Origin of the sequence: Streptomyces sp. NPDC096105, assembly GCF_044763335.1 — a bacterium.
Lineage (GTDB): Bacteria > Actinomycetota > Actinomycetes > Streptomycetales > Streptomycetaceae > Streptomyces.
In genome coordinates, this window is record NZ_JBIWGC010000001.1 from 1 (window position 1) to 55,353 (window position 55,353).

Consider the following 55,353-nt stretch of genomic DNA (forward strand, 5'->3'; position numbering starts at 1 on the left):
AGGTCCCGCGCGGTGTGGGCGCGCAGCGCCTCGTAGGCCATCGCCGGGCCCAGGTCCGAGCCGCCGATGCCGATGTTGACGACGTTGCGGATGCGCCGGCCCGTGTGGCCGGTCCACTCCCCGGAGCGGACCCGGTCCGCGAAGTCGGCCATCCGGTCCAGCACCGCGTGCACGGCCGGGACGACGTTCTCCCCGTCGACCTCGATCACCGCGTCCCGCGGCGCCCGCAGCGCGGTGTGCAGCACCGCACGGTCCTCGGTGGTGTTGATCCGCTCCCCGCGGAACATCGCGTCCCGCAGCCCGAACACGTCCGTGGCCGCGGCCAGTTCACGCAACAGCCGCAGCGTCTCGTCGGTGACCAGGTGCTTGGAGTAGTCGACGTACAGGTCACCGACCCGGAGGGTGTAACCGGTGCCGCGGTCCGGGTGGGCCTCGAACAGCTCGCGCAGCCGTACCTCGCCGAGCTCCTCGCGGTGCTTGGCCAGTGCGGTCCATTCGGGCGTCTGGTTGAGCCTGCTACGGCCGTCTGCGTTCATCTCGGACTTCAGCCTTCTTCCTTGGATGTCCCCGCTGTGCCGACTGATCCCAACCTAATTGATCAGCGCTGAGGAGGACGGAAGGGTCCGGAGAGCGAACCGGCCGGGGGCGGGCGTGCGCGCCCGGCGCGTCGGGTGCTAGATCTCGCCGCGCAGCTTGGCGAGCGCCTCGGCGAGGATCGCCTCGCCGTCCGCGTCGCTGCGCCGTTCCCGCACGTAGGCGAGGTGCGTCTTGTAGGGCTCGGTGCGCGGCGGGTCCGGCGGGTTGTCGCGGTCCTGCCCGGCCGGGAAACCGCAGCGGGGGCAGTCCCAGGTGTCGGGCACCTGCGCGTCGCTCGCGAAGCTCGGCTGTGTCTCGTGCCCGTTGGAGCACCAGAAGGAGATGCGCAGCCGCGGCGCGGACTCGCCGCGCTCGGCCTCGCCCATCGGCCCCGCCCCGACCCGGCTCCCCCGGATCGCGTTGCCACTTGCCACGGTCGTAACTCCCTGCGTAATGGTGCCGCGAAGCGATTCGGCGTACCGCTTCGCCGCGGGCGCCTCAGTCTACGTAAGGCCCAACGCGCGTCCAGTGATAGGAGTTACCTGTCTCCGCATCCAGACGCAAGCCCCATGATAGGCCGCGCTCAGCTGCGCGTACCGAACATGGGGCGTTACGTGGGGATGCGGGCGGATCGCGCCGCGTGGGTCAGTCGTTCATCTTCATCATGATGCCGAGCACCACGATGCACGCGGCCCACAGCAGACCGACCACGACCGTGATCCGGTCGAGGTTGCGCTCGGCGACCGAGGAGCCGCCGACGGACGACTGCATGCCACCACCGAACATGTCGGAGAGGCCGCCGCCCTTCCCCTTGTGCATCAGCACCAGCAGCATCAGCAGCAGGCTGAAGACGATCAGGGCGATGGAGAACCCCAGAACCACGGCTGGACCAACTTCCTCGGAAACGGATGGACGACACGGGGTCCAGCACGGGACTGGACCCCGCAAGAGTACGACGGATCAGCCCTGCGGCCTACTCCCGTACCGGGGCGCGCCCGCGCGGGGCGCACCCCGGTCACTCACTGGTCGCGGAAGCGGATGATCTTGACGAACTCGTCGGCGTCCAGCGAGGCGCCGCCGACCAGGGCGCCGTCGATGTCGGGCTGCGCCATGATCTCGGCGACGTTGCCGGACTTCACGGAGCCGCCGTACTGGATGCGGACCTTGTCGGCCAGCTCCTGGGAGTACAGCTCGGCCAGCTTGCCGCGGACGGCCGCGCAGACCTCCTGCGCGTCCTCGGCGCCGCAGACCTTGCCGGTGCCGATGGCCCAGACGGGCTCGTAGGCGATCACGACCGACTCGGCCTGCTCGGCCGGGACGTCCTTCAGGCCGCCCTCGACCTGGGCGAGGGTGTGGGGGACGTGGTTGCCCGCCTCGCGGACCTCCAGTTCCTCGCCGACGCACAGGATGGGGGTGAGGCCGTGCTTGAAGGCGGCCTTCACCTTGGCGTTGACGACCTCGTCGGTCTCGGCGTGGTACTGGCGGCGCTCGGAGTGGCCGACCGCCACGTAGGTGCACTTCAGTTTGGCCAGCATGGGGCCGGAGATCTCGCCGGTGTAGGCGCCGCCGTCGTGGGCCGAGATGTCCTGGGCGCCGTACTTGATCTTCAGCTTGTCGCCGTCGACCAGGGTCTGCACGGAGCGCAGGTCGGTGAACGGCGGCAGGACGGCGACCTCGACGTCCTCGTAGTCCTTGTCGGCCAGGGCGAAGGCGAGCTTCTGGACCTGGGCGATGGCCTCGAGGTGGTTGAGGTTCATCTTCCAGTTGCCCGCCATCAGCGGCGTACGGGTGGTCATTGAGGGTCAGTCCTCCAGTGCTGCGAGGCCGGGGAGCGTCTTGCCCTCGAGGTATTCGAGGGAGGCGCCGCCGCCGGTCGAGATGTGGCCGAATGCCTGCTCGTCGAAGCCCAGGGTACGGACCGCGGCGGCGGAGTCGCCGCCGCCGACCACGGTGAAGCCCGGGGAGTCGAGGAGGGCCTGGGCGACCGTCCTGGTGCCCTCGGCGTAGTCGGGGTGCTCGAAGACGCCCATGGGGCCGTTCCAGAAGACGGTGGCGGCGTCGGCGAGCTTCGAGGCGTAGAGCTTGCGGGTCTCCGGACCGATGTCCAGGCCCATCTTCCCGGCCGGGATGGCGTCCGCGGCGACGTTCTCGGGGTTGCCCGGCGCCTTGGTCCTCATGTCGGGGAACTCGCCGGCGACCAGGGTGTCGACCGGGAGCACCAGCTCGACGCCGTTCTTCCCGGCGCGCTCCAGGTACTCCTGGACGGCCGGGATCTGGTCCTCCTGGAGCAGGGACGAGCCGACCTCGTACCCCTTGGCCTTGAGGAAGGTGTAGGCCATGCCGCCGCCGATGAGGATGCGGTCGGCCCTGCCGAGCAGCTGGTCGATGACGGCCAGCTTGTCGGAGACCTTGGCGCCGCCGAGGGCGACCACGTAGGGCCGCTTGACGTCGTCGGTGAGCTTCTTCAGCACGCCGACCTCGGTGGCGATGAGGTGTCCGGCGTAGTGCGGCAGGCGGGCCGGGAGGTCGAGGACCGAGGCGTGTCCCCGGTGCACCGCGCCGAAGCCGTCGCCGACGTAGACGTCGGCGAGGGCGGCCAGCTGGTCGGCGAAGGCGCCGCGCTCGGCGTCGTCCTTGCTGGTCTCGCCCGGGTTGAAGCGCAGGTTCTCGAGGACCGCGACCTGGCCGTCGGCGAGGCCGGCGACGGTCGAGGCGGCCGACTCGCCGACCGTGTCGGTGGCGAACGCGACGTCGGCGCCGAGGAGTTCACCGAGGCGCGTGGCGGCCGGGGCGAGCGAGAAGGCGGGGTCCGGGGCGCCCTTGGGGCGGCCCAGGTGGGAGGCGACGACCACGCGGGCGCCCGCGTCGGCGAGCGCCTTGACGGTGGGCAGCACGGCGCGGATGCGGCCGTCGTCGGTGATGGTGGTGCCGTCCAGCGGCACGTTGAGGTCGGCGCGGACGAAGACCCGCTTGCCCGCGACGCCTTCGGAGAGGAGTTCGTCGATCGTCTTCATGGGGGCTCCCTGTCAGAGCAACGTGTTCAGCGACCTGTTCGCTCGTGATCGCTCGTGGTCGGAAGAGGGCGACCGTTCCGATACGTGCGTCAGGGCTCGGACGGCGCGTCGCCGCACCGTCCGAGCCCTGCACTCATATCAGGCCGCCCGCTCCACGATCAGAGCTGGTTGCCGATGAAGACCGTCAGGTCGACGAGGCGGTTGCTGTAGCCCCACTCGTTGTCGTACCAGCCGATGACCTTCACGTTCTTGCCCTCCTGGACCATGGTCAGGGAGGAGTCGAAGGTGCAGGACGCCGGGGCGTTGACGATGTCGGAGGAGACGATCGCGTCCTCCGTGTACTCCAGGTAGCCCTTCAGCTCGCCCTCGGCGGCCTTCTGGAAGGCGGCGTTGACCTCTTCCTTGGTGACCTCGCGGGAGAGCTCGACCACCAGGTCCGTGACGGAGCCGGTCGGGACCGGGACGCGCATGGCCATGCCGTCCAGCTTGCCCTTGAGCTGCGGCAGCACCAGGGCGGTGGCCTTCGCGGCGCCCGTGGTGGTCGGGATGATGTTCTCGGCGGCGGCGCGGGCGCGGCGCAGGTCCTTGTGCGGGAAGTCCAGGATGCGCTGGTCGTTCGTGTACGCGTGGACCGTCGTCATCAGGCCCTTGACGATGCCGAAGTTCTCGTCGAGCACCTTCGCCATCGGCGCCACGCAGTTGGTGGTGCAGGAGGCGTTGGAGATGACGTGGTGGTTCGCCGGGTCGTACTGCTCGTGGTTCACGCCCATGACGAGCGTGATGTCCTCGTTCTTCGCCGGGGCGGAGATGACGACCTTCTTGGCGCCGCCGGCGATGTGCTTCTCGGCGTCTTCCTTCTTGGTGAAGATGCCGGTCGACTCGATGACGATGTCGGCGCCCAGCTCACCCCACGGGATGTCGGCGGGGTTGCGCTCGGAGAGGACCTTGATCGTCTTGTCACCGACGGTGATGGTGTCCTCGGTGTGCGAGACCTCCTGCTTGAGACGGCCCAGGACGGTGTCGTACTTCAGCAGGTGCGCGGTGGTCGCCGTGTCGCCCAGGTCGTTGACGGCCACGATCTCGATGTCGGCGCCCTGCTCCAGAAGCGCGCGGAAGTAGTTCCGACCGATGCGGCCAAACCCGTTGATGCCTACGCGGATCGTCACGAACCGATCTCCTCGTTGGTGCGCCGGCTCTGACGCCGGCGAGCTGTATTTGGGATGTCCCCGACCACTGTCGACCCTACCTCTCCGGGGCCCCGGCCGTGACATCGAGTTGTCCCATACCCGGCGGGGCGGCCCGTACCCGTCAGTAGGGTACGGACCGCCCCAGGACGACGGACCTCAGTCACCCTTTTCGCCGTCCTGCTGTCCGTGACCGCGTCCGCCGGCGCCGGTCTCACCCGCGGACGGCGGCCAGCGCCTTCCTCAGCAGGGCGGCCCGGTCGGCCGCCGAGGTGAGGTGCTCGAGGCCGAATCCCAGCAGCACGGTGTCGTCCGTGGTGACCGCCGCGGAGGTCCGGAACAGCTCCCCGGTGCGGGCCCAGTCCTTCAGGACGGCCGGGCTGCCCGGGGGCGGCCCGGAGGCCCGCCAGGCGCCCAGGGACTCCTCGAAGCCCTCGGTCTCGGTGACGGTCCCACCGGTCACCAGCGAGGCCTCGTCGGCGAGGACGCCCCGGCCGCCGCTGCCCGGGTCGGTGACGTAGGCGACCGACACCTCGGCCGTCCGGCCCGCGTAGGCGCTCAGGTCGAACTCCACCTGCTGCCAGCCGCCGGAGGAGCCGGTGAGACTGTTCCACGAGCCGGTGGCGCCGGTCGCGGCGCAGCCGTCGTCGCCCGGCGTCAGATAGTGCTCCAGCCAGGGGTGCCCGGCGACGTAGAACCCGGCCGCGCACTCGGACGGCACGGTGGTGCGGGTCGCGCCGCCCGTCTCGGGCAGGGTCGTCCAGTCGTCGCCGCCGGCCGTGCGCGCCTCGACGATCACATGGTCGTAGCCCCGCTCGGTGTCCCACAGCAGCCGGGTGCGCAGGGCGGGCCGCTCGGCGGCGGTGACACCGGTGAGGTCGACGGTGCGGGTGAGGCGCTTGTAACCGTCGTCGGTGTGCACGGCGGCCGCCATGGAGGAGCCCGCGTAGGGCCCGTACGGGTTGACCGTGCCGGTGAACGACCCGGCTCCGAAGCTCGCGAACCGCGGGTACCGGTCGGCGGGCAGCTCGTCGGAGGTGAGGCCGTAGCTGCCGGCCCCGTCGAGCGGGTTCCCGGGCGCGTCGCCGAGCGGCCCGCCGGTGCCGGCGAGGCGTCCGGCGCCCGTGAACGCGGTGGCGCCGGAGGTGGCGGTGCGGGTGTAGGCGCCCAGGTAGTACTGGCTGAAGTCGTCGGACAGCACGCCGTCGCCGAGGTCGACGCTGCCGCCGGCCCGCTCGCCCGCCTCGATCAGCCGGCCGCCCTCGTTGAGGAAGGCCCGCAGCTGGAGCTGGGTGGCGACGCCCGGGACGGCCGCGCCGGTGTGGTGGACGACGGTGCGGAAGTGGCTCAGCACGCCCAGCGCGTCCGGCGCGCCCTTCTCCGCCACGTCCCAGACGGCGGCGCTCCGGCCGTTCGCCCGCAGCGCGTCGGTGTACGTCTTCGTGCCCGTGGCCTTCGCGCCCTCCTCGGACACGACCAGGACGTCCGCGCGGGGCCGCGGCGCCACGGTGTAGGCGAAGGGCTCGCTCGACACCCTCTTGCCGCCGCGGGCCTTGCCGGTGAACCACACCTCGACCCGGTCGCCCGGCTCGCCGTGCCGCACCGTCGCGCGGTACTCGCCGAAGTAGAGGTCGTCCTCGCCGCCGTAGCGCTCGCCGCCCCGCCAGGGTCTGAGGTCCACGCTGTGGGTGCGGCCGCCGTCGACCCGGTACCGCAGCTCCTTGTCGCGCACCGACTTGCGGGCCACGACGGAGACCTCCTGGTCACCGCCGCGCGCGTAGGACGTCGTGAAGGCCGCCGGGGTGAAGTCCGCGGCCTCCAGGCCGACCGCGGAGGACGGCCGGTCGGGGTGCGCGGCGGACTCGGCGACGGAGAGCGCGAACGGGACGTTCCTGGCGAACTCCTGCTGGATCAGCTTCTCGTCGTCCGGGAAGGTGAAGATCGAACGGCAGTCGCCGGGCTCCCAGGCGTCGTCGGGGTCGTAGGCGGAGGCGGTCTGGCAGGTCGACATCTCCGGGGTGAACATCGCCAGGCCGTTGACGTTGGCCGCGTGGCCGTCGGCCTCGCCGTTGGTGGTGTACAGCTCGGAGGAGAGCTGCGGGTGGTAGCCGGGGATCGCCGGGTTGTCCGGCGTGCCCGCGAGCGCCTTGTACAGCACGTCGTCGGGCGTCGGCGTGGCCACCTGCCAGCCGACCCCGTAGAGGAGCAGCTCGGCGGCGGAGTGGTAGTTGATGCCGTAGGTGAAGCCGATGCGCTTCTGGAAGGCGTCGATCGCCTTGGTCTCGGGCTCGGAGCCCGGGGAGGCGCCCCGGTAGGTCTGGCTGGTGGGGTCGGGCGAGGAGCCCTCGTCGTCGTAGCCCCACTTGTAGGGGAAGTTCCGGTTGAGGTCGACGCCGTCGCCGGTGCCGATCTTCCCGTCGCCGTTGACGTCCCGCAGGTTCTTGCGCCACAGGCGGTTGGCGTCGTCGGCGAAGGTGTGGTCGTAGCCGTCGGGGTTGGCGGAGAGGACGAACCACAGCTCGGTGGTGTCGACGATCCTCTTGATCCGCCGGTCGGTGCGGTAGCGGTCCAGGTAGTGGTGCATCAGCCGGCGGGTCATCTCCGGCGTGATCCACTCACGGGCGTGCTGGTTCGCCATGTAGAGGACGGCGGGCCGGGAGCCGTCCTTGCTCGTGCGGGCCCGCTTGGTGAGCTTCAGGGCGAGGATGTCCTTCCCCCGGACCGTCTTCCCGATGGAGACGACCTTGGTGAGGGAGGGGTTGCGCTGCGCGGTGCGCAGGATCTCCTCCTTGAGGCCGCCCTTGCCGCTGTACGGGCGGAAGACGCCCTCGGCGGCGTCCGCAACGCGCTTCTCCGCCCGGGCGGGGAGCGTGTGCTCGGTGAGGTCGACGCCCTGTTTCCCGAGCTTCCGCGCCTGCCCCTCGGTGAGATACACCTCGACGGCGGCCGTGCCCCGTTCGGGCACCCGCTCGCCGAGTTCGTGGCCGTCCTGCCCCGCCGCCAGCAGCAGGGGCACCTGCTGCCGCGTGACGTCGGCGCGGTAGACCTTGACCTCGCCGGGATCGCCGGACGAGGGCGGTGCGGGTTGTGCCTGGGCGACGGGTGCGAAGCCGGCTCCGCCGATCAGGAGCGTGCCGACGGCGAGGATCGATCTCGCTCTGCGTCTCATGAACCCCCCTGAGAGAGGTCCGCCACGGCGGCGAACAGTTGCCAGGCTCATGACACAACATGATCGAGTCAAGGGCGCCCCCGCGACACACGGAACCGGCGCCGCTCACCCGACTGGGCGGCGGCGCCGGTGCTCCGGTCAGGCGTCGGACGATCGCGCGGGGCGCGTCAGACGCCGATCTTGTCGTCCAGTTCCTCGCTGAGGTTGGCCTCCGTGCCGGGGATGCCGAGGTCCGCGGCGCGCTTGTCGGCCATCGCCAGCAGCCGGCGGATGCGTCCGGCCACCGCGTCCTTGGTGAGCGGCGGGTCGGCGAGCGCGCCCAGCTCCTCCAGGGAGGCCTGCTTGTGCTCCATGCGCAGCCGGCCGGCCGCGGCGAGGTGCTCGGGCACGTCGTCGCCGAGGATCTCCAGCGCGCGCTGCACCCGGGCGCCGGCCGCGACGGCGGCGCGGGCGGAGCGGCGCAGGTTGGCGTCGTCGAAGTTGGCCAGCCGGTTCGCCGTGGCCCGCACCTCGCGGCGCATCCGGCGCTCCTCCCAGGCCAGCACCGACTCGTGCGCGCCCAGCCGGGTGAGCAGCGCGCCGATCGCGTCGCCGTCCCGGACGACCACCCGGTCCACGCCGCGCACCTCGCGCGCCTTGGCGGCGATGTGCAGCCGACGGGCGGCGCCGACCAGGGCGAGCGCGGCCTCGGGGCCGGGGCAGGTCACCTCCAGGGAGGAGGAACGGCCGGGCTCGGTGAGGGAGCCGTGCGCGAGGAAGGCACCGCGCCAGGCGGCCTCGGCGTCGCAGGTGGCCCCCGAGACCACCTGCGGGGGCAGGCCGCGGATCGGGCGGCCCCGGCCGTCCACCAGACCGGTCTGACGGGCGAGCTGGTCGCCTCCGGCGACCACGCGCACCACGTAGCGGGAGCCGCGGCGCAGTCCGCCCGGCGCCATCACGATCAGTTCGGAGCTGTGGCCGAAGATCTCCAGGATGTCCCGCTTGAGCCGCCGGGCGGCCATCGCGGTGTCCAGCTCCGCCTCGATCACGATGCGCCCGCTGACCAGGTGGAGGCCGCCGGCGAACCGCAGAACGGCGGAGACCTCCGCCTTCCTGCAGCAGGTACGGGTGACGGGGAGCCGGCTGATCTCGTCCTTCACCGCTGCCGTCATCGCCATGGGCCGATCCTTCCATGCATCCGAAAAATACGGTCGTACGCGGCGGCCAACAGCTCCGGGTCGTGCCGGGGGCTTCCGTCGGTCCGGGCCACGGGGGCCAGCTCGACCGCGGCGCCGAACCGCTTGGCGGCATCGGTCAGCAAGTCGCGGTCGGGCACGGCGGCCTCGTCGGCCAGCACCACGTCCAGGGCGAGTTTAGGGGCGTGTCGCCCCAAAACCTCCAAATGACGCTGCGGGGAGAAGCCCTCGGTTTCTCCGGGCTGCGGGGCGAGGTTCAGCGAGAGCACCCGGCGCGCCTTCGTCTCGACGAGGGCGTCCAGCAGCTCGGGGACCAGCAGGTGCGGGATCACCGAGGAGAACCAGGAGCCGGGTCCCAGCACCACCCAGTCGGCGTCCAGCACCGCCGCGACCGCCTCGGGCACGGCCGGCGGGTCGTTCGGCACGAGGTGCACCGACTGCACCTCGCCCGGGGTGAGGGCGACGGTGGCCTGGCCGCGGACGGTGCCGATGTCGTCGGGGCGCTCCGGGTCGTGCCCCTTGACCAGCGCCTGGAGCTCCAGCGGCACGGCGGACATGGGCAGCACCCGGCCGTGCGCGCCGAGCAGCATGCCCACCAGGTCCAGCGCCTTGACGTGGTCGCCGAGCTGCTCCCACAGGGCCACGATCAGCAGGTTGCCGACCGCGTGCTCGTGCAGGTCGCCCTTGGACTGGAAACGGTGCTGGATGACGCGCGCCCAGGTCTGGCCCCAGTCGTCGTCCCCGCACAGCGCGGCGAGCGCTTTGCGCAGGTCGCCGGGGGGCAGCACGCCCAGTTCGTCACGCAGGCGGCCGCTGGAGCCGCCGTCGTCGGCGACGGTGACCACGGCGGTGAGGTCGCCGGTGATCCGGCGCAGGGCGGCGAGCGACGCGGACAGCCCCATGCCGCCGCCGAGGGCGACGACCTTGGGCTGTGCGCCCCTGCGGCGCGGGCGCGCGCCACGCGTCTCGGCCGGCCGGCCGGCGCGGCCCTCGGGGACCGCTCTGCGCAGCCGGCTCAGCCGCGGCGTACGTCGTGTCATTCCCGTCCCATGTCCCGGTGGACGACCACCGTCTCCACGCCCTCCGCGGCGAGCCGGGCGGCGAGCTTCTCCGACATGGCGACCGAGCGGTGCTTGCCGCCCGTGCAGCCGACCGCGATGGTCACGTAACGCTTGCCCTCACGGCGGTAGCCCGCGGCGACCATGCGCAGCAGCTCGGCATAGCGGTCGAGGAACTCCTTGGCGCCGGGCTGGTTGAAGACGTACGACGCCACCTCCTCGTTGAGGCCGGTGTAGGGGCGCAGCTCGGGGATCCAGTGCGGGTTGGGCAGGAACCGCATGTCCACGACCAGGTCGGCATCGACCGGGAGACCGTACTTGAAGCCGAAGGACATCACGGTGGCCCGCAGCTCGGGCTCCTCCTCGCCGGCGAACTGCGCGTGCATCTTCGCGCGCAGTTCGTGCACGTTGAGCCCGGAGGTGTCGATCACCAGGTCGGCGTCGCCGCGCAGCTCGCGCAGCAGCTCCCGCTCGGCGGCGATGCCGTCGACGATCCGGCCGTCGCCCTGGAGGGGATGAGGGCGGCGGACCGACTCGAAGCGGCGCACCAGGGCATCGTCGGAGGACTCCAGGAACACCGTGCGCCGGGTGACACCGCGCGCGTCGAGGTCGGCGAGGGACTCGCGCAGGTTGTCGAAGAAGCGTCGGCCGCGGACGTCGACGACGACCGCGATCCGCGCCACGTTGCCCTGGGAGCGCGCGCCGAGCTCCACCATGGTGGGGATCAGCGCGGGCGGCAGGTTGTCGACGACGAACCAGCCGAGGTCCTCCAGACACTTCGCGGCCGTCGACCGGCCGGCCCCGGACATCCCGGAGATGATCACCAGCTCGGGGATGCCCACCTCGGGCACCCCGCCGTTTTCCTTGCCCGTCTTCACCTGTGCTCCGTTGTCCTGCCGGATGCCGGCGCGGGCCGTGGCCCCGCCCGCCTGCTGCGCCGCCCGGTCCCGCCGCCCGGCAGGCCCTGTCTCGTGCTCGGTCATCGCTTCTGCCCCCGTCGTTCGTCCGGGGCGCCCGCGGACACGGGCGCCCCCGGAGAACCCGCCTGATGCCCGGGTTCTTCCGTGTCATCCATGATCTCGCCCGTCGCCGTGTTCACAGCGGGACCGCCGGGTGTCGCCCGGGCGAGAGCCGCGACGACCGTCTCGGCCGTCTTGCGCCCTATGCCCGGAACGTCACAGATCTGCTCGATCGTCGCCGACCGCAGCCGCTTCAACGAGCCGAAGTGCTTGATCAGCGCCTGCTTGCGGGTCTCGCCGAGACCCGGGACGTCGTCCAGGGGGCTGGACCGGAAGCGCTTGGCGCGCTTGCTGCGCTGATAGGTGATCGCGAAGCGGTGCGCCTCGTCACGGACGCGCTGCAGCAGGTACAGGCCCTCGCTGGTACGGGGCAGCACCACCGGGTCGTCGTCGCCGGGCAGCCACACCTCCTCCAGCCGCTTGGCGAGGCCGCACACGGCGATGTCGTCGATGCCCAGTTCGTCCAGCGCCCGCTGGGCCGCCGCGACCTGCGGCGCGCCGCCGTCCACCACGACGAGCTGCGGCGGGTACGCGAACCGCTTGGGGCGCCCGTCGTCCTCCGTGAGGGTGCTCGCGGGCGGCTCCGCGAGACCCGCGGCGGCCGTCCCCGGGTCCGCCGCGGCGCCGGGCTCCTCCCCGTCGGTCCACTCCCCCGTGCGCTCCTTCTCCGCCAGGTAGCGGCGGAAGCGCCGGGTGATCACCTCGTGCATGGACCGGACGTCGTCCTGGCCGGCGAAGCCCTTGATCTGGAAGCGGCGGTACTCGCTCTTGCGGGCCAGCCCGTCCTCGAAGACCACCATGGAGGCCACCACGTCGTCGCCCTGGAGGTGCGAGATGTCGTAGCACTCGATGCGCAGCGGGGCGCTGTCCAGGCCCAGGGCCTCGCCGATCTCCTCCAGCGCGCGCGAGCGCGTGGTGAGGTCGGAGGCCCGCTTGGTCCTGTGCAGCACGAGCGCCTGCTGGGCGTTGCGCTCCACGGTCTCCATCAGGGCCTTCTTGTCCCCGCGCTGCGGGACGCGCAGGGAGACGTTCGCCCCGCGCCGCCCGGTCAGCCACTCCTGCACCGGCTCCACCGGGTCGGGCAGGGCGGGGACCAGCACCTCGCGCGGAACGGCGTCGCCGGTCTCCTCGCCGTAGAGCTGCTGCAGGGCGTGCTCGACCAGGGCGCCGGTGGTGATCTCCTCGACCTTGTCCGTGACCCAGCCGCGCTGGCCGCGCACGCGCCCGCCCCGGACGTGGAAGATCTGGACGGCCGCCTCCAGCTCGTCCTCGGCGACCGCGATCAGGTCGGCGTCGGTGGCGTCCGCCAGCACCACCGCGTTCTTCTCCATGGCCTTCTTCAGGGCGCCGATGTCGTCGCGCAGGCGCGCGGCCCGCTCGTACTCCATCTCCTCGGCCGCCTCCGCCATCTGCCGCTCCAGGCGGCGCAGGTAGGCGCCGGTGCGGCCGGCCATGAAGTCGCAGAACTCCTCGGCCAGCTCCCGGTGGTCCTCGGCGGAGATCCGCTCCACGCAGGGTGCCGAGCACTTGCCGATGTAGCCGAGCAGGCAGGGCCGGCCGGTGCGGGCGGCGTTCTTGAAAACGCCCGCCGAGCAGGTGCGCACCGGGAAGACGCGCAGCATCAGGTCCACGGTGTCGCGGATCGCCCACGCGTGCGCGTACGGGCCGAAGTACCGCACGCCCTTCTTCTTGTGACCGCGCATCACCTGCACGCGCGGGTACTCCTCGTTCATCGTCACCGCGAGGTACGGGTAGCTCTTGTCGTCGCGGTACTTGACGTTGAACCGGGGGTCGAACTCCTTGATCCAGGAGTACTCCAGCTGCAGCGCCTCGACCTCCGTCGAGACCACCGTCCACTCCACGGACGCGGCCGTGGTCACCATCGAGCGGGTGCGCGGGTGCAGCCCGGCCAGGTCCTGGAAGTAGTTCGCCAGGCGCTGGCGCAGGCTCTTCGCCTTCCCGACGTAGATCACCCGGCGGTGCTCGTCACGGAACCGGTAGACCCCCGGCGAGTCGGGGATCTCACCCGGTCTGGGGCGGTAGCTGGAGGGGTCGGCCATGCCTCACACCCTACTGGCGGGCACCGACAGGACGGCGGGGCCGGGGCGGGGCGGCGGATCGGATGGGGGCGGTCCCGGATGGCCTCCGGAGCCGGTCCGCGAGGTCCGGTGCGGGCCGGATGGGTTACGGCGGCCGGTAAGCGGGAATGTGGGGGGTTCGCGCCTCGGGCGATCAACGGGGCCGGCGGACGGACCGCGGCCGTGGTCCGTCCGGCGGTCCGGACCGGCTCTCCGGCCGGTGGTCCGAGGCGGTCGTGACAGCGGTCGCGCGAGTGACCGCGAGTCGGGAGGTCGTATGCGACAGATGCGGATCGAGAAACCACGACGGCCGGCCCGGTACCGCCGGTACTCGGACGAGACGGCTGCCTTCCCCGAGTCCCTCGACCCGCGCGACCCCGACATCGTGCGCGCGAAGCGCCTCCGGGCCGCGGACTCGCGGCTCCGGGGCGGGGAGCACGCCGACGGGGCCTGAGCCCGGGACGAGGACCACGTAGGCCACGTATGCCATGCAGGCCACGAAGAGCACGTAGAACACGAAGGCAATGAAGGCCACGTAGAAGAACATCCCGTACGCACCTCAGGGGGCCGTACCGGCCGCATGGCCGGTACGGCCCCCTGGCGTGTGCCGCTCTTGCCGCCAGACGGTTGTCGGGACTTGGTCAACACGCTTCAATGCGTGGGAACTCGGGGCGCTGAACGACGGCGTACGCGTGTGAAGACCGCGCCGCACCGACGGGGGCGGGCCCCCGGGACACTCCGTGCGAACGGTCTGACCAGCCGTTGTGACCTTCACAGAGAGGCCCCTGCATGCCGCACGCCACACAGCACGCGGACGTCGTCACCGCAGAACTGGACGCGGCCCTGCGCGGCGGCCCGTTCCATGTCGCCCTGCGCGCCGCGATAGCCGCGCGGGGACTGCCGTTGCAGCGGGTGCAGCACCACCTGTCCCGCCACGGCGTGAAGGTGGGCGTCACCAGCCTCAGCTACTGGCAGCAGGGCGCCCGCCGCCCCCAGCGCCCGGAGTCGCTGCGGGCCGTACGGGCGCTGGAGGAGATCCTGCAGCTGCCGGAGGAGTCACTGATCCGTCTGCTCGCCGAGACGGACGACCGGGCCGCGGACCGCCGCTCCGCCGGCCGCACCTACCGCTCCCTCATGGAGGTCTCAGGCGTCCTGGACAAGCTGCTGGCCGAGTTCGGCACCCCGCGCGACGGCGGGCTGCACACCCTGGGCCACCACGAGCGGGTGCGCATCGGCACGCGCCGGGAACTGGCGGAGCGCGAGTCCCACCACATCGTGCGCGCCCACCGCGACGGCGTCGACCGCTACGTCGCCGTCCACCACGGCGACCCGGGCGCCGACCCGGAGCGCATGCAGGTGCGCACCCTGGAGAACTGCCGCGTCGGACGCGTGCGCCATCACCACGCCACAGGCGTGCTCGCGGCCGAGCTGCTCTTCGACATCCGGCTGCGCGCCGGTGACACCTTCCTCTTCCGGTACACCGTGGAGGACGGCACCGGCGGTGTCTGCCGCGAATACGTACGGGGCGCGGGCTCCCCCGGCGGCCAGTACGCGCTCCAGATCTGCTTCGACTCCGCCGCGCTCCCCGTACGGTGCCACCGCTTCACCCAGCACTCGGCCGCGGCCCCGCGCGGAGGCCGCCAGGCGCTGGCCCTCAGCACGCGGCACCGGACGGTGCACCTGGTGGAACCGCGCCTGCGGGCCGACTACGTGGGGATCGCCTGGGACTGGGAGTAGCCCGGACCCGGACCGAACGGGCTGGGGCGCGGGCTCAGGCGCGGGTCAGGCGCGGGTCAGTCGGGGGGCACTCGGGGCTCAGTCGGGGGTCAGTCGCGGGGCCTGGCGACCAGCGTGCCGTTCTTCACCTCGACGGCCAGCGGCTTCAGCGGTGCCACAGCCGGCTCACGCAGCGCCTTCCCGGTGGCGACGTCGAACTCGCTGCCGTGACACGGGCAGATCAGCCTGGTTCCGTCCAGCTTGTTGATGGGGCACCCCGCGTGCGTGCACACGGTGTTGTACGCGGTGAACGAGCCGTCCTCGTCGCGGCTGACGACCACGTTGTGATCCCGGTACAGCTTGGCGCCGCCCGCGGCGACCTCGTTCTCGGGGCCCAGCTCGACGGGTCCGCTCAGCGGGGCGGACCTGTCGTCGCCGCCCCCGCAGGCGGTGAGTCCCAGCCCTGCGACGGGTGTGAGGGCCGCGCCTCGCAGGACGGTCCGGCGGGTAGCGGCGGGTCGGGCGGACATGCGGGCTCCCACGGTTCGTGCGCGGTGGACGACTGTTCACCCGGACGATACCGGGGCGGGCGGGGCGGATTGCGGGTGGGTGGGGATGGCGGGGGCAGTGTGGAGGGAGGGGCGTAAACGTTTGCGCAAACGTTCGCGTAAGCGCTGACGCAAGCGTTCGCGTAAGCGCTCTCGCAAGCGTTGGCGTAAGCGTTCACGCAAATGCTGATGTAAGCGTTCACGCAAACGCTTACGCAAGCGTTTACGCCCCCCACTCCCATACGATACGGTCCCCACCCGAGACCAAGGCCAAGACCAGAACAAGACCTCTCAAGGCCCTGCACGAGCAGCGGACCCGCGCCACCCCAGCCCGAAGGAGAACGGACGATGGCGACCATGGCGGATGTGGCGCGCAGCGCCGGAGTCTCCATCGCGACCGTCTCGCACGTGCTGAACGGCACCCGCCCCGTGCTCCCCCACACCCGCCAGGCCGTTCTGGACGCCGTGGAGGAGCTCGGCTACACCCCTAACACCCTGGCCCGCTCGCTGGTCACGGCCCGCACCCGGTCGATCGGGCTCGCGGTGTCGACGATCAGCAACCCGTACTTCACGGAGATCCTCCAGGGCGTCGAGGCGGCGGCCCTGGAGCGCGGGTACAGCCTCCTCATCGCCGATCCGCACGACGACCCGGCGCACGAGCGCACGGTCGTCCAACTGCTGCACGAGCGCCGGGTGGAGGGCATCATCGTGGCGCCCTCCCCCGAGCCCGGCGAACTGCTCTCCTACCTGAGGCGGCACCAGGTACCGGCCGTCTTCCTGGACCGGCTGGTCGGCCCGTCCGCCGAGGACGAGCCGCCCCTCTTCGACCAGGTCTGCGCCGAGAGCACCGAGCCGACCGCCCACCTGGTCACCCATCTCGCCGAACGCGGTCACCGCCGCATCGCCTTGGTGGCCGGCCTGCCCGGGCTCAGCACGACCGCCGAGCGGATCACCGGGTACCGGCACGGGCTCGCGGCCTCCGGGCTGCCGTTCGACGAGCGGATCCTGGTGCACGGCGGCTCGGAGGCCGCAGCAGCCGAACGCGCCGCGGCCGAGCTGCTGGACCTCGGTTCGCGCCCCACCGCGCTGATCACCGCCAACAACGCCATGACCATCGGCGCGCTGCGCGCCCTGCGCGCCCACGGCCTGTCCGTACCCGAGGACATCGCCCTGTGCTGCTTCGACGACTTCGCCTGGGCGGACCTCTTCTCCCCTCGCCTCACGGCCGTCGCCCAGCCGAGCCGGGACATCGGCGCGCGGGCGGTGCACCTGCTGCTGGACCGCCTCGCCGCCCCGGACCGTCCGGCCCGCACCGAACGCCTCCCGTGCACCTTCGTGCACCGCACCTCCTGCGGCTGCCCGGAAGAAAGGAACCCCTCGTGATCGTCGTCGCCGGTGAGGCACTGATCGACCTGGTACCGCAGGGGGCGGGTGCGCTCGCCGCGCTGACGCCCGCGCTCGGCGGCGGCCCCTTCAACACGGCGGTGGCCCTGGGCCGCCTCGGCTCCCCCACCGCGTTCTGCTCCCGGGTGTCGCGGGACGCCTTCGGGGAGGCGCTGCTGGAACGGCTCAGGGTGACCGGCGTGGACGTGGCGTCGGTGCAGCGCGGTGACGAGCCGACGACGCTGGCCGTCGCCACGGTCGGCGCCGACGGCTCGGCAGCCTACTCCTTCTACGTGGAGGGCACCGCGGACCGGTTGTTCACCGGGCCCGAGGCGCTGCCCGCCGGTACCCGCGCGGTGTCCTTCGGCACGTGCTCCCTCGTGCTGGAGCCGGGCGCGAGCGCGTACGAGGCTTTGATGCGCGAGGCGTCGGCGGGGGGCGTGTTCACGGCGCTCGACCCCAACATCCGGGCGGGGCTGATCCCGGACGCCGACGCCTACCGGGCGCGGTTCAGAAGCTGGCTGCCGTCGGTGTCCCTGCTGAAGCTGTCCGCGGAGGACGCCGAATGGCTCGGCGGGTCCCCGCGCGAGTGGCTGGCGGCCGGACCCTCGGCGGTCGTGGTCACCCGGGGCGGGGACGGTCTGACGGCGTACACCCGTGACGGCGCCGAGTACACGGCGCCGGGTGAGCGCGTCGCGGTGGTGGACACCATCGGCGCGGGCGACACGGTGAACGCGGCCCTGCTGCACGGACTGGCGGAGCGTGACGCGCTCAGTGAGGAGGGCGTGGCCGCGCTCGGTGCCGAGGGCTGGGAGAGCCTGCTGCGTTTCGCGGCGCGCGCGGCGGCGGTCACCTGTTCCCGCGCCGGTGCGGAGCCCCCGTACGCCCACGAGCTGGAGCCGCGGACCGCCTGACACACGTGTGCCGTGCCGCGGAGGACTGTCTCCGCGGCACGGCACACGGTCGGGCGGGCGGGCCGGTCAGGTGCCGCGCGTCGTCTTCTTCGCGGCGGCCTTGCCGGCCGTCTTCCTGGCGGTGGTTCCGACCGCCTGGGTGGTGGTCGCCTTCGCCGTCGACCGGGCGGCGACCGTCTTCTTCGCCGCCTTGCGCGGGGCCCGGACCTGCGGTGCGTCACTGATCCGTTCCGCGCCCAGGATCTCCCGCAGGAACTTGCCGGTGTGGCTGGCCGGCACGCCGGCGACCTGCTCGGGCGTACCCTCCGCGACGACGAGGCCGCCGCCGGAACCGCCCTCGGGGCCCATGTCGACGACCCAGTCGGCCGTCTTGATCACATCGAGGTTGTGCTCGATGACGATCACGGTGTTGCCCTTGTCGACCAGGCCGGACAGGACCGTCAGCAGCTTGCTGATGTCCTCGAAGTGCAGTCCGGTGGTCGGCTCGTCGAGGACGTAGACCGTGCGTCCGGTGGAGCGCTTCTGCAGCTCGCTGGCGAGCTTGACGCGCTGCGCCTCGCCGCCGGACAGGGTGGTCGCGGACTGGCCGAGCCGGACGTAGCCGAGGCCGACGTCGTTGAGCGTCCTCAAGTGGCGGGAGATCGCCGGGACCGCCTCGAAGAAGTGCATGGCCTCTTCGATCGGCATGTTCAGCACGTCGGCGATGGACTTGCCCTTGTAGTGGACCTCCAGCGTCTCCCGGTTGTAGCGGGCGCCGTGGCAGACCTCGCACGGGACGTAGACGTCCGGCAGGAAGTTCATCTCGATCTTGATGGTGCCGTCGCCCGCGCAGTTCTCGCAGCGGCCGCCCTTGACGTTGAAGGAGAACCGGCCCGGCATGTAGCCGCGCACCTTCGCCTCCGTCGTCTCCGCGAACAGCTTGCGGATGTGGTCGAAGACGCCCGTGTACGTCGCCGGGTTGGACCGCGGGGTGCGGCCGATGGGCGACTGGTCGACGTGCACGACCTTGTCGACGAGGTCGTCGCCCTCGACGCGCGTGTGCCGGCCGGGCACGTTGCGCGCGCCGTTCAGCTCGCGGGCGAGGTGCGTGTACAGGATGTCGTTGACCAGCGTGGACTTGCCGGAGCCGGACACGCCGGTGACCGCGGTGAACACACCCAGCGGGAAGGACACGTCGATGTCCCGCAGGTTGTTCTCCCGGGCGCCGCGCACCGTGATGCGGCGCGACGGGTCGTGCGGGCGCCGCACCTCGGGCAGGGGGATCGACTTCTTGCCCGAGAGGTACTGGCCGGTCTGCGACTCGGCGTTGGCCAGCAGTTCCTTGAGGGAGCCGCTGTGCACGACCTTGCCACCGTGCTCACCGGCGCCGGGGCCGATGTCGACGATCCAGTCGGCGACCTTGATGGTGTCCTCGTCGTGCTCCACGACAATGAGCGTGTTGCCCATGTCGCGCAGCCGGACCAGGGTCTCGATCAGCCGGTGGTTGTCGCGCTGGTGCAGGCCGATGGACGGCTCGTCGAGCACGTAGAGCACGCCGACGAGGCCGCTGCCGATCTGGGTGGCCAGACGGATGCGCTGCGCCTCGCCGCCGGAGAGGGTGCCCGCCGCGCGGTTCAGCGAGAGGTAGTCCAGGCCGACGTCGACCAGGAACCGCAGCCGCTCGTTGACCTCCTTGAGGACGCGCTCGGCGATCTGCTTGTCGCGGTCGGTCAGCTTCAGCTCGCCCAGGAAGTCCGCGCAGTCGCTGATGGACATCGCGGAGACCTCGGCGATGGACCTGCCCATGACCGTGACGGCGAGGACGACCGGCTTGAGGCGCGTGCCCTCACAGGCGGGGCAGGGCACCTCGCGCATGTAACCCTCGAAGCGCTCGCGGCTGGCGTCGCTCTCGGCTTCGCTGTGCCGCCGCTTGATGAACGGCACCGCGCCCTCGAAGGCGGTGGTGTAGCGCCGCTCGCGTCCGTAGCGGTTGCGGTAGCGGACCTCGACCTGGGTCTTGTGGCCGTACAGCAGGGCCTTCTTGGCGCGCTGCGGCAGCCCGGCCCACGGGATGTCCGTGCGGAAGCCGAGCGCGTCCGCGAGGGCTCCGACGAGGCGGTCGAAGTAGTCCTTGGTGTGGCCGTGCGACCACGGGTGGATGGCGCCCTCGTCGAGGCTCTTGTCCGGGTCCGGGACGATCAGCTCGGGGTCGACCTCCATGCGCGTGCCGATGCCGGTGCACTCGGGGCAGGCGCCGAAGGGCGAGTTGAAGGAGAACGAGCGGGGCTCCAGCTCCTCGAACGACAGGTCGTCGTACGGGCAGTAGAGGTGCTCGGAGTACATGCGCTCGCGTTCAGGAGCGTCCTCGGGGAGGTCGACGAAGTCGAGCACGACCATGCCGCCGGACAGCCCGAGGGCGGTCTCCACGGAGTCGGTGAGACGGCGCTTGGCGCTGTCCTTGACCGTGAGGCGGTCCACGACCACCTCGATGGTGTGCTTCTCCTGCTTCTTCAGCGTGGGCGGGTTGGACAGCTGGACGGTCTCGCCGTCCACCCGCGCGCGGGAGTAGCCCTTGGTCTGGAGGTCGGAGAAGAGGTCGACGAACTCGCCCTTGCGCTCGCGCACCAGCGGGGACAGCACCTGGAAGCGGCTCCCCTCCGGCAGCTCCAGCACCTTGTCGACGATGGCCTGCGGCGACTGGCGGGAGATCGGCCGGCCGCACTCGGGACAGTGCGGCTTGCCGATGCGCGCGAACAGCAGACGCAGGTAGTCGTAGACCTCGGTGATGGTGCCGACCGTGGAGCGCGGGTTGCGCGAGGTGGACTTCTGGTCGATGGAGACCGCCGGGGAGAGGCCCTCGATGAAGTCGACGTCCGGCTTGTCCATCTGGCCGAGGAACTGCCGGGCGTAGGAGGAGAGCGACTCGACGTAACGCCGCTGCCCCTCGGCGAAGATGGTGTCGAAGGCCAGCGAGGACTTGCCCGACCCCGACAGGCCCGTGAAGACGATGAGCGAGTCGCGCGGGAGGTCGAGCGAGACGTTCTTGAGGTTGTGCTCGCGCGCTCCACGGACGATGAGACGGTCGGCCACGCCGGTCCGCACCTTTCTTGAGGGAAGTGACAGGGGCGAGGCCCCCGTCCTTCTCAGACTAGGGGGAGCCACTGACAACGCCGGTTCGGGTTCACGGATCGTCAACAAACCCCGGCTTTCCAGCATGCCCGACGCCGCACCCGACCTTATAGCACGTGCATTCGATTCCGGCGTCCGGTTCGCCTCCTTCACCCGAAGGTGTGACGCGGCTAGGGTCGGCGGCATGATGGATCACGCTGATGACCTGGCGTCTGTACAGGCCGCTACCGAGCGGCTGCTCCACGCGGTCGGCGCACTGGACGACGCGGCTGTGACCCAGTCGTCACGCCTGCCCGGCTGGACCCGCGGCCACGTCCTCGCCCACCTGGCCCGCAACGCGGACGCCCTGGTGAACGTTCTGGAGGGCCGCCCCATGTACGCCTCCGCCGAGGCCCGGGACGCCGACATCGAGGCGGGCGCCCCGCGCCCTCTGGGCGAGCAGCTCGCGGATGTACGGGCCAGCGCCGAGCGGTTCCGCGCGGCGGCCGCCGCCCCGGCGGACCGGTCCCGCGTCGTCGAACTGCGCAACGGCGTCACCGACCGCGCGGAGCGGGTGCCGTTCCGGCGCTGGATCGAGGTGGAGCTGCACCACGTCGACCTGGGGATCGGCTACGAGCTGGAGGACCTGCCGGCCGACTTCACCGACCGGGAGATCGCCTTCCTCGCGGCCCGCTTCACCGGCCACCCGGACGTGCCCGCGACCACCCTCTCGACCGCGGACGGCCGCACCTGGACGACCGGCGGCGGAGCGGACGGCGGCCCGGTCACGGTCGAGGGGACGCCCGCCGGTCTGCTCGGCTGGCTCGCCGGACGCCGGGACGGCGCCGCCCTGACGGTGAAGGGCGGGGACCTGCCGAAGCTGCCGCCTCTGTGAGCTCGGTCCGTCGCCGCCTCCGGCGCTAGGCTGACGCCCATGACGTACAGCGGGCGGGTGACGGTCGGCGGACCGGCCGACGTGCACGAACTCAAGGACCTGATGATCACCAAGGTCGCGGTCGGCCCCATGGGGAACAACGCGTACCTGCTGCGCTGCCGGGCCACCGACGGTCAATTGCTGATCGACGCGGCGGACGACGCCGACACGCTGCTGGGCATGATCGGTGACGACGGCATCGCGTCCGTCGTCACCACCCACCGGCACGGCGACCACTGGCAGGCGCTCGCGGAGGTCGTGGCCGCCACCGGCGCCCGCACCTACGCGGGCCGGTACGACGCCGAAGGCATTCCGGTCCCGACCGATGTGCCGGTCGACGACGGTGACGTCATCCGCGTCGGCCAGGTGGAGCTCACCGCCCGCCACCTCGTCGGCCACACCCCCGGCTCGATCGCCCTCGTCTACGACGACCCCCACGGGCATCCCCATGTGTTCACCGGGGACTGCCTGTTCCCGGGCGGTGTGGGCAACACCCGCAAGGACCCGGAGGCGTTCGCCAGCCTGATGCACGACGTCGAGACCAAGATCTTCGGCGTCCTCCCGGACGAGACCTGGGTCTACCCGGGCCACGGCAACGACACCACGCTCGGCGCCGAACGCCCTCACCTGCCGGAGTGGCGCGCACGCGGCTGGTGAGCGGGCGGCCGGCCCGCCCGGGTCACGTCCCGGCCAGCCCCGGACCCGCCAGCGCCGCGATCCGCTCCACCGCGAACACGTACCCCTGGACGCCGCACCCCGCGATGACGCCGTCGGCGCGCAGCGAGACGTAGGAGTGGTGCCGGAAGCTCTCCCGCCGGTGGATGTTGGAGATGTGGACCTCCACCACGGGCATGCCGTCGCAGGTGTTGAGGGCGTCCAGGATCGCGACGGAGGTGTGCGAGTAGGCGCCCGGGTTGATGACGATGCCGCAGTGGTGCAGCCGCGCCTCGTGGATCCAGTCGACCAACTGACCCTCGTGGTTGGACTGGCGGAGGTCCACCGTGCCGTTGTGCGCGGCGGCCGCCCGGGCGCACATCGCCTCGACGTCGGCCGGCGTGTCGCGCCCGTAGATCTCCGGCTGCCGCTGCCCGAGCAGGTTCAGATTGGGCCCGTTGAGGATCATGATCGGGGCGTCGGCCAGGTTGCGGGGCACGTTTCCTCCGGTCCGTCGGCGGTGCGGTCCCTCGCCGGGACCGCTGATCGCACCCGGTCTATCACGCCACGCCGGAGGCTCGTACGGCACTGCCGTCCGGCCGTGATGCCCGCTCGCACCGGGAAGTGCCCGCGGCCGCCCGGATGTCCGGTCGGCCCCAGGGCCCCTCGGTCAGGGGTTGATCGTCAGTTCCAGATAGGCGGCGAGCAGCACCAGGTGCACGCCTCCCTGAAGCGGTGTGGCCCGGCCCGGGGCCACGGTCAGGGCGCTGACCACCACCGTCAGGGCGAGCAGCACCATATGAGTGTTGCCGAGGCCGAGAATGAGCGGGCCGGGCAGCCAGAGCGAGGCCAGCGCGACGGTCGGGATGGTCAGGCCGATGCTGGCCATCGCCGAGCCCAGCGCCAGGTTCATGCTGGTCTGCACGTGGTTGCGGTGCGCCGCGCGCACCGCGGCTATGGTCTCCGGCAGCAGCACCAGCAGGGCGATGATCACACCGACCACGCCGTGGCCGAGACCGGCCGCCTCCACCCCGGACTCGATCGTCGGTGACACGCCTTTGGCCAGGCCGACGACGCCGACCAGGGCCAGGAGCAGCAGCCCCAGGCTGATCAGCGCGGTGCGCGTGGAGGGCGCCTCGACGTGCGCCTCGGGGGAGGGTGGCTCCCCGTGCTTCACGACCGGCAGGAAGTAGTCGCGGTGCCGCACGGTCTGGGTCGCGACGAACAGTCCGTAGAGGCTCAGTGAGGCGACCGCGGCGAAGGTGAGCTGGACGGTGGAGAACTCCGGGCCCGGCTTGCTGGTGGTGAACGTCGGCAGCACGAGGCTGAGAACCGCCAGCGTGGTCACGGTGGCGAGGGCGGCTCCGGTGCCCTCCGAGTTGAAGACCGCCGTCTTGTGCCGCAGCGAGCCGACGAGCAGGCTGAGTCCGAGGATGCCGTTGCAGGTGATCATGACGGCGGCGAACACGGTGTCCCGGGCGAGCGTCGCGCTCTTGTCCCCGCCGTCGAGCATCAGGGTCACGATCAGCGCCACCTCGATGACCGTGACGGCGACCGCCAGCACCAGGGAGCCGAACGGCTCGCCGACCCGGTGGGCGACCACCTCGGCGTGGTGCACGGCCGCCAGCACCGCTCCCGCCAGGACCAGGGTCACCAGCACGACGATCCCGCCGGGCAGGTCCCTCCCCCAGGTCAGGGCGAGCAGCACGACCGCGAGCACCGGAACGGCGAGCGTCCAACGACCTGCCAGGGACTTGATCCGGTCCGTCATGCGGCGCTCGTCCCCGGCGTGTGGGGGTGCCGCACCTCGAGGACTGTCGACCACCGGGCGACCGTGGAGGGCGTCGGACCGGTCACCGCCGTACGGCGACCTCTTCCGCTCCGTGATCCTGATCGTCTGGGGGTCATCATGGTCACGCATGCCCTCCTGGTGTTCGTCGATCGCGGTCGGCGCCGCCCGGGGCGGCGCGCTGGAACGTGCGGGACCGGGAGCGAAGGCCGGCGGCATGCCGGCCTTCGCTCCCGGTGCCCGGTGTTCCCGGTGTCCGACGGGGTCAGGCGTCGATGTCGGTCTTCTCGGGGCTCCCTGTCCGCCCGGTGGCCGCCTCGGCCTGCGCCTGCTTCCGGGACGCCCGGAGACTGGTGATCGTGGTGACGATCAGCACCGAGCAGATCACGCCCAGGGAGACCGGAATGCTGATCTCGGGTACGTGCACCCCCGACTCGTGCAGGGCGTGCAGCACCAGCTTCACGCCGATGAAGCCCAGGATGATCGAGAGGCCGTAGGACAGGTGGACCAGCTTCTTCAGCAGTCCGCCGATGAGGAAGTACAGCTGCCGCAGACCCATCAGCGCGAACGCGTTCGCCGTGAAGACGATGTACGGGTCCTGGGTCAGACCGAAGATCGCGGGGATCGAGTCCAGCGCGAACAGGATGTCGGTGGAGCCGATGGCGAGCATGACGACGAGCATCGGGGTCATGACCCGCTTGCCGTTCTGCTGGATCCACAGCTTGGTGCCGTGGTAGCGGTCGGCCACGCCGAAGCGGCGCTCGGCCGCCTTGAGGAGCTTGTTCTCCTCGAACTCCTCGTCCTCCTCCTCTGCCCTGGCCTCCTGGATGAGCTTCCAGGCGGTCCAGATCAGGAAGGCGCCGAAGATGTAGAACACCCAGGAGAAGCTGGCGATGATGGCGGCGCCGGCGGCGATGAAGATCGCGCGCAGCACCAGGGCGATGAGCACTCCGACGAGGAGCACCCGCTGCTGGTACTGCGAGGGCACGGCGAACTTCGCCATGATCAGGACGAAGACGAAGAGGTTGTCGACGCTCAGCGACTTCTCGGTGATGTAGCCGGCGAAGAACTCGCCCGCCGGCTGGCCGCCGCCGAAGACCAGCAGACCGAGCCCGAAGAGCGCGGCCAGAACGATCCAGACGATGGTCCAGATCCCGGCCTCCTTGACGGAGACGTCATGCGGTTTGCGGCCGATGAAGAAATCGGCGGCGATGAGAGCGCACAGGCCCACGATCGTCAGGACCCACACGTTCAGGGAAACATCCATTGCGCCTCCGGCAGTTGCGTCACACGGCAAATGTCAGCGTCGTCGCTGCCGGAGGTCTCTTCCACCCGGACCTGGGACGCTCGATGCGTCCCGATGATCCTCGGGCCGACGCCCCGGGATCTGGCCTGATCCGTATTGACGGGGTCGCCGCACAGACAGGGAGTACTCCCCTCCGTGCGGCCAAGAGTACCCAATCACCAAGGGTTGGTAAAGAGATCGATAAAGAAAGCCACAAAGACCCAGGTGGGAGGGCTTTGCATGCCCTTGATCAAAGGGGTCGGAAGATCATCTGCTCCCAGTGCGGCGCGCCTCGGCGACCTTGGTGAGGACCTGGCGGAGCACCTCGCCGCCCTGCGGCACCACCGGCGGCTCATACGTCCAGGCATGCCCCACCCACGGGTCGGCGAGGTGGTCGTCGGGCACCGGGGTCAGTCGCAGCAGCGAGCGCCACAGCGGGTCCAGCAGCGGGCCGTAGCCCGCTGACTCCTCGCGGTCCGCGACCATCATCAGGTGGACGCCGACCGACGGTCCCTCGTCGACGAGGTAGCGCAGCTGGTTCACCGCCCGGTCGTCGAAGCCGTGCGGGAAGTCGTTGACGATCAGCAGCTGCTGCGAGGTGTCGAAGCCGGGCGGCAGCGCGTCCGGTGCTCCGCCGCGCAGCGCCATCTGCACCAGGTCGACCCGCTGGGTGAGCCGGGCCAGCACCTCCGTCACGCCCGCGGCGCCCTGGGCGGGCGGACCGGCGAGGACGCCGGTCCGGGTGAGCGGGGCCAGCGCCTGCGCGCCCGACCCGGCCGGATCGATGACGTGCACGGTGAACTCGCCGGCCGGGTGGACGGCGAGCAGCCGGGCGGCGTGCGCCACGGCGGTCTCCATGGCCAGGCGCCGCATGTCGTGGGAGTCGGTGAACGACCCGTCCAGGGAGTCGGTGCGCCCGCTGTCGATCCACAGTCCGCGCTCCAGCGGCAGGCGGAGCAGCATCGGGATGCGGAGCGGCTCGGCCTCGGGCAGCCGGAGGTCGCCCAGGCGCAGCGCCATGGGTATCTCCATCGGCACCCGGTAGGCGTGCCAGCAGGGGGTGTCCCAGCGGGCGAACGCCGGGGGCAGCGCGGGCTCGACGACCTCGGACTCGGCGACGAGCTGGGCGACGTCCCGGTCGAGGGACGCCCGCGCCTGGTCGACGAGTCGCGTGTACCGCGCGCGGGCCGCCTCGCGGACGGCGTCGCCCTGTCCGCCGATACGGCTGCGCGGGTCGGACAGGGCCTGCTCCAGCTCCTTGTCCATCCGCGACTCGGCGAAGTCCACGGCGCTGCGGTACGCGGCGGTGGTGCGGGCCAGGTCCTCGAACATGCCCCAGACCTGGTTGTAGAGCCGCTCCTCCATGGACCACCCGGTCGCGTCGCCCGCCACCGGCTGCGCGGGCTGTCCGGGCTGCGCCGGGGGCGCCGTGGGCGGGGGCGGGGGCGGGGCGGAGGTCCGGCGCCGGGGGTGACTGTAGTCGACCGGGCCGCCGGAGGACGCGTACGGGTCGGTCGCGCCGCCGTAGGCGGGCTGCGGTCCGCCCTGCCCCGGGCCGCCGGCCGGCTGCCCGCCGTACGGCGGCACGGTGCCGGGGGCTCCCTGCGGCGCGGCGCCCTGGTCGGGGCCGGCCGCGGGGGCCGCGGCCTGACGGGAGCGGTCGCCCTCGGACGTGCGGGGCGGGGGCGCCTGCACGGAGCGGGCGAGACCCCGGGCGACGGCCTCGTCGATGCCGGCCGCGAGCTGCCGGGCCTCGGACAGCCCCTGGTCGGCGAAGAGTTCGGCCAGTCCTCCCGCGTATCCCTGGCCGACGGCGCGTACCTTCCAGGCGTCCTGCCGCCGGTACAGCTCCAGCGCGACGACGGCCGACTCCAGGTCCAGGCCGGTGATGGTGTAGCTGGCGACCTCGGTGCCGTCCAGACCGGTGACGGCGACGAAGGGGGCCGCCACGGTGCCGAAGCGGGCAGGTCCCGCGCCGCCGTTCGCGGCGGGCAGGGCGAGGAGCACGCTGACGCGGTGGACCGCGTCGGTCATGGCGTCCAGGTCCACCGCGAGTCGGTGGTCGGCGGCCGCCTGGCGCGACACCTCCAGGCCGGGCTGCACGGGGGCGCCCGGATGGGCCACCCACTCCGTGCCGTGGATCCGTCCGTTCTCGTCGCTGAGCGCGGCGGCGGCCGCGACCGGCGTGCCGGCCGAGATCCGGATCTCCAGACGGGACTGGGAGAGCGGGTGGTTCTGCCCCCGCACCAGTTCGGCCGTCATCGCCTTGGTCCCCCTGCGTCGCGTGGAAGTGTCGGGTGCGCCGAACCGGCCCCCGCGCGGGGGCCGGTTCGGCCGCGGGTGCCTGGCGGGTGCCTAGAGGACCGGCAGGATGGCCGGCATCAGGTCCTGGAAGGTACGGCCGTTGGCCGGGTTGCCGAGGGCCGTCATCGTCCAGCCCGAACCGGTGCGGTGCACCTTGGCCATGATCTGGGCGGTGTAGGGGCCGCCGCCGGCCAGCGTGTAGCGGGCGAGCTCCTGGCCGTTGGTCTCGTCGACCAGGCGGCAGAAGGCGTTCTGCACTTCCTGGAACGTCTGGCCCGTGAAGGAGTTCACGGTGAAGACGATCTGGTCGATGTGGACCGGGACGCGCGAGAGGTCGACGAGGATGGCCTCGTCGTCGCCGCCCTGGCCGACACCGCCGACGAGGTTGTCACCGGTGTGGCGCACGGAGCCGTCGTCACTCACCAGGTGGCGGAAGAAGACGACGTCGACCGGCTGCTTGTCGGCGAAGAGGACGGCGGAAGCGTCCAGGTCGACCTCCCGGGTGCGGGAGCCGAACAGGCCGCGACGAGGGGCCGCCTGCCAGCCGAGACCCATGCGCACCGCGGTCAGGCTGCCGCCGTCGTCCTTCTGCAGACTGATGGCCTGACCCTTGGTCATGTTCACGGTCACGCGCTGATTCCCCTCTCGTACGTCCCCTGTTGCCGCGAAGACCGCGGTTGACCAGAACCCTACGCAGGTGCACTGACAGCGACGTACCCCGGTCCGCACTTTGTGTCGGTCTTGCAACACATTCCGTGTGCGGACGTCAGGACAGGCCCGCCTCCCGCATCTGCCGCAGCTCCTTCTTCATCTCGGACACCTCGTCGCGCAGCCGTGCCGCGATCTCGAACTGCAGGTCGGCGGCGGCGGCCCGCATCCGTGTGGTGAGCTCCTCGATCTGCTCGGCGAGTTCGGCCGCGGGGCGGTCGGTGGGGACGGTCTCGGCGGCCTCACCCTTGGCCCCCTTGGCGTTCTTCGCGCCCTTGGCGGCCTTGCCGCCGAGGGCGGGCACGGGCGTCCTGGTGCCGCCGCCGTCCTTCCTGGCCTGGCGGTAGCCCGAGCCGAGCAGTTGCTCGGTGTCGATGTCCTCGCGGGCGATCTGCGCGACGATGTCGTTGATCTTCTTGCGCAGGGGCTGCGGGTCGATGCCGCGCGCCTGGTTGTAGGCGATCTGCTTCTCCCGGCGGCGGTTGGTCTCCTCGATGGCCTTCTCCATCGCCGGTGTGATCTTGTCGGCGTACATGTGGACCTGGCCGGAGACGTTGCGCGCCGCGCGGCCGATGGTCTGGATCAGGGAGGTGCCCGACCGCAGGAAGCCCTCCTTGTCGGCGTCGAGGATCGCCACCAGGGAGACCTCGGGCAGGTCGAGGCCCTCGCGCAGCAGGTTGATGCCGACCAGGACGTCGTACTCGCCGCTGCGCAGTTCCCGCAGCAGCTCCACCCGGCGCAGGGTGTCGACGTCGCTGTGCAGGTAGCGCACCTGGATGCCGAGTTCGAGGAAGTAGTCCGTGAGGTCCTCGGCCATCTTCTTGGTGAGCGTGGTGACCAGGACGCGCTCGTCCTTCTCCACGCGCGTACGGATCTCGTGCACCAGGTCGTCGATCTGGCCCTCGGTGGGCTTGACGACGACCTCGGGGTCGACGAGGCCGGTCGGGCGGATGATCTGCTCGACGAAGCCGTCCGAGCGGGAGAGCTCGTACTGGCCGGGGGTGGCCGACAGGTAGACGGTCTGGCCGACGCGCTCCTGGAACTCTTCCCACTTCAGCGGGCGGTTGTCCAGGGCGGAGGGCAGCCGGAAGCCGTGGTCGACGAGGGTGCGCTTGCGGGAGGCGTCGCCCTCGTACATGGCGCCGATCTGCGGCACGGTGACGTGCGACTCGTCGATGACGAGGAGGAAGTCGTCCGGGAAGTAGTCCAGCAGCGTGTTGGGCGGGGAGCCCGGGGTGCGGCCGTCGAAGTGCATCGAGTAGTTCTCCACACCGGAACAGGTGCCGATCTGGCGGAGCATCTCGATGTCGTACGTGGTGCGCATGCGCAGCCGCTGGGCCTCGAGGAGCTTGCCCTGCTTCTCCAGCTCCGAGAGGCGCTCGCCGAGCTCCTTCTCGATGTCGTTGACCGCGCGCTCCAGCCGCTCGGGGCCGGCGACGTAGTGGGAGGCGGGGAAGACGTAGAGCTGCTGGTCGTCGCTGATGATCTCGCCGGTGAGCGGGTGCAGCGTGGACAGCGCCTCGATCTCGTCGCCGAACATCTCGATGCGGACGGCGAGCTCCTCGTAGACCGGGAAGATCTCGATGGTGTCGCCGCGGACGCGGAAGGTGCCGCGGGTGAAGGCCATGTCGTTGCGCGTGTACTGGATGTCCACGAAGCGGCGCAGCAGCTCGTCGCGGTCGATCTCGTCGCCGACGCGCAGGGGCACCATGCGGTCCACGTACTCCTGCGGCGTGCCCAGGCCGTAGATGCAGGAGACGGAGGCGACCACGACGACGTCGCGGCGGGTGAGCAGCGAGTTGGTCGCCGAGTGCCGCAGCCGCTCGACCTCCTCGTTGATCGAGGAGTCCTTCTCGATGTAGGTGTCCGACTGCGGGACGTACGCCTCGGGCTGGTAGTAGTCGTAGTACGAGACGAAGTACTCGACCGCGTTGTTCGGCAGCAGCTCGCGGAACTCGTTGGCGAGCTGGGCGGCCAGGGTCTTGTTCGGCGCCATGACCAGCGTGGGGCGCTGAAGCTTCTCGATCATCCACGCGGTGGTGGCGGACTTGCCGGTGCCGGTGGCGCCGAGCAGGACGACATCCTTCTCGCCGGCCTCGATGCGCCGGGCGAGCTCGGCGATGGCCGCGGGCTGGTCGCCGCTGGGCTGGTAGGGGCTGACGACCTCGAAGGGCGCCACCGTGCGTTCGATCTGGGAAACGGGCCGCATGCCATCCACCGTACGACCCCCCACTGACAACGGGTCCGGGTCAGCGTCGCTGGGGGGTGCGGGAGCGGTGTTCCACGGGGCCGCGGGCGCGCAGCCGGGCTCGGACCGAGGGGTGGTGCGCCGGGGAGTGGGCGGGGATCCCGGGCAGGCGGTCGGCGGAGGGCGCCGGGGGCCGGCCCATGACCACCAGCGGGTCGAAGATCACCACGACGCCCGCGAGGACGAGGACGGCGAGCGGACCGACCATCATGGGGCCGAGCAGGGCGGCCGCGGACTCCCCCGTGTCGGGTTCGGCCGTGCCGTGCACGTGCACCTCGACGGCGGCCATGCCGATGTAGTGCATGCCGGTGACCGCGAGGCCCATGACCAGACTCGCGCCCACGCTCCACAGGAAGCCCTTGGCCTGACCGGCCGCCCACAGGGCGGCGCTGGCGGCTGCCATGGCGACGACGACCGAGGCGGCGACGGCGACGGTGTTGTACTCGATCCGCCCGTCGAGGCTCATTCCGGCCATGCCGAGGTAGTGCATGGAGGCCATGCCGAGGCCGGTGATGGTCCCCCCGGTGAACAGGGCCGTCCCGGTGGCGCCCTTGTAACCGACGATGAAGATGCCGATGCCCACCATGACGACGGCGACGGCCAGGCTCGCGAAGGTCATCGCGCGGTCGTAGTGGATCGGCGTCCCCTCGACGGTGAAACCCATCATCGCGATGAAGTGCATCGTCCAGACGCCGGCGCTGATGGCGGCCGCCCCGAGCGCGAGCCAGCCGGGCCGCCAGGAGCTGGGCGCCAGCCCGGCCCGGGTGGTGCAGCGCAGTCCGAGCGCGCCTCCCAGACAGGCCATGAGATAGGCCACCACAGGTGTTACCAGCCCGTAACTGAATCCGTCGACCGTGCCCTGCATGCGCGGCTGCCCTTCCGCCCTGTACGTCCCGCGTTGCCCGTTGTGCGCCCCCTCCCAGAACCGCTGCGGCGGCCAGGGTTTCGCAGAGAGTATGACCCCCACCGGATTGGTCGAACGACTATCCGGCAAACAAACACGTCCTTGCCCCAGGTGTGTGGCACCCGTGCGCGGAGTCCGGTGACCGGCGTTCAATCCGTGGCCATCCCGCACCCGTCTCGCGTTGACCCTCTGCTGTCACAGTGGATCCGACCGTGACCGTCCGACGCGAGGAGCACACATGCACGCACGCGCTGTCGCCGCCTCGACCACCGCGCTCGCGGGGGTCGTCGTCCTCCTGCTTCCGCTCTCCCCCGCCCGGGCCGCCGAGAGCGCCCGGGCCGCCGAGGGCTCCGGGGGTGCCGCGGCCGCTCCCGTGATCGTCGCGCACCGGGGCGCCTCCGGATACGCCCCGGAGAACACGCTCGCGGCCGTCGACAAGGCGGCCGCCCTGGGGACCGAGTGGGTGGAGAACGACGTCCAGCGCACCAAGGACGGCGAGCTCGTCGTCCTCCACGACGACAGCCTGGAGCGCACCACCGACGTCGAGGAGGTCTTCCCCGACCGGGCACCCTGGAAGGTGAAGGACTTCACCGCCGCCGAGATAGCCCGTCTGGACGCCGGCAGCTGGTTCGGCCCCGAGTACGCGGGCGCGCGCGTGCCGACGCTGGAGGAGTTCGTGCACCGGGTCGACCGGCACCGGCAGAAGCTGCTGCTGGAGATCAAGAACCCGCAGCTGTACCCCGGCATCGAACGGGACATCCTCAAGGTCCTCGCCGACGAGGGCTGGCTCGACCGTAGGCATGTGCGGCAGCGGCTGATCGTGCAGAGCTTCAGCGCGGACAGCGTGCGCACGGTCCACGAGCTGGCCCCGGCGGTGAAGACCGGCTTCCTCGGGAGGCCGCCGGTCGCGGACCTGCCGGCGTACGCGGCTTTCACCGACCAGATCAACCCCTCGCACGGGTCGCTCACCGCCGGCTACGTGAGCGCGGTGCACGCCCTCAAGGGGGCGCACGGCAAACGGCTGGAGGCGTTCACCTGGACGGTGAACGACGCGGCCGCCGCCCGGCGGGTGGCCGGCTTCGGGGTGGACGGCATCATCACCAACAACCCTGACGTGGTGCGCGACGCGGTGGGCTGCTGAGGCCTCGTCAGGACTCGGTCCCTCCCGGTCGGCCGTGGTTCCGCCGTTCCGCCGGGCGTTGTCGGTGGCGGGCCGTACGGTGGGGCGCATGGACAGCGATGGGCGGTACGGGCAACGGGTCGTGTGGACCGTCGTGGACACCCGCATCGGTCCGCTGCTGCTGGCAGCGACCCGACAGGGCCTGGTCAACGTCGTGTTCCACGCCACCGACGAGGTGCGTGACAAGGCGCTGGAGCGGCTCGCGTCCCGGCTCGGCGCCGAGCCCGTGGAGGAGCCCGGCTCTCCGTTGCTGGCCGAGGCGATACGCCAGCTCGACGCCTACTTCGCGGGTGAGCGGCACTCCTTCGAGCTGCCGCTGGACTGGTCGCTGATCTCGGGCTTCCACCGCGAGGTGCTGCGCGAGCTGGCCTCCGGCGTGCCGTTCGGCACGGTGGTGGGGTACGGCGATCTCGCCGGCCGGGTCGGTCAGCCGGGCGGCGCGCAGGCCGTGGGCATGGCCATGGGCGCCAACCCGCTGCCGGTGGTCGTGCCCTGTCACCGGGTCGTGGAGAGCGGGGGCGGCATCGGCGGGTTCGGGGGCGGGCTGGAGACGAAGAGGCGGCTGCTCGCCCTCGAGGGTGTGCTGCCGGAGCCGCTCTTCTGACACCGCTGTTCAGTCGTAGTGGCGGGCCTCGAAGATGTTGCCGTCGGGGTCGCGGAAGTAGAAGCTGCGCCTGGCCTGGCCGCGGGCGCCGAAGGAGTCGTGCGCGATGTCCGAGACCGGGACCGACTGCTCCTGGAGACGGCAGAGGAGGGCGTCGAAGGCGTCCGCGGCCAGGGACAGGCAGACGTGGTTGACGGGGTGGCCGGAGCTGTCGGCGGCCCCGGGGAGCATCGTCATGCGGTCCGCCTCGGAGCGCGGCATGAGGCCGAGGATGGTCTCCTCGCTGACGCGCACCGAGGGGAAGGGCGCCTCGCCTGCCGCGAAGTCGGTGAGCCTGACCGGCTCCAGGCCGACCGCCTTCTCGTAGAACTGCGCGGCGGCGATGGGGTCGTCCACCCAGAGAACGATGTGGTCGAGCCGGGTCGCGTGGTCCGTCATGGCCCCAGCCTCCGTGAGCCCTGTGACGCGCCGCAAGGGTTTGGCCCGGCGTGCCGCCCGCCAGAGATGGAGGGAGAGGCGGCAGACGGGAGGCGGCGCGTGGTGCTCATGGTGTCGGAAGAGGTACGGGGCGCGATCGCGGCGGGGCGGCCGGTGGTGGCCCTGGAGTCCACGATCATCGCCCACGGCCTGCCCCGGCCGCGCAATCTCCAGGTGGCACGCGAGCTGGAGGCCGTGGTGCGACGGGAGGGCGCGGTACCGGCGACGATCGCCGTGCTGGACGGCCGGCCGCGGGCCGGCCTGGACGAGGAGCAGCTGGAGCGCGTCGCGAACGAGGACGGCGTCCGCAAGCTGGGCCACCGCGACCTGCCGCTCGCGGTGGCCACGGGGGCGAGCGGAGCGACGACGGTCTCCGCGACCGCGCTGCTCGCCGCGCTCGCCGGGATCCGGGTGTTCGCCACCGGGGGGCTCGGCGGGGTGCACCGGGAGTGGACCGTCACCCAGGACGAGTCGGCCGACCTGGGGCTGCTCGCGCGCACCCGGATCACCGTGGTGTGCGCGGGGGTGAAGTCGATCCTGGACGTGCCGGCGACCCTGCAGCGGCTGGAGACGCTGGGCGTGGCGGTCGCCGGATACGGCACGGACCGGTTCCCCGGCTTCTACCTGTCGGACTCCGGGCATCCCGTGGACTGGCGGCTGGACACCCCGGAGGAGGTGGCCGGGGTGATGCGGGCGCAGGACGCCCTCGGGGGCCCGGAGTCGGCGCTGATCGTCGCCAACCCGGTGCCGGAGGACGAGCAGCTGGATCCCGAGACGCACGCGCGGGTGCTCGACGAGGCGCTGCGGGCGTGTGAAGCCGCCGGGGTCACCGGTCAGGGAGTCACGCCGTTCCTGCTGGACCACCTGGTGCGGCACACCGACGGCGCCTCCCTCGAGGCCAATCTGGCGGCGGTGCGGGGCAACGTGGCCCTCGCGGCCCGGGTGGCGGCGGCCTGGGCCGCCGGGGAGTGACCGGGTCGGGCGGGGCGCTGCTGGTCGTCGGCGACGTGATCACGGACGTGGTCGCGCGCCACGCCGGTCCGCTCGCCCCGGGCACGGACACGGCGGCCGTGATCCGCACGGTGCCGGGCGGGGCGGGCGCGAACGTCGCCTGCTGGGCGGCGCGCCGGGGCGGGTGCGAGGTGCGCCTGCTGGGGCGGGTGGGCGCGGACGCGGCGGCCTGGCACGAACGGGAGCTGACCGCCTGCGGGGTGCGTCCGCGGCTGGTGGTGGACGCCGACGTGCCGACGGGGACGGTCGTGTGCCTGGTCGACGAGGGCGCGGCGGCCGAGCGGACCTTCCTCACCGACAGTGGCGCGTCGGTGCTGCTCGGGCCCGAGGACTGGTCGGGCGCCTTGCTGAACGGGGTGGCGCGACTGCACCTGTCGGGCTACCTGCTGTTCAGCGGAAGCGGCCGGGCCCTGGTCGCGGTCGCGCTGAAGGCGGCGGAGGCGCGCGGGGTGCCGGTGAGTGTGGACCCGGCGTCGGCCGGATTCCTGGCCGAGCTGGGTCCGGAGAGCTTCCTGTCGCTGGTGGAGGGAGTGGAGGTGCTGCTGCCGAGCCACGACGAGGCGTGCCTGCTGACGGGGTGTCCGGACGCGGCGGAGGCGGCTGCGCGGCTGAGCCGGCGGGTGCCGCTGGTGGTGGTCAAGCAGGGCGCGGAGGGTGCGCTGCTGGCGCGGTCCGGCGAGGTGTGCGCCCGTGTCCCCGCCGTGCCGGTGACGCCCCGGGACACGACGGGGGCCGGTGACGCCTTCACCGGGGCCTTCCTCGCGGCCCTGCTGGCCGGTGCGGCTCCCGGGCAGGCGGCGGAGGAGGGGTGCCGGGCGGGGGCTGCGGCGGTGGAACGGGTCGGTGCACGGCCGCCGGCACGGGACTGAGCGTCAGGCAGCCGGTGCGGGACCGGCGGGAGGGCGCGCGCGTCCCGGACGGAGAGCCGGCCGTCGTGGGTCCGCGCTCCTTCGTCCACAGGCGGGAACCAAGCGGAACACGGCGTTTCCACAGGCCCGCACGCGGTCGGCCGGTCGCCGGCACACTGGTCCGGCAGGCGGACGAGGAAGCGCGGCACGGGGGGATCCATGCGAGGGGGACCGAATGTCCAGGGCAGTGAGGCCACGGAACGGGTGGCGATCGTCGCGGTGCCGACCATGGTGTGGGGGGTGTACGGCATGAGCGTCGGCCACATGCCGGAGCCGCACTGGCGGTACGGCCATGGCATGGTCGTCGGGCTGATACCCGGGTACGTACCCGCTGCGGTACCGGGCGCTCCGGCGCAGCGGCTGGCTGCGACGTCCGCCCGTCCCGCCGGGCACGGGCGGAGGGGTCAGCCGGAGGCGGACCGGGCGTAGACGCTCTCGGCGAAGGCGGCGATCTGTTCGTCCGTCAGGTGCCGTGCCAGATCGGCCTCGCTGATCATGCCGACGAGGCGCTTGTCGTCCATGACGGGCAGTCGGCGGATCTGGTGGGTGCGCATCTCGGTGAGGACGTCGTCGACGTCGGCGTCGGACTCGATCCAGCGCGGTGTGCCCTTGGCCATCTCGCCCGCGGTGACCTGGGCGGGGTCATGGCCCATGGCGACGCAGCCGACGACGATGTCGCGGTCGGTGAGGATGCCGCAGAGCCGTTCGTTCTCGTCGCTGATGGGCAGCGCGCCGACGTTCAGTTCGCGCATCAGCTGTGCCGCGCGGTCGAGGGTTTCGTGCGCGGGGATCCACTGGACGCCGCGGTGCATGATGTCTCCGGCGGTGGTCATGGGATACCTCCCGGTGCCGGACGGCCGGCGCGGCGCGGGGCGCGCCGCGAGTCCCGACGCCCTTCATTGTCTCCGGGCCGCCGGAGGACGGCACCCGCAGCGGACGGCGCCGCGCAGACCGGCGCGGCCAGGCCCTCAACCGCGCTCTCGACCGCGCCAGGCCGGATGGCGCGGGTCGTCGGCCCGCACCAGTACGTCGGCGGTGCCGGCCGGGTCGGTCTCCTGCTCGTAGCGCTCGAAGGCGGGCAGGGTCCAGTGCTCGGCCTCGGGAGTGCGGCGGCGCAGCGCACCGGGTGAGAGGAGGACGTGGACGGTCAGGTCGAAGGGGAACCAGTGGTGCAGGAGGAGCGGGCCGTGCAGCAACAGCAGGCCTCCGGGCGGCAGTCCGGCATACGGGCTGCGGGTGGCGCGGTCGGTGACCGGGTCCCGGAGGTCGGGCAGCACCCGCCCGCTGCCGCCCGGCCCGAGCGGGTCGAACACCTCGCGCCACAGGGCGCCGGTGTCGTACCAGCCGCTGTAGTAGGACTCGAGGTCCTGGTGACCGTACTCGAGCCGGACCGAGGCGGGGCGCAGGAAGCCCTCCGTGCCGACGACGAGGCTGGGGCGGCCGCGGACGCGCAGCGCCTCGGCGAGCCGCTCGGCGAGGTCGCCCGGGCGGGCGGCCGGGGCGCCGTCGAGGGCCACGCGGGGCCAGGGAGAACCGTCAGCCGGGTCGAGCTCCCGCAGGCGCTCGGCGAGTACGTCGACGAGCCGGTCCCAGGTGATCGCTTCGAGTCGCACACGGCCATGATGCGGTACGTCCCGGACCACACCGGAAGTGCCGGCGAGGGCGGTGCGCCGTGGGCGGGCGCGAGCCGTGGACGCTCGCGCATGGGTGCGCGCCGCTCGGCCATGGTCCGCTGCGGCAGGGACGCGTTCACTGGTGGTGCGGGCGGCCGGAGGACGGTGCCGGCCGGAAGGACGAGAGTGACGAAAGCGATGGGAGTGACGGGGGTGAGGACATGGGTGACGGGCCGTATGCCGTGCTGACGGCGCTGGGTGTGCTGGGGACCGGGCTGGTGGCCGGGGTGTTCTGCGCGTTCTCGACGTTCGTGATGAGGGGGCTCGCGGCGCTGCCGCCGGCGCGGGGCGTGGCCGCGATGCAGGCGGTCAACGTGGCGGCGGTGCGGCCGCCGTTCATGGTCGTGTTCCTCGGCACGACGGTGCTGTGCGCGGTGCTCACGGTGGTGACGGCCGTGGCGCGGCCGGACGAGGGGGTGGTCGCCTCGGTGGTGGGCGGCGTGCTGTATCTGTGCGGGTCGTTCGGGCTGACCGCGGCGGCGAACATACCCCGCAACGACCGGCTGGCCCGGCTCGACGCGGGCGGTGCGGAGGCGGCCGCGTACTGGCCGGAGTACGTGCGCGGGTGGACACGGTGGAACCACGTCCGTGCCCTCGCCTCGGCCGGTGCCGCTCTGGCGTACCTCCTGGCCCTCACCGGCTGACCGGCCGGACGCGACGAGCACCCGGCCGGGTGGTGTGGCCCTGCGCCGGAGGCGGAGGCCGACGCGCGGTTGTTCGCGGCGTCGGCGCTGCGCTTCGAGGGGGAAGGGCGGGTGCGCGGGCTGCGCCTGGTCGAGGTGGACGCCAAGCGCAGGCCCGTGCCGGGGACGGAGCGGCCGGACGCTCCTGCCGCCCGCCCGGGCCGGCACGCGGCCCCGCCCGGTCTCAGCCCGGCGCACCCGCCTCCCGGCACGGACCGGCCCACGCGCACCGCGCCGCGCCGGTCCCGCCACGCCATGCCACGACACACCGACGCCCCCGGGCTCCCGGCGTCGGCCGGGCTCCCAGGGGCGTCGGGTGGCCGCCTACGGCTTGCGGGCCACCGCTCCGTAGCCGGGGATGACCCCGTCGTCCTGGCCCGGGACCGGGTCGCCCAGTTCGGGGCGCCAGAGGTGCGGCACCTGAACGCCCGGTTCCACGAGGTCGAGGCCGTCGAAGAAACGGGTGAGCTCCCCGCGGCTGCGCAGCGCCAGGGTGACGCCCGCACCCTTGAGCTTCGCCGTGGCCTCCTCCGACTCCTCGGGCGTGAAGTCGGCCGTGGCGTGGCTGATCACCAGGTAACTGCCCGGGGGCAGGGCGTCCACCAGCCGCGTCACCAGCGCGTGCGCGCCGTCCTCGTCGGGGACGAAGTGCAGCAGCGCGATGAGCGACAGCGCGATCGGCCGGTCGAAGTCGAGGACCTTGCGCGCGCCCTCCAGGATGGTGTCCGGCTCCCGGACGTCGGCCTGGAGGTAGTCGGTGACGCCCTCCGCCGTGCCGCGCAGCAGGGCCTCCGCGTGGGCCAGCACGATGGGGTCGTTGTCGCAGTACACGACGCGGGCGTCCGGCGCGATGCGCTGGGCGACCTGGTGCAGGTTCGGCTCGGTGGGGATGCCGGTGCCTATGTCGAGGAACTGGCGTACGCCCTGCCCCGCGAGCCAGCGTGTGGCGCGCTGCATGAACGCGCGGTTCACGCGCGCCATGACCGGCACGCGCGGATCGAGGGCGAGCATCTGCCGGCCCATGGCCTCGTCGACCGGGTAGTTGTCCTTGCCTCCGAGGTACCAGTCGTACATCCGCGCGGGATGCGGTCTGGTCGTGTCGATCTCGACGGGGTGCTGTCCGGTCATGACGGACTCCGTAACTGTCTGCAAGCGTTAGTGATCAATTCAGTGCCAAGGAGGAAGCAAAAGGTAGTGCGGCAACGGGGGTCAGGACAGCAGGAAATCCGCCTCTCCGGCCTTGGCCCCCTCGATGAAGGCCGTCATCTCGGCGGAGGTGTAGATGAGCGCCGGCCCGTCCGGGTCGGTGGACTGGCGCACGGCGATCCGGCCGTCGTCCAGCTTCATCGCCTCGAGGCAGTTGCCGCCGTTGCCGCCGCTCCAGGGCTTGTGCCAGCCCTCGCTGCCCAGCTCCCGGGCGGGCATGCCGTTGTAGATCCGTGCGGCGTGCGCCCGCGCACGCGGCTGGGTCTTCGGGGGCTTGATGAGTTCCATTCACAGCTCCTTGCGGAGATCCCGGAGGATCCCCTTCGTGCGATGTGCCGTGGCGGCCTGCGCCGCCATGCGGTCCATGACCTCGAGGTGGGTCGCCACCTCGGTGCGCGCGTCCAGGTAGACGGCGCCGGTCAGGTACTCGCTGTAGACCATGTCCGGCAGTTCGGGCATGGCAAATCGGAACAGCACGAACGGCCCGTACGTGCCGGGGTGGGGCCCGCTGTCGAAGGTCGCGATCTGCAGCGTCACGTTGGGCAGCGCCGCCGCCTCGAGCAGCTTGTCGATCTGCGCGCGCATCACCTCCGGGCCGCCGACCCGGCGGCGCAGCGCGGTCTCGTCCATGACGACCCACAGCCGGGGCGCGTCCTCGCGGGTGAGCAGTTCCTGCCGTCGCATGCGCAGGTCGACGTGGCGTTCTATGTCCTCGGGCCGGGTCTGCCCTATGGCGCCGGAGCGCAGCACGCCGCGCGCGTAGTCCTCCGTCTGGAGCAGTCCGGGGACGAAGTGGGGTTCGTAGCTGCGGATGAGGGAGGCCGCGCCCTCCAGGCTGACGTACATGGAGAACCAGCCGGGCAGGATGTCGTGGAAGCGCTGCCACCAGCCGGGCTTGTTGGCGTCCTCCGCGAGCTGGACGAACGCCTCGGCCTCCTCGTCGGAGACGCCGTAGGCCTTCAGCAGCAGCTGGAGGTAGGGGATCTTGAGCGCCACCTCGGCCATCTCCATGCGGCGCACGGTGGCGGGCGCGACGCGCAGGATCCGGGCGGCCTCCTCCCGCTTGAGACCCGCGCGCTCACGCAGGTCCAGCAGGCGGCGCCCGAGGACGACCTGCCCCACCGTCGGCGCGGACCGGGGTTCGCTCACGCTCCACCTCCCTCGAACAAATAGTGACAGCCCGGCGGCGCCGTCCGGTGATCCGGCACGGAGACCAGGTACGGAGACCAGGTGATCCGAACTCACATTCGAATTAGTCTCCGGCGATCCCAACTGACGCCGCACGAGGTGCTGTTGCGAGCAGTGTGCCACGCCCGTCCAGACCGTCACACAGCACTCTGCAATTTTCAGAGTGACACTTGCCAAGTGTTCACGGCGGGGCGATAGTGGCAAGCGTGATTCCGTCCGCGCCCTTAGGAACAGACGCCGCCGCAGCTTCCGTCGGCCTCGGCGCCGCCCCGGCCGCCGCCCCCTCCCCGGGGGCCGCCGCCGAGCGCCGGTTCCGCTTCGAGCTGGCCGCTCACCCGGGTTCCCCCGCCCGGGCGAGACGGCTGACACGGGCCCGGCTGACCGGCTGGTCGGTGTGCGAGGACACCTGTGACACGGCGGCCCTGGTCGTCTCCGAACTGGTCACCAACGCCATCGTGCACACCGCGAGCAGCCGTGTCGTCTGCGAGCTGCACGACGATGACGACCTGCTGCGCATCGCCGTGCGGGACGAGGGCTGCGCGCCGGGCCGGCCGCGGGCGAACTTCCGGCAGCAGCCGGAGGAGGAGCACGGAAGGGGACTGCTCCTCGTCGACGCCCTGTGCCACGCGTGGGGCGCCCACGAGCACGGTCCCGGCCTGCTGGTCTGGGCGGAACTCCCCCGCACCGCCGGCACTCCGCCCGGCTCCGGCGAACCCCGCGGCGACCTCGGCTGGGGCGCCCGGTCCAAGCCCGGTCCGGCCGGCGGCTCGGAGGACGGCGAGGGCGGGGCCGGCGACGGCGGCCGGGACCACCCGGCCGAGCAGCGTCTGAGGACGCCCGCCGAGCGGGACGGAGGGCAGGCGTGACGGGCCCCGGCGGCACACGCGTGCTGAGCCTGGACTCGCTGGTCCGGATCCAACGCGGACGGCAGACGCCCGACGCGCCCCGGCGGCTTCCCGTGCCGGAGGGCATGACCGCCCCGATGGGCTGCGACGCGGTGGCCGTGCCGGCCCGCTTCGGCCCGCTGGTCCTGCCCCGGCTGCCCCGCGTGGGGTGCGTGTACGCCGATGACGCGCACTGGTGGTGGCTGGTCCCGTCCGATTCGGACTACGCCCTGGAGTGGCCCGCCCCCGCGCACTACGCCGCCGGCGCGGTCCTTCCCGACACCCCGGCCGACACGGGCGCCGCCGGTCTCCCGGGGCTGATCCACCGCCCCGACGGCACGCTCCCCTACACGCCGCCGATACCGCTGTACCTGGCCCTGTGCCGCCTCACCGGAACCACCCCCGTCTGGTCACGCCCGGTCACCGCCTGACGGCCGCGCACGGCGCCCCGCGGGGGGCTCACGCCACCGCCTCACCGCCGGCGCCCTCGCCGCGGACGATCACCAGGAACATGTCGGTGGCGAGGTCCATGACGACCTCGGCGGGCAGGCCCTCCAGGCGCCGCGCGTGCGCGAACTCCTCCGCGGGCCAGGAGCCGCGCGGCCCACCTGCGGGAAAGCGTTCGAGCACCGTTCGCCCGTTCACCCTGCCACCTCCATGTAGCGCTGTACTCGTAGAGTTAAACGCCAACCATGGGGCGAACGCCTCGTGCGGTGACGGTACTGAGACGTAGTTGACACCCGTTCACTGCCAAGTGTGAGCGCGCTCTCAGCTTTTCGGAGCAATCCGTCACTGTCCGTGTCAGTTGTCGTACTCGTCGTGGTGGCGGAGACGCTCCTGCGTCACGGGCACCCCGACGGCGTACGCGCGTCCCTGTGGCTCCTCCCAGGGCTCCTGCCTGCCGAGCGCGGTGAGGTCCAGCAGGCTGGTGGTGGAGCCGAGCCCCTCCAGGCCGCGTCCCCAGGCCGAGTAGGTGTGGAAGACCCGGTCGCCGTCGCGCAGGAAACAGCTCACCCCCGGCCGCTGGACGGGCCGGCCGTCCTCCTCCGAGAACATGTCCAGGTCCGCGTCGAAGTCACCGGAGCAGGACGAGTACCAGGGCACGGTCCAGCCCATCCGGGCCTTGAACGGCAGGATGCGGGTGAACGGCGCGCGGGAGACGGCCGCGAACGTGGTGCGCCGCGCGTGCAGGTGGGCCAGGTGTCCGATCTGGTCCAGGAAGGCGGAGCAGCAGCGGCAGCCGGCCTCCCACGCGGGGTCGAAGACGAAGTGGTGCACGACGAGCTGCTGCCGTCCCTGGAAGAGGTCGAGCAGCGTGGCCCTGCCGTCGCCGCCCTCGAAGACGTACGCGCGGTCGACGGGGACCATGGGCAGCCGGCGCCGTTCGGCACGGAGGGCGTCGAGCGCGCGGGTGACGGCCTTCTCCTTGTCGAGCAGTTCTTCGCGCGCCGCACTCCACTGGGCGCGCGAGACGATCTCCGGAAGCGACATGGCTCCTCCTGGGCAACGGTCCCGTTGCGAGGAGTGACCGGGGTGCCGGACGGAACTCATCGCCCGCACGCAAGATTTTTTCGCCGCCCGACATGCCCGGGTCACACGCCGCGCGGCGCGCCGGACGCTTCCGGGCGGCGCCGCCCAGCGCGCCGCGCGGCAACGCGCTCCGGGGGCCGGCCCGCGGCACCGGGACCGGAGGGCACGGGCGAGGCACGGCGAGGGCGGTGCGGGTCACGGGGCCCTGCCGTCCGGCCGAGGCGGCCGGTCCTTGGCGGGCGCTTTCGTCCGCTCCCCCCGGACCCGTGCGGAAACCTCGCCCCTAACTCCCCGAACACCCCGAACGCCCCGCAGTATTCGCCCTTCCCTTCCTCTTCGCTCACCGAACTGGGCCGTTGGTGGGAAAGACCGCTCCCCGCGCGCCTGGGCACCGGGGCGGGCCTACGCTGCCGACATGGGGAGGCACAGTCCGCGCCATTTCCGTTCGAGGAGAGCTGATGGCTGATCGCATTACAGCTCCACGCCGACGCGGCTATCGCGAAGGCATCGGCGGCGAGATGCTCGCCGAATTCCTGGGGACGTTCGTCCTCATTCTGCTGGGTCTCGGATCTGTCGCCGTCGCGGTCGTGGGCCTGCCCGGTTCCGGGCGGCAGTTCGTGGATTTCGGGCCGGCTAACTGGCTCATCATCTGCTGGGGCTGGGGCCTCGCCGTCGTCTTCGGCGTCTACGTGGCGGGCGGCATCAGCGGCGCCCACATCAACCCGGCGGTGACCCTGGCCTTCGCCGTGCGCAGGGACTTCCCCGTGAAGAAGGTGCCCGCCTACTGGCTGGCCCAGCTGCTCGGCGCCTTCGTCGCCGCCGCGCTCGTCTACGCCTGCTACCGCTGGGCGATCGACGCCGCCGACGCGAAGGCCGGTCTGGCCCGTGACGAGTCACTGGCCACCTATTCCATTTTCGCGACCTTCCCCGCGGAATACTTCGGGAATTCCTGGTGGGGCCCGCTGCTCGACCAGATCGTGGGCACCGGCGTTCTGCTGCTTCTGATCTGCGCACTCATCGACCTGAAGAATGTCGCTCCCCTGGCGAATCTCCACCCGTTCCTCATCGGCCTGGTGGTCGTCGCCATCGGCCTCACCTTCGGCACGAACGCCGGATACGCGATCAATCCCGCGCGCGATTTCGGCCCCCGCCTGTTCACCTACTTCGAGGGCTGGGGCGACATCGCGTTTCCGGGCACGTTCGGGTGGTTCAGCGGCTACTGGTGGATCCCCGTCGTCGGCCCGCTGATCGGCGGCGTTCTCGGCGTACTGGTGTACGACCTGCTCATCAAGCCGGTGATCACCGCCAGGACGCGGGCGATGGAGGACCAAGAGGAAGGCCCGGCCACCGAGGAGGCGTAGGCCCCCGGGACCGTCGTCAACTCAGAAAGGTTGCAGCGATGCCCGAATTCGTCGGCGCGGTGGACCAGGGGACCACCAGCACCCGCTTCATGATCTTCGATCACGCCGGTAACGAGGTGGCGAAGCACCAGCTGGAGCACCAGCAGATCCTGCCCCGTTCCGGCTGGGTCGAGCACGACCCGGTGGAGATCTGGGAGCGCACCAACACGGTGATCCAGAACGCCCTCCGCGACGGTAACCTGACGGCTTCCGACCTCCGGGCCATCGGCATCACCAACCAGCGCGAGACGACCGTCGTCTGGGACCCGCGCACCGGCCGTCCGTACTACAACGCGATCGTCTGGCAGGACACCCGCACCGACAGCATCGCCGCCGCCCTCGAACGCGAGGGCCACGGCGACGTGATCCGCCACAAGGCGGGACTGCCGCCGGCCACCTACTTCTCCGGCGGCAAGATCAAGTGGCTGCTGGACCACGTGGACGGGCTGCGCGAGGCGGCCGAGGCGGGGCACGCCCTGTTCGGCAACACGGACGCCTGGGTGCTGTGGAACCTCACCGGCGGCCCCAACGGCGGCGTCCACGCCACGGACGTGACCAACGCCAGCCGCACCATGCTGATGAACCTGGAGACCCTCGACTGGGACGACGAGCTGCTCGGCATCCTCGGCATCCCGCGCTCGATGCTCCCGGCCATCCACCCCTCCTCGGACCCCGAGGCGTTCGGCCAGGCCCGCACGTCCCGCCCGCTGGGCGCCGCCGTGCCGATCACCGGCGTCCTCGGCGACCAGCACGCGGCCACCGTGGGACAGGTCTGCTTCTCCCCCGGCGAGGCCAAGAACACCTACGGCACCGGCAACTTCCTGGTGCTGAACACCGGCACCGAACTGGTCCGCTCGCGGAACGGCCTGCTGACGACGGTGGCGTACCAGTTCGCCGGCAGCCCGGCGGTGTACGCGCTGGAGGGCTCCATCGCCGTGACCGGCGCGGCGGTGCAGTGGCTGCGCGACCAGCTGAAGATCATCGGGAGCGCCCCGGACAGCGAGCAGCTGGCACGCTCGGTGGAGGACAACGGCGGCATGTTCTTCGTGCCCGCGTTCTCCGGCCTGTTCGCCCCCTACTGGCGTTCCGACGCCCGGGGCGCCATCGTCGGCCTGTCCCGGTACAACACCGGCGGTCACATCGCGCGGGCCACGCTGGAGGCGATCTGCTACCAGAGCCGTGACGTGGTCGAGGCGATGGAGCAGGACTCCGGGGTGCACCTGGACGTGCTCAAGGTGGACGGCGGTGTCACCGCGAACGACCTGTGCATGCAGATCCAGGCCGATGTGCTCGGGGTGCCGGTCAGCCGGCCCGTGGTCGCGGAGACCACCGCGCTGGGCGCCGCGTACGCCGCGGGCCTCGCCACCGGCTTCTGGAACGACACGGACGAGCTCCGCTCGCACTGGCAGGAGTCCAGGCGCTGGGAGCCGCGGTGGGACGAGGACCGGCGTCGGCAGGGCTACGAGGACTGGAAGCGGGCCGTCGAGCGCACCCTGGACTGGGTCAAGGTCGACTGAGCCCCGAGGTGACCGGTCAGCGGTCGGCGACGTCCTCACGGAGGCCGTCGGAGAACTCCCACCACGACAGCGCGAGCCAGTCGCCGTTGACGAACGCGTCGACGGATGCGCCGCGCCCGCGGACGGTCACGGTCGTGCCCGGGGGGTACAGGGTGCCGGACAGCCCCGGCACGGCCACGAGCAAGGTTCCCAGCCTCTGAGCTGCCATGTTCCGCCCTCTCCCCTCTCATCGGGTCTTCATCGGGTCTTCATCGGAATCACCGGACGCCGCGCCACCGGAACGGGGCGGGCGTCGCTCGACATTCGTCGGATATTACCGGCTTGCCCCGGTCACAAGACCGGGGAATCATGAGATATCGGTCACGCGGACCATCGGGAGGGGCGCCGCCGCGCACCACGCGGAACACCAACCGAACGGAGATCGCACCATGAAGGCCGTCGTGTACAAGGGACCGTTCGAGGTCGCCGTCGAGGAGGTCGAGAACCCGACCATCCAGCATCCGAACGACGTGATCGTCCGGATCACGTCGACCGCGATCTGCGGCTCCGACCTGCACATGTACGAGGGTCGCACCAACGCCGAGCCGGGCATCACCTTCGGCCACGAGAACATGGGCATCATCGCCGAGGTCGGTCCGGGCGTCGCCTCGCTCGAGGAGGGCGACCGCGTGGTCATGCCCTTCAACGTCGCCTGCGGCTTCTGCACCAACTGCGTCGAGGGCTTCACCGGGTACTGTCTCACCGTCAACCCCGGCTTCCCGGGCGGCGCCTACGGCTATGTGGCCATGGGCCCCTGGAAGGGCGGGCAGGCGGAGTACCTGCGCGTCCCCTACGCCGACTTCAACTGCCTGAAACTGCCGCCGGGCACCGAGCACGAGAACGACTTCGTGCTCCTCGCGGACATCTTCCCCACCGGCTACCACGGCTGCGAGCTCGCCCAGGTGCGCCCGGGTGAGAGCGTCGCGGTGTACGGCGCCGGCCCGGTCGGGCTGATGGCCGCCTACTCGGCGATGATGCGCGGCGCGAAGAAGGTGTTCGTGGTCGACCGGGTCGCCGAGCGGCTGCAGAAGGCCGAGGAGATCGGGGCGGTTCCGGTCAACTTCGCGGAGGCCGACCCGGTCGAGCAGATCCACGACCAGACCGACGGCATGGGCACCGACAAGGGCATCGACGCCGTCGGCTACCAGGCCTCGGCGGGCGGCGACACGGACCGGGAGGAGCCGGCGACCGTGCTGAACTCGCTGGTCCGCACGGTCCGGGCCACCGGCATGCTCGGCGTCCCCGGGCTGTACGTGCCGTCCGACCCGGGCGCCCCGGACGAGCACTCCAAGCAGGGCATGCTGCTGGTCGCGGTCGGCAAGCTCTTCGAGAAGGGGATCAGGCTCGGCACCGGCCAGTGCAACGTCAAGCGCTACAACCGGCAGCTCCGCGACATGATCATCGAGGGCCGGGCGAAGCCCAGCTTCGTGGTCTCGCACGAACTGCCGCTGGACCAGGCGCCGTCCGCGTACGACAAGTTCGACAAGCGGATCGAGGGCTACACCAAGGTGGTGCTGCAGCCGTAAGGGGTCCGCTCGTCAGACCGGGCGGCGGGCGTACCGGTCCGTCGCCGCCACCAGGGCGTCGTCGCCGGCCGCGCCCGCGTCGTGGCCGGCGTCGTCGACGATCACCAGCTCGCTGTCCGGCCAGGCGTGGTGCAGCCGCCAGACGATGCCGAGGAGATTGCCGACGTCGAGGCTGCCCTGGACCAGGGTGCCGGGGATGCCCTTGAGGAGGTGGGCGTCGCGGAGGACGACGCCCTCCTCTCCCCCGTCGCCGAAGAAGTGGTCGTTGCCCCAGTAGTGGGTGACGGTGCGGGCGAAGCCCAGGCGGAACGCCGGGTCGCGGAACCGCTCCACGGAACCGGGCGGGGCGGGGACGATCGCCGTCTCCCAGTCCGTCCACGCCCGCGCGGCCCGCGCCCTGACCCGCGGGTCGGGCGACTCCAGCAGCCGGTTGTACGCGGCGGCCAGGTTGCCGTCGCGCTCGGCCTCGGGCAGTTCCGCGAGGAACCGCGCGTGGGCCTCCGGGAAGAACCGGCCGAGGCCCCGCGTCAGCAGGCCGACCTCCGCGGGCGAGCCGGTGGCCACGCCGGTCAGCACCAGTTCGGAGACCACACCGGGGCGGGTCTGCGCGTAGCGCAGGCCCAGGGCCGAGCCGAAGGACACGCCCCACACCAGCCACCGCTCGATGCCCAGGTGGGCGCGCAGCCGCTCCAGGTCCGCCATGAGGTGCGGCGCCGTGTTGACGCCCATGTCGGTGGCGGGGTCGGCGGCCGACGGCACCGACCGTCCCGCGCCGCGCTGGTCGAACAGGACGATGCGGTAGGCGGCGGGGTCGAAGTAGCGCCGCAGTCCGGCGCCGGCGCCCGAGCCGGGCCCGCCGTGCAGCACCACCGCGGGCTTGCCGTGCGGATTCCCGCTGGTCTCCCAGCGGACGCGGTTGCCGTCCCCGACGTCGAGCATGCCGTGGTCGTACGGTTCGATCTCCGGATACCTGCCCATCCGGGCACCGTAGCGCCACCGCGCGGGACGCTCATCCCCTTTCCTCCGGGCGCAGTCCGGCTGCCCCGGCCGCCGTGCGCAGGACGTCCCGGAGCATCTCGGGGGTGAGCTTGCCCGTGAAGGTGTTGCGCTGGCTGACGTGGAAGCAGCCGTGCAGGCGGAGCGCCGGGCCGTCGGCGGCGTCCAGCTCGACCCGGGCGCCGTGCCCGAAGGCGGGCCGGGGCCGAGGCACGGTCCAGCCCGCCTCGGCGAACGCGGGCAGCGCCGCCTGCCAGCCGAAGGCGCCGAGGACGACCGCCGCCCGGACCGTCGGCCGCAGCAGCCGCAGCTCCTGCACCAGCCAGGGGCGGCAGGCGTCCCGTTCGGCCGGGGTGGGCTTGTTGGCGGGCGGGGCGCAGTGCACGGGCCCGGTGACACGGACGCCGTACAGCTCCAGGCCGTCGTCGGCATGGACCGAGGTCGGCTGGGAGGCCAGGCCCACGTCGTACAGCGCCTGGTACAGCACGTCGCCGGAGCGGTCCCCGGTGAACATCCGGCCGGTGCGGTTGCCGCCGTGCGCGGCGGGCGCGAGGCCGACGATCAGCAGCCGCGCGTCCGGCGGCCCGAATCCGGGCACCGGCCTCCCCCAGTACGTCCAGTCGGCGAACGCGGCCCGCTTGGTACGGGCGACCTCCTCGCGCCAGTCGACCAGACGCGGGCAGGCACGGCAGCCGGCGATGCGCCGGTCGAGCCGGGCGAGGCCTTGGTGATCCATGGTTCCACCGTAGGCGCCGGGTGCGGCATCCGGGCGCGGTCATGCCCGTCGGCATCCGTACACGGTCGGCGGGCCGGGCGGGCTAAGGTCGGGGGCATGGTTGCGGAGGGTGCGCAGAACGACAGGACGGCCGGAGCGGACGAAGGCGCCGACGGCGCGGGGACCACGCCCCGGCCCGCGGGGGCCGTGCCCGAGCCGGCGGACCCGAAGACCGCCGCGGCGGTGGCCGCCGCCGAAGCGGCCGGGCCGCAGCACGGCGAGACCGTGCGGATCGACAGCTGGATCTGGTCGGTACGGCTGGTCAAGACCCGGTCCATGGGCGCCGCCGCCTGCCGGGGCGGGCACGTCCGCGTGAACGGCGAGCGGGTGAAGCCGTCGCACTCCGTGCGGGTCGGCGACGAGGTGCGGGTGCGGGTCGAGACGCGGGAGCGGGTCGTCGTCGTGAAGCGGCTGATCCGCAAGCGGGTGGGGGCGCCGGTCGCCGCCCAGTGCTACATCGACAACTCCCCGCCGCCCCCGCCGCGCGAGGCCGTCGCCCCGGCCGGCATCCGCGACCGCGGCGCGGGCCGCCCGACCAAGCGGGACCGCCGCGAGCTGGAGCGGCTGCGAGGGCTGGGCGGCCCTGGCCCGTTCGGCGGCCCCGCGGGCCCGCCCGCCCTGGGTGACCCGGGCGCGGCGGCAGGCGGACGCGGAGGCGCGCACGGTCGTGGGGCAGGCGGCCGCCGGGGCCGGAACAAGGGGGCGGGAGGCGCACCCCGGCCGTGAACACGGGTGCGGGGTCACGGCCGCGGGGCGCCGGCCCCCACCGGCCCGGCCTACGCGAAGGCGCAGTCCCCCGCCTGTCAGGTGCGGGTGCGGGTCGCCGGCACCGCCCTCACCCACATCCCGTCCTCCGTCAGATACCGGTCCACCCTCAGGCCCTCCTCCGCGAGTGCCGCCTCGAACCGCTCCGGGGTCAGCGGACGTGATCTGAACGTCTGGGTCCAGGTCGCGTCCGGGAACACGTACTCCGCGTGGACCGAGTCGACGCCGTCGCCGGCCGGCTCCACGGACACGATCCGCACCGTGAAACCCGCCGGGTCCACACGCTCGCGCGGCACGTTCGTGTGGTAGTCCGCGCCCTCCCGCTGGATCAGTACGCACCCGCCCTCCGCCAGGTGCCGCACGCAGGTGCGCAGCATGCCCCGCCGCACCCCGGTGTCCCCCGCGTGCACCAGGAACGAGGCCAGCAGCACCACGTCGAACGTCTCGCCGAGGCCGAGCCGCTCCACGGGGCCGCATATCGTCCGCGCCCCGCGGACCCGCTCCAGCATCTCGGCGGACTCGTCCACCGCCGTCACCTCGAAGCCCCGCTCCAGCAGCGCGTGCGTCATCCGCCCCGCACCGCAGCCCAGCTCCAGAATGCGCGCCCCCGGCGGCACCGCTCCGGCGACGACGTCCGGCTCGTCCCCCACGGGAAGCCGCGCGTACAGCTCCACAGCGCAGCCGTCCGGGGTGATCTTCCCGGGCCCCGTCCCCTGACAACCCTCGCGCATCGTCTGCTCCATGCCCGTCGAACGGGCCGCGCCCGTACGTCCGTCCCCCTCCCCGTCGATGCCACCCGAACGAGTGACGGGGGATCCGGCGGCCGTACCGGGAACCCGCAGGACGGGGACGTCCGGCGCCGACGGGGCGAGGAGCGCGATGCGCACGGGCAGTGAACCGACGGCCGCGCGGAGTCCCTGCGCATGCGGTTCTGGCCGAGCGTGTGGGGTGTGGCCCGGACGGTGGCCGGAACCGTGGCGTTCGCGCTCGCCGGGTGTCCGGGCCGGGCGCCGGCCTGCGGGATGCTGTGGCTGGTCGGCACGGCGGACCTGCTGTTCGTGCTCCGGCACATCCGCCAGGGCCCCCGCCACCGGCCGGGCCGCGACGCCCCCCGTACGGGCCGCCGGAGGACCGGCGCCAGCCGGGTGCGGTCCGGCACCGGACCCCGCAGGGACTCACTCGTCGAAGCGCGCCGCCTTCAGGTACTCCGGGTTCGGGTCCAGCGCCGCCGCCAGCCGGAAGTGCCGCTTGGCGGGGTGGGGACGGCCCTGCCGCTGGTAGGTGCGGGCGAGCGCGTAGTGGGCGAAGGCGTTGTCCGGCTCCCGCTCCAGGACGAGCGAGAACTCCAGCTCGGCGGGGCGCAGCTGGGCGGCCGCGAAGAAGGCGCGCGCCCGCAGCAGCCGGGCGGCCGTGTTCTCGGGATGGACGTCGATCACGCCGTCGAGCAGCTTCACCGCGCCCCGCGGGTCGCGGGAGGCGAGCAGGTGCTCGGCGGCGCGGAAGTCGATGACATGCGTCTCCGGCGTACGTCCGGACGGACCACTGGTCTCGGGCACGGCGGAATCCTTCCCTCGCTCGGAAGGACCAACGCCCCGCCCGGCGCCGGTTATTCCGGCCGGGGCTCCCGCGCACGGCGGACCAGCTCGGCCCACACCTCCTCGACGCGCCGTTCCAGCGCGTCGAGGGGCACGTCGTTGTCGATGACGACGTCGGCGATCGCCCGGCGCTGCTCCCGGGTGGCCTGGGCCGCCATGCGGGCCCGTGCGTCCGCCTCGCTCATGCCGCGCAGCCGCACCAGCCGGTCGAGCTGGGTCTCGGGACGCGTGTCGACGACGATCACGACGTCGTAGAGCGGGGCGAGGCCGTTCTCGGTGAGGAGCGGCACGTCGTGGACGACGACGGCGTCCTCGGGCGCGGCCTCCTCCAGTTCCCGCGACCGGGCGCCCACCAGGGGGTGCACGATCGAGTTGAGCGTGGTCAGCTTCTCCGGGTCGGCGAAGACGAGGGCGCCGAGGCGGGGCCGGTCCAGGCTGCCGTCCTCGGCGAGGATCTCCTCGCCGAAGGCCTCCACGACGGCGGCGAGCCCGGGCGTGCCCGGCTCGACGACCTCGCGTGCGATGCGGTCGGCGTCGATCAGCACGGCTCCGCACTCCACGAGCAGCCGCGACACCTCGCTCTTGCCGGCTCCGATACCGCCGGTCAGGCCCACTGTCAGCATGGGCAGCAGCCTAGGCGGCGGCTGCGACCGGCGGTCCGGCGGGCGTCAGGTGTCGCCCTCCCGCTCGGCGAGGAACCTCTCGAACTCACGGCCGATCTCGTCCGCCGACGGGATGTCCACCGGCTCGGCGAGCATGTTGCCCCGGGTCGCGGCGCCCGCGGCGGCGTCGTACTGGTGCTCCAGGCCTTGGACGAGGGCGGTGAGCTCGTCGTCGCCCTCCCGGATCTGGCGGTCGATCTCGGTCTGGGTGCGCTGGGCGTCGGTGCGCAGGGAGTGCGCGACGCCGGGCAGGACGAGCCCCGTGGCGGCCGTGATGGCCTCGAGCGCGGTCAGCGCCGCGTCCGGGTACGGCGAGCGGGCGATGTAGTGCGGCACGTGCGCCGCGACGCCCAGGACGTCGTGCCCGGCCTGCATGAGCCGGTACTCGACCAGGGCCTCGACGCTGCCGGGCACCTGCGCCTCGTCGAAGGGGCTGTCGCTCACCGGGACGAGGTCGGTGCGGTTGCCGTGCGGGGTGAGGCCGACCGGGCGGGTGTGGGGGACGCCCATGGGGATGCCGTGGAAGTTCACCGACAGGCGCACCCCGAGGCGCTCCACGATCTGCCGCACGGCCGCGGCGAAGCACTCCCACTCCACGTCCGGCTCGGGTCCCGAGAGCAGCAGGAAGGGCGCTCCGGTGGCGTCCTGCACGAGCCGCACGGTGATGGCCGGCACCTCGTAGTCGGTCCACCGGTCGCGGGTGAAGGTGAGCAGGGGCCGGCGCGCCCGGTAGTCGACGAGCCGGTCGTGGTCGAACCGGGCGACGACCTGGTGGGGCAGCGAGTCGAGCAGCCGGTCGACGATCTGGTCCCCGGTCTCCCCCGCGTCGATGTATCCGTCGAAGTGGTAGAGCATGACAAGTCCGGCCGACTCCTGGGCCAGCGCCATGTCGACGACGCTCAGTCCCTTCGGCTCCCAGGCGTACACATCCTGCGGATCAAGCACAATGACCGCTCCTCCTCGTGTTCCACCCACCACAACGTGGCACGGAGCACAGGCATTCCCACGATGACGACGCCCGCGGGGAAACACCCTGAAGGGGCGCGGGGAACTGCGCGACGAACTCCCACCGGGCCCGCGGCCGACGACGAACCCGTCAAAAACGCCTGAGGGGTCGCACCTCGAAAGGTGCGACCCCTCAGATCAACCTAGCCCTCAGCGGCGAGCGCTCAGCTCTGGCCACCCGCCAGCTTCTCGCGAAGCGCGGCCAGCGCCTCGTCCGAAGCCAGGGCGCCGGACTGGTCGCCGCCCTCGGAGGAGTACGAACCGCCGCCGGACGCGGCCGGAGCGGCGGCCTCGCCACCCTCGGCAGCGGCCTTCTCGTCCGCCTCGCGGGACTTGATGACCTGCGCCTGGTGCTGCTCGAAGCGAGCCTGCGCCTCGGCGTACTGGCGCTCCCACTCCTCGCGCTGCTTCTCGTAGCCCTCGAGCCAGTCGTTGGTCTCGGGGTCGAAGCCCTCGGGGTAGATGTAGTTGCCCTGGTCGTCGTAGGACGCGGCCATGCCGTACAGGGTCGGGTCGAACTCGACCGCCGTCGGGTCGGCGCCGAAGGCCTCGTTGGCCTGCTTCAGCGAGAGGCTGATGCGGCGGCGCTCGAGGTCGATGTCGATGACCTTGACGAAGATCTCGTCGTTGACCTGGACGACCTGCTCCGGGATCTCCACGTGGCGCTCGGCCAGCTCGGAGATGTGGACCAGACCCTCGATGCCCTCGTCCACGCGGACGAACGCACCGAACGGAACCAGCTTCGTGACCTTGCCGGGCACGACCTGGCCGATCTGGTGGGTGCGGGCGAACTGCTGCCACGGGTCTTCCTGGGTCGCCTTCAGCGACAGGGAGACGCGCTCGCGGTCCATGTCGACGTCGAGGACCTCGACCGTGACCTCCTGGCCGACCTCGACGACCTCGGAGGGGTGGTCGATGTGCTTCCAGGACAGCTCGGAGACGTGGACCAGACCGTCGACGCCACCCAGGTCCACGAAGGCACCGAAGTTGACGATCGAGGAGACGACGCCGGAACGGACCTGACCCTTCTGCAGGGTGGTGAGGAACGTCTGGCGGACCTCGGACTGGGTCTGCTCCAGCCAGGCGCGGCGGGACAGGACCACGTTGTTGCGGTTCTTGTCCAGCTCGATGATCTTCGCCTCGAGCTCCTTGCCCACGTAGGGCTGGAGGTCGCGGACGCGGCGCATCTCGACCAGGGAGGCCGGGAGGAAGCCGCGGAGGCCGATGTCGAGGATGAGACCACCCTTGACGACCTCGATGACGGTACCGGTGACGATGCCGTCCTCTTCCTTGATCTTCTCGATGGTGCCCCAGGCACGCTCGTACTGGGCGCGCTTCTTCGAGAGGATCAGGCGGCCTTCCTTGTCCTCCTTCTGGAGGACCAGGGCCTCGATCTCGTCGCCGACGGCGACGACCTCGTTCGGGTCGACGTCGTGCTTGATCGAGAGCTCGCGGCTCGGGATGACACCTTCGGTCTTGTAACCGATGTCGAGCAGGACCTCGTCCCGGTCGACCTTCACGATGACGCCGTCGACGATGTCGCCGTCGTTGAAGTACTTGATCGTCTCGTCGATCGCGGCGAGGAACGCTTCCTCGTTACCGATGTCGTTGACCGCTACCTGCGGGGTGGTGGCGGTGGTCTCGGTGCTGCTCGTCATGTGGGAAAGGGCTCCGGTACGGACATTGAAGTCGTAGGTACTGCTACGCCGGAGCCCGTTTCGCTCTGCAGAAGCCGGACAGCCAAGGAAGCGCCACGAAAACGCGGTGGCGCCTCGACAACCGAGGGGACATACAACAGATGCGAGCGCAGCCTGCTACGTCTGAGGTGCGCAGGCCCGCAGCGCAACTTGTAGCATACGGGGGCGGCCGGGCATGGTCAATGCACGAAGCCGCCCACCCGGGGCGGATCGCCGCATAACCGGCACAACTGCCGTCTCCCGAGGCCATGCAGGGGTGAAGAAGACCCCCTCGGCGACACACCG

General features: G+C 71.9%; 52 protein-coding genes and 3 pseudogenes. 19 read left to right on the forward strand and 36 right to left on the reverse strand.

The genetic code is table 11. The annotated features are described in order from the left end of the window. The 11 genes and pseudogenes from ACIQ8B_RS00005 to uvrC form a co-directional block, all read right to left on the reverse strand. A pseudogene (locus ACIQ8B_RS00005) lies at positions 1 to 536 on the reverse strand (glucose-6-phosphate isomerase); the annotation flags it as partial. Between the two features lie 138 nt (positions 537 to 674). Then, positions 675 to 1,010: an RNA polymerase-binding protein RbpA gene (locus ACIQ8B_RS00010; protein WP_003957010.1), complete on the reverse strand. Its 336-nt coding sequence runs from the start codon at positions 1,008 to 1,010 to the stop codon at positions 675 to 677. A gap of 211 nt (positions 1,011 to 1,221) precedes the next feature. Next, positions 1,222 to 1,452: a preprotein translocase subunit SecG gene (gene secG / locus ACIQ8B_RS00015; protein WP_198602743.1), complete on the reverse strand. Its 231-nt coding sequence runs from the start codon at positions 1,450 to 1,452 to the stop codon at positions 1,222 to 1,224. A gap of 143 nt (positions 1,453 to 1,595) precedes the next feature. Further along, positions 1,596 to 2,372 carry a triose-phosphate isomerase gene (gene tpiA / locus ACIQ8B_RS00020; RefSeq protein ID WP_290007284.1) on the reverse strand — a complete coding sequence of 259 codons (777 nt, stop codon included), beginning with the start codon at positions 2,370 to 2,372 and terminating at the stop codon, positions 1,596 to 1,598. Positions 2,373 to 2,378: 6 nt separating this feature from the next. After that, on the reverse strand, positions 2,379 to 3,590 hold the full coding sequence (locus tag ACIQ8B_RS00025; protein ID WP_403544053.1) for a phosphoglycerate kinase: 1,212 nt from the start codon (positions 3,588 to 3,590) through the stop codon (positions 2,379 to 2,381). A 158-nt stretch (positions 3,591 to 3,748) separates the two neighbouring features. Further along, the gene (gene gap, locus ACIQ8B_RS00030; RefSeq protein ID WP_290007281.1) at positions 3,749 to 4,756 is read right to left on the reverse strand and encodes a type I glyceraldehyde-3-phosphate dehydrogenase; all 1,008 of its coding nucleotides are present in this window, start codon (positions 4,754 to 4,756) and stop codon (positions 3,749 to 3,751) included. A gap of 232 nt (positions 4,757 to 4,988) precedes the next feature. Further along, the gene (locus tag ACIQ8B_RS00035) at positions 4,989 to 7,943 is read right to left on the reverse strand and encodes a M14 family zinc carboxypeptidase (protein ID WP_403544055.1); all 2,955 of its coding nucleotides are present in this window, start codon (positions 7,941 to 7,943) and stop codon (positions 4,989 to 4,991) included. Positions 7,944 to 8,110: 167 nt separating this feature from the next. Next, positions 8,111 to 9,100: a DNA-binding protein WhiA gene (gene whiA, locus ACIQ8B_RS00040; protein ID WP_106414754.1), complete on the reverse strand. Its 990-nt coding sequence runs from the start codon at positions 9,098 to 9,100 to the stop codon at positions 8,111 to 8,113. Further along, positions 9,091 to 10,158 (reverse strand): uridine diphosphate-N-acetylglucosamine-binding protein YvcK, encoded by a 1,068-nt coding sequence (gene yvcK / locus ACIQ8B_RS00045; RefSeq protein WP_106414753.1) that lies wholly within the window; start codon positions 10,156 to 10,158, stop codon positions 9,091 to 9,093. Before yvcK ends, whiA begins: the two co-directional genes overlap by 10 nt. Beyond that, positions 10,155 to 11,159, reverse strand: a complete 1,005-nt coding sequence (gene rapZ, locus ACIQ8B_RS00050; RefSeq protein WP_290007276.1) for an RNase adapter RapZ — start codon at positions 11,157 to 11,159, stop codon at positions 10,155 to 10,157. The genes yvcK and rapZ overlap by 4 nt, the downstream gene beginning before the upstream one ends. Further along, positions 11,156 to 13,255 carry an excinuclease ABC subunit UvrC gene (gene uvrC / locus ACIQ8B_RS00055; protein ID WP_403544058.1) on the reverse strand — a complete coding sequence of 700 codons (2,100 nt, stop codon included), beginning with the start codon at positions 13,253 to 13,255 and terminating at the stop codon, positions 11,156 to 11,158. Before uvrC ends, rapZ begins: the two co-directional genes overlap by 4 nt. Before the next feature lie 295 nt (positions 13,256 to 13,550). Between uvrC and ACIQ8B_RS00060 the strand changes: the two genes are divergently transcribed. Next, the gene (locus ACIQ8B_RS00060) at positions 13,551 to 13,727 is read left to right on the forward strand and encodes a hypothetical protein (RefSeq protein WP_198602584.1); all 177 of its coding nucleotides are present in this window, start codon (positions 13,551 to 13,553) and stop codon (positions 13,725 to 13,727) included. Between the two features lie 335 nt (positions 13,728 to 14,062). Then, a complete protein-coding gene (locus tag ACIQ8B_RS00065; RefSeq protein ID WP_403544060.1) occupies positions 14,063 to 15,010 on the forward strand; it encodes a hypothetical protein in 948 nt (315 codons plus the stop codon). A gap of 89 nt (positions 15,011 to 15,099) precedes the next feature. Here ACIQ8B_RS00065 and ACIQ8B_RS00070 read toward each other — a convergent pair whose 3' ends face one another. Beyond that, positions 15,100 to 15,519, reverse strand: a complete 420-nt coding sequence (locus ACIQ8B_RS00070; RefSeq protein WP_403544062.1) for a Rieske (2Fe-2S) protein — start codon at positions 15,517 to 15,519, stop codon at positions 15,100 to 15,102. Positions 15,520 to 15,885: 366 nt separating this feature from the next. Between ACIQ8B_RS00070 and ACIQ8B_RS00075 the strand changes: the two genes are divergently transcribed. Beyond that, positions 15,886 to 16,920, forward strand: a complete 1,035-nt coding sequence (locus ACIQ8B_RS00075) for a LacI family DNA-binding transcriptional regulator (RefSeq protein ID WP_403544064.1) — start codon at positions 15,886 to 15,888, stop codon at positions 16,918 to 16,920. Continuing rightward, positions 16,917 to 17,834 (forward strand): carbohydrate kinase, encoded by a 918-nt coding sequence (locus tag ACIQ8B_RS00080; protein ID WP_403544066.1) that lies wholly within the window; start codon positions 16,917 to 16,919, stop codon positions 17,832 to 17,834. The genes ACIQ8B_RS00075 and ACIQ8B_RS00080 overlap by 4 nt, the downstream gene beginning before the upstream one ends. Before the next feature lie 66 nt (positions 17,835 to 17,900). Here ACIQ8B_RS00080 and uvrA read toward each other — a convergent pair whose 3' ends face one another. Then, on the reverse strand, positions 17,901 to 20,903 hold the full coding sequence (uvrA, locus tag ACIQ8B_RS00085; protein WP_403544068.1) for an excinuclease ABC subunit UvrA: 3,003 nt from the start codon (positions 20,901 to 20,903) through the stop codon (positions 17,901 to 17,903). A 223-nt stretch (positions 20,904 to 21,126) separates the two neighbouring features. Here uvrA and ACIQ8B_RS00090 point away from each other — a divergent pair, with 223 nt between their 5' ends. Both ACIQ8B_RS00090 and ACIQ8B_RS00095 read left to right on the forward strand, forming a co-directional pair. Beyond that, positions 21,127 to 21,816 carry a maleylpyruvate isomerase family mycothiol-dependent enzyme gene (locus ACIQ8B_RS00090; protein ID WP_290007263.1) on the forward strand — a complete coding sequence of 230 codons (690 nt, stop codon included), beginning with the start codon at positions 21,127 to 21,129 and terminating at the stop codon, positions 21,814 to 21,816. 39 nt (positions 21,817 to 21,855) lie between these two features. Next, on the forward strand, positions 21,856 to 22,512 hold the full coding sequence (locus ACIQ8B_RS00095) for an MBL fold metallo-hydrolase (RefSeq protein WP_403544070.1): 657 nt from the start codon (positions 21,856 to 21,858) through the stop codon (positions 22,510 to 22,512). 22 nt (positions 22,513 to 22,534) lie between these two features. Here ACIQ8B_RS00095 and aroQ read toward each other — a convergent pair whose 3' ends face one another. From aroQ to ACIQ8B_RS00130, 7 genes are all read right to left on the reverse strand, one after another. After that, positions 22,535 to 23,008: a type II 3-dehydroquinate dehydratase gene (gene aroQ, locus ACIQ8B_RS00100; RefSeq protein WP_106414744.1), complete on the reverse strand. Its 474-nt coding sequence runs from the start codon at positions 23,006 to 23,008 to the stop codon at positions 22,535 to 22,537. Positions 23,009 to 23,179: 171 nt separating this feature from the next. After that, positions 23,180 to 24,280 carry a calcium:proton antiporter gene (locus ACIQ8B_RS00105; RefSeq protein ID WP_403544072.1) on the reverse strand — a complete coding sequence of 367 codons (1,101 nt, stop codon included), beginning with the start codon at positions 24,278 to 24,280 and terminating at the stop codon, positions 23,180 to 23,182. A gap of 283 nt (positions 24,281 to 24,563) precedes the next feature. Next, positions 24,564 to 25,565 carry a TerC/Alx family metal homeostasis membrane protein gene (locus ACIQ8B_RS00110; protein WP_290007257.1) on the reverse strand — a complete coding sequence of 334 codons (1,002 nt, stop codon included), beginning with the start codon at positions 25,563 to 25,565 and terminating at the stop codon, positions 24,564 to 24,566. A gap of 285 nt (positions 25,566 to 25,850) precedes the next feature. Further along, entirely contained in the window at positions 25,851 to 27,845 is a 1,995-nt protein-coding gene (locus ACIQ8B_RS00115; RefSeq protein WP_403544075.1) for a TerD family protein, read from the reverse strand. Between the two features lie 93 nt (positions 27,846 to 27,938). Continuing rightward, positions 27,939 to 28,517, reverse strand: coding sequence for a TerD family protein (locus tag ACIQ8B_RS00120; protein ID WP_106414740.1), 579 nt, complete (start codon positions 28,515 to 28,517; stop codon positions 27,939 to 27,941). A gap of 136 nt (positions 28,518 to 28,653) precedes the next feature. Then, positions 28,654 to 30,804, reverse strand: coding sequence for an excinuclease ABC subunit UvrB (uvrB, locus tag ACIQ8B_RS00125; protein ID WP_403544077.1), 2,151 nt, complete (start codon positions 30,802 to 30,804; stop codon positions 28,654 to 28,656). A gap of 40 nt (positions 30,805 to 30,844) precedes the next feature. After that, entirely contained in the window at positions 30,845 to 31,708 is an 864-nt protein-coding gene (locus tag ACIQ8B_RS00130; protein ID WP_403544079.1) for an MHYT domain-containing protein, read from the reverse strand. Positions 31,709 to 31,985: 277 nt separating this feature from the next. Between ACIQ8B_RS00130 and ACIQ8B_RS00135 the strand changes: the two genes are divergently transcribed. Both ACIQ8B_RS00135 and ACIQ8B_RS00140 read left to right on the forward strand, forming a co-directional pair. Next, a complete protein-coding gene (locus ACIQ8B_RS00135) occupies positions 31,986 to 32,888 on the forward strand; it encodes a glycerophosphodiester phosphodiesterase (protein ID WP_403544081.1) in 903 nt (300 codons plus the stop codon). An 88-nt stretch (positions 32,889 to 32,976) separates the two neighbouring features. Then, on the forward strand, positions 32,977 to 33,531 hold the full coding sequence (locus ACIQ8B_RS00140; RefSeq protein WP_290007249.1) for a methylated-DNA--[protein]-cysteine S-methyltransferase: 555 nt from the start codon (positions 32,977 to 32,979) through the stop codon (positions 33,529 to 33,531). A gap of 9 nt (positions 33,532 to 33,540) precedes the next feature. Here ACIQ8B_RS00140 and ACIQ8B_RS00145 read toward each other — a convergent pair whose 3' ends face one another. Next, positions 33,541 to 33,969 (reverse strand): VOC family protein, encoded by a 429-nt coding sequence (locus ACIQ8B_RS00145; RefSeq protein ID WP_403544083.1) that lies wholly within the window; start codon positions 33,967 to 33,969, stop codon positions 33,541 to 33,543. 99 nt (positions 33,970 to 34,068) lie between these two features. Between ACIQ8B_RS00145 and ACIQ8B_RS00150 the strand changes: the two genes are divergently transcribed. After that, a complete protein-coding gene (locus ACIQ8B_RS00150) occupies positions 34,069 to 34,980 on the forward strand; it encodes a pseudouridine-5'-phosphate glycosidase (protein ID WP_290007246.1) in 912 nt (303 codons plus the stop codon). Further along, the gene (locus ACIQ8B_RS00155) at positions 34,977 to 35,888 is read left to right on the forward strand and encodes a carbohydrate kinase family protein (RefSeq protein WP_403544085.1); all 912 of its coding nucleotides are present in this window, start codon (positions 34,977 to 34,979) and stop codon (positions 35,886 to 35,888) included. Before ACIQ8B_RS00150 ends, ACIQ8B_RS00155 begins: the two co-directional genes overlap by 4 nt. 443 nt (positions 35,889 to 36,331) lie before the next feature. Here the strand turns inward: ACIQ8B_RS00155 and ACIQ8B_RS00160 are convergent, their stop codons facing one another. After that, complete coding sequence (locus ACIQ8B_RS00160; protein WP_403544087.1) at positions 36,332 to 36,760, reverse strand: CBS domain-containing protein; 429 nt, start codon at positions 36,758 to 36,760, stop codon at positions 36,332 to 36,334. Between the two features lie 135 nt (positions 36,761 to 36,895). Next, positions 36,896 to 37,540: a uridine kinase gene (locus ACIQ8B_RS00165; RefSeq protein ID WP_403544089.1), complete on the reverse strand. Its 645-nt coding sequence runs from the start codon at positions 37,538 to 37,540 to the stop codon at positions 36,896 to 36,898. A 221-nt stretch (positions 37,541 to 37,761) separates the two neighbouring features. On the opposite strand from ACIQ8B_RS00165, the gene ACIQ8B_RS00170 reads away from it, so the two are divergent. Together ACIQ8B_RS00170 and gltD are read left to right on the forward strand one after the other, a co-directional pair. After that, positions 37,762 to 38,244, forward strand: coding sequence for a DUF1772 domain-containing protein (locus ACIQ8B_RS00170; RefSeq protein WP_403544091.1), 483 nt, complete (start codon positions 37,762 to 37,764; stop codon positions 38,242 to 38,244). A gap of 24 nt (positions 38,245 to 38,268) precedes the next feature. Beyond that, a pseudogene (gene gltD / locus ACIQ8B_RS00175) lies at positions 38,269 to 38,418 on the forward strand (glutamate synthase); the annotation flags it as partial. Positions 38,419 to 38,607: 189 nt separating this feature from the next. Here gltD and ACIQ8B_RS00180 read toward each other — a convergent pair. From ACIQ8B_RS00180 to ACIQ8B_RS00190, 3 genes are all read right to left on the reverse strand, one after another. After that, positions 38,608 to 39,411 (reverse strand): SAM-dependent methyltransferase, encoded by an 804-nt coding sequence (locus ACIQ8B_RS00180; protein WP_403544093.1) that lies wholly within the window; start codon positions 39,409 to 39,411, stop codon positions 38,608 to 38,610. A gap of 81 nt (positions 39,412 to 39,492) precedes the next feature. Beyond that, positions 39,493 to 39,777, reverse strand: a complete 285-nt coding sequence (locus tag ACIQ8B_RS00185; RefSeq protein WP_106414728.1) for a DUF397 domain-containing protein — start codon at positions 39,775 to 39,777, stop codon at positions 39,493 to 39,495. After that, complete coding sequence (locus ACIQ8B_RS00190; RefSeq protein ID WP_106414727.1) at positions 39,778 to 40,638, reverse strand: helix-turn-helix transcriptional regulator; 861 nt, start codon at positions 40,636 to 40,638, stop codon at positions 39,778 to 39,780. A gap of 236 nt (positions 40,639 to 40,874) precedes the next feature. Here ACIQ8B_RS00190 and ACIQ8B_RS00195 point away from each other — a divergent pair, with 236 nt between their 5' ends. Together ACIQ8B_RS00195 and ACIQ8B_RS00200 are read left to right on the forward strand one after the other, a co-directional pair. Further along, entirely contained in the window at positions 40,875 to 41,543 is a 669-nt protein-coding gene (locus ACIQ8B_RS00195) for an ATP-binding protein (protein ID WP_403544095.1), read from the forward strand. Next, positions 41,540 to 41,992 (forward strand): hypothetical protein, encoded by a 453-nt coding sequence (locus tag ACIQ8B_RS00200; RefSeq protein WP_290007230.1) that lies wholly within the window; start codon positions 41,540 to 41,542, stop codon positions 41,990 to 41,992. The genes ACIQ8B_RS00195 and ACIQ8B_RS00200 overlap by 4 nt, the downstream gene beginning before the upstream one ends. Before the next feature lie 28 nt (positions 41,993 to 42,020). Here the strand turns inward: ACIQ8B_RS00200 and ACIQ8B_RS00205 are convergent, their stop codons facing one another. Then, positions 42,021 to 42,206, reverse strand: a complete 186-nt coding sequence (locus ACIQ8B_RS00205; RefSeq protein ID WP_019525306.1) for a hypothetical protein — start codon at positions 42,204 to 42,206, stop codon at positions 42,021 to 42,023. A 156-nt stretch (positions 42,207 to 42,362) separates the two neighbouring features. Then, entirely contained in the window at positions 42,363 to 43,052 is a 690-nt protein-coding gene (locus ACIQ8B_RS00210) for a DUF899 domain-containing protein (RefSeq protein WP_403544098.1), read from the reverse strand. A gap of 557 nt (positions 43,053 to 43,609) precedes the next feature. Between ACIQ8B_RS00210 and ACIQ8B_RS00215 the strand changes: the two genes are divergently transcribed. Together ACIQ8B_RS00215 and glpK are read left to right on the forward strand one after the other, a co-directional pair. Next, positions 43,610 to 44,452, forward strand: a complete 843-nt coding sequence (locus tag ACIQ8B_RS00215) for an MIP/aquaporin family protein (RefSeq protein WP_403544754.1) — start codon at positions 43,610 to 43,612, stop codon at positions 44,450 to 44,452. A 38-nt stretch (positions 44,453 to 44,490) separates the two neighbouring features. Then, a complete protein-coding gene (gene glpK, locus ACIQ8B_RS00220; protein ID WP_290007219.1) occupies positions 44,491 to 46,008 on the forward strand; it encodes a glycerol kinase GlpK in 1,518 nt (505 codons plus the stop codon). A gap of 16 nt (positions 46,009 to 46,024) precedes the next feature. On the opposite strand, the gene ACIQ8B_RS00225 is transcribed toward glpK, so the two are convergent. Continuing rightward, positions 46,025 to 46,216: a hypothetical protein gene (locus ACIQ8B_RS00225; RefSeq protein ID WP_106414721.1), complete on the reverse strand. Its 192-nt coding sequence runs from the start codon at positions 46,214 to 46,216 to the stop codon at positions 46,025 to 46,027. 220 nt (positions 46,217 to 46,436) lie between these two features. Between ACIQ8B_RS00225 and ACIQ8B_RS00230 the strand changes: the two genes are divergently transcribed. Then, positions 46,437 to 47,573, forward strand: a complete 1,137-nt coding sequence (locus tag ACIQ8B_RS00230) for a glutathione-independent formaldehyde dehydrogenase (protein ID WP_403544100.1) — start codon at positions 46,437 to 46,439, stop codon at positions 47,571 to 47,573. Between the two features lie 12 nt (positions 47,574 to 47,585). Here ACIQ8B_RS00230 and pip read toward each other — a convergent pair whose 3' ends face one another. Next, positions 47,586 to 48,551 carry a prolyl aminopeptidase gene (gene pip, locus ACIQ8B_RS00235; protein WP_403544102.1) on the reverse strand — a complete coding sequence of 322 codons (966 nt, stop codon included), beginning with the start codon at positions 48,549 to 48,551 and terminating at the stop codon, positions 47,586 to 47,588. Between the two features lie 31 nt (positions 48,552 to 48,582). After that, the gene (locus tag ACIQ8B_RS00240) at positions 48,583 to 49,305 is read right to left on the reverse strand and encodes a uracil-DNA glycosylase (RefSeq protein WP_403544104.1); all 723 of its coding nucleotides are present in this window, start codon (positions 49,303 to 49,305) and stop codon (positions 48,583 to 48,585) included. Between the two features lie 96 nt (positions 49,306 to 49,401). Between ACIQ8B_RS00240 and ACIQ8B_RS00245 the strand changes: the two genes are divergently transcribed. Then, positions 49,402 to 50,070 carry an RNA-binding S4 domain-containing protein gene (locus ACIQ8B_RS00245; protein ID WP_403544106.1) on the forward strand — a complete coding sequence of 223 codons (669 nt, stop codon included), beginning with the start codon at positions 49,402 to 49,404 and terminating at the stop codon, positions 50,068 to 50,070. Positions 50,071 to 50,147: 77 nt separating this feature from the next. On the opposite strand, the gene ACIQ8B_RS00250 is transcribed toward ACIQ8B_RS00245, so the two are convergent. Further along, positions 50,148 to 50,840, reverse strand: a complete 693-nt coding sequence (locus ACIQ8B_RS00250; RefSeq protein ID WP_403544756.1) for a class I SAM-dependent methyltransferase — start codon at positions 50,838 to 50,840, stop codon at positions 50,148 to 50,150. Positions 50,841 to 51,032: 192 nt separating this feature from the next. On the opposite strand from ACIQ8B_RS00250, the pseudogene ACIQ8B_RS00255 reads away from it, so the two are divergent. Beyond that, positions 51,033 to 51,161 (forward strand): annotated as a pseudogene (locus tag ACIQ8B_RS00255) (DUF6343 family protein); the annotation flags it as partial. Between the two features lie 123 nt (positions 51,162 to 51,284). On the opposite strand, the gene ACIQ8B_RS00260 reads toward ACIQ8B_RS00255, so the two are convergent. The 4 genes from ACIQ8B_RS00260 to rpsA form a co-directional block, all read right to left on the reverse strand. Continuing rightward, the gene (locus ACIQ8B_RS00260; protein WP_106414716.1) at positions 51,285 to 51,665 is read right to left on the reverse strand and encodes a M48 family metallopeptidase; all 381 of its coding nucleotides are present in this window, start codon (positions 51,663 to 51,665) and stop codon (positions 51,285 to 51,287) included. 50 nt (positions 51,666 to 51,715) lie between these two features. After that, positions 51,716 to 52,327 carry a dephospho-CoA kinase gene (gene coaE / locus ACIQ8B_RS00265; protein ID WP_403544108.1) on the reverse strand — a complete coding sequence of 204 codons (612 nt, stop codon included), beginning with the start codon at positions 52,325 to 52,327 and terminating at the stop codon, positions 51,716 to 51,718. A 45-nt stretch (positions 52,328 to 52,372) separates the two neighbouring features. Next, positions 52,373 to 53,311: a PAC2 family protein gene (locus ACIQ8B_RS00270; protein ID WP_403544110.1), complete on the reverse strand. Its 939-nt coding sequence runs from the start codon at positions 53,309 to 53,311 to the stop codon at positions 52,373 to 52,375. Between the two features lie 224 nt (positions 53,312 to 53,535). After that, positions 53,536 to 55,029, reverse strand: coding sequence for a 30S ribosomal protein S1 (gene rpsA / locus ACIQ8B_RS00275; RefSeq protein ID WP_093766690.1), 1,494 nt, complete (start codon positions 55,027 to 55,029; stop codon positions 53,536 to 53,538). Positions 55,030 to 55,353 lie beyond the last annotated feature (324 nt).

Excerpts from the sequence above, each read along its gene's own strand:
- ACIQ8B_RS00115 (WP_403544075.1), bottom strand. The coding sequence starts at position 27,845 with ATGACGGCCGAACTGGTGCGGGGGCAGAACCACCCGCTCTCCCAGTCC.
- pip (WP_403544102.1), bottom strand. The coding sequence starts at position 48,551 with ATGGGCAGGTATCCGGAGATCGAACCGTACGACCACGGCATGCTCGAC.
- rpsA (WP_093766690.1), bottom strand. The coding sequence starts at position 55,029 with ATGACGAGCAGCACCGAGACCACCGCCACCACCCCGCAGGTAGCGGTC.
- whiA (WP_106414754.1), bottom strand. The coding sequence starts at position 9,100 with ATGGCGATGACGGCAGCGGTGAAGGACGAGATCAGCCGGCTCCCCGTC.
- ACIQ8B_RS00240 (WP_403544104.1), bottom strand. The coding sequence starts at position 49,305 with ATGGATCACCAAGGCCTCGCCCGGCTCGACCGGCGCATCGCCGGCTGC.
- ACIQ8B_RS00025 (WP_403544053.1), bottom strand. The coding sequence starts at position 3,590 with ATGAAGACGATCGACGAACTCCTCTCCGAAGGCGTCGCGGGCAAGCGG.
- uvrC (WP_403544058.1), bottom strand. The coding sequence starts at position 13,255 with ATGGCCGACCCCTCCAGCTACCGCCCCAGACCGGGTGAGATCCCCGAC.
- ACIQ8B_RS00250 (WP_403544756.1), bottom strand. The coding sequence starts at position 50,840 with ATGCGCGAGGGTTGTCAGGGGACGGGGCCCGGGAAGATCACCCCGGAC.
- ACIQ8B_RS00070 (WP_403544062.1), bottom strand. The coding sequence starts at position 15,519 with ATGTCCGCCCGACCCGCCGCTACCCGCCGGACCGTCCTGCGAGGCGCG.
- ACIQ8B_RS00065 (WP_403544060.1), top strand. The coding sequence starts at position 14,063 with ATGCCGCACGCCACACAGCACGCGGACGTCGTCACCGCAGAACTGGAC.
- ACIQ8B_RS00090 (WP_290007263.1), top strand. The coding sequence starts at position 21,127 with ATGATGGATCACGCTGATGACCTGGCGTCTGTACAGGCCGCTACCGAG.
- ACIQ8B_RS00215 (WP_403544754.1), top strand. The coding sequence starts at position 43,610 with ATGCTCGCCGAATTCCTGGGGACGTTCGTCCTCATTCTGCTGGGTCTC.
- ACIQ8B_RS00225 (WP_106414721.1), bottom strand. The coding sequence starts at position 46,216 with ATGGCAGCTCAGAGGCTGGGAACCTTGCTCGTGGCCGTGCCGGGGCTG.
- ACIQ8B_RS00095 (WP_403544070.1), top strand. The coding sequence starts at position 21,856 with ATGACGTACAGCGGGCGGGTGACGGTCGGCGGACCGGCCGACGTGCAC.
- coaE (WP_403544108.1), bottom strand. The coding sequence starts at position 52,327 with ATGCTGACAGTGGGCCTGACCGGCGGTATCGGAGCCGGCAAGAGCGAG.
- ACIQ8B_RS00035 (WP_403544055.1), bottom strand. The coding sequence starts at position 7,943 with ATGAGACGCAGAGCGAGATCGATCCTCGCCGTCGGCACGCTCCTGATC.
- ACIQ8B_RS00170 (WP_403544091.1), top strand. The coding sequence starts at position 37,762 with ATGGGTGACGGGCCGTATGCCGTGCTGACGGCGCTGGGTGTGCTGGGG.
- ACIQ8B_RS00185 (WP_106414728.1), bottom strand. The coding sequence starts at position 39,777 with ATGGAACTCATCAAGCCCCCGAAGACCCAGCCGCGTGCGCGGGCGCAC.
- ACIQ8B_RS00160 (WP_403544087.1), bottom strand. The coding sequence starts at position 36,760 with ATGACCACCGCCGGAGACATCATGCACCGCGGCGTCCAGTGGATCCCC.
- uvrB (WP_403544077.1), bottom strand. The coding sequence starts at position 30,804 with ATGCGGCCCGTTTCCCAGATCGAACGCACGGTGGCGCCCTTCGAGGTC.
- ACIQ8B_RS00110 (WP_290007257.1), bottom strand. The coding sequence starts at position 25,565 with ATGGATGTTTCCCTGAACGTGTGGGTCCTGACGATCGTGGGCCTGTGC.
- ACIQ8B_RS00210 (WP_403544098.1), bottom strand. The coding sequence starts at position 43,052 with ATGTCGCTTCCGGAGATCGTCTCGCGCGCCCAGTGGAGTGCGGCGCGC.
- yvcK (WP_106414753.1), bottom strand. The coding sequence starts at position 10,158 with ATGACACGACGTACGCCGCGGCTGAGCCGGCTGCGCAGAGCGGTCCCC.
- ACIQ8B_RS00135 (WP_403544081.1), top strand. The coding sequence starts at position 31,986 with ATGCACGCACGCGCTGTCGCCGCCTCGACCACCGCGCTCGCGGGGGTC.
- ACIQ8B_RS00230 (WP_403544100.1), top strand. The coding sequence starts at position 46,437 with ATGAAGGCCGTCGTGTACAAGGGACCGTTCGAGGTCGCCGTCGAGGAG.
- ACIQ8B_RS00075 (WP_403544064.1), top strand. The coding sequence starts at position 15,886 with ATGGCGACCATGGCGGATGTGGCGCGCAGCGCCGGAGTCTCCATCGCG.
- tpiA (WP_290007284.1), bottom strand. The coding sequence starts at position 2,372 with ATGACCACCCGTACGCCGCTGATGGCGGGCAACTGGAAGATGAACCTC.
- ACIQ8B_RS00140 (WP_290007249.1), top strand. The coding sequence starts at position 32,977 with ATGGACAGCGATGGGCGGTACGGGCAACGGGTCGTGTGGACCGTCGTG.
- glpK (WP_290007219.1), top strand. The coding sequence starts at position 44,491 with ATGCCCGAATTCGTCGGCGCGGTGGACCAGGGGACCACCAGCACCCGC.
- ACIQ8B_RS00245 (WP_403544106.1), top strand. The coding sequence starts at position 49,402 with ATGGTTGCGGAGGGTGCGCAGAACGACAGGACGGCCGGAGCGGACGAA.
- ACIQ8B_RS00130 (WP_403544079.1), bottom strand. The coding sequence starts at position 31,708 with ATGCAGGGCACGGTCGACGGATTCAGTTACGGGCTGGTAACACCTGTG.
- rapZ (WP_290007276.1), bottom strand. The coding sequence starts at position 11,159 with ATGACCGAGCACGAGACAGGGCCTGCCGGGCGGCGGGACCGGGCGGCG.
- ACIQ8B_RS00060 (WP_198602584.1), top strand. The coding sequence starts at position 13,551 with ATGCGACAGATGCGGATCGAGAAACCACGACGGCCGGCCCGGTACCGC.
- ACIQ8B_RS00180 (WP_403544093.1), bottom strand. The coding sequence starts at position 39,411 with ATGACCGGACAGCACCCCGTCGAGATCGACACGACCAGACCGCATCCC.
- ACIQ8B_RS00145 (WP_403544083.1), bottom strand. The coding sequence starts at position 33,969 with ATGACGGACCACGCGACCCGGCTCGACCACATCGTTCTCTGGGTGGAC.
- ACIQ8B_RS00105 (WP_403544072.1), bottom strand. The coding sequence starts at position 24,280 with ATGACGGACCGGATCAAGTCCCTGGCAGGTCGTTGGACGCTCGCCGTT.